The sequence below is a fragment of the Acidovorax sp. Root275 genome, assembly GCF_001428965.1.
In the GTDB taxonomy this organism is placed as follows: Bacteria; Pseudomonadota; Gammaproteobacteria; order Burkholderiales; family Burkholderiaceae_C; genus Acidovorax; species Acidovorax radicis.
Window position 1 is genome coordinate 1,165,550 of the sequence record NZ_LMJH01000001.1, and the last position, 55,797, is coordinate 1,221,346.

Annotated in this window: 49 protein-coding genes and 2 pseudogenes (2 of these 51 only partly in view); 23 read left to right on the forward strand and 28 right to left on the reverse strand. The window is 66.0% G+C overall.

Features of this window, described 5'->3' with window-relative positions; genetic code table 11:
* The 3 genes from ASE52_RS05280 to ASE52_RS05290 all read left to right on the forward strand — a co-directional run.
* On the forward strand, positions 1-575 hold the 3' portion of the coding sequence (locus ASE52_RS05280; protein ID WP_057224319.1) for a class I SAM-dependent methyltransferase. 385 nt of this gene lie to the left of the window's left edge; the window shows 575 of its 960 coding nt (coding positions 386-960); its start codon lies beyond the left edge, outside the window; its stop codon occupies positions 573-575.
* A gap of 169 nt (positions 576-744) precedes the next feature.
* Positions 745-1,257 carry an exosortase H gene (gene xrtH, locus ASE52_RS05285; RefSeq protein WP_010458363.1) on the forward strand — a complete coding sequence of 171 codons (513 nt, stop codon included), beginning with the start codon at positions 745-747 and terminating at the stop codon, positions 1,255-1,257.
* Complete coding sequence (locus ASE52_RS05290) at positions 1,247-1,858, forward strand: exosortase H-associated membrane protein (protein WP_010458362.1); 612 nt, start codon at positions 1,247-1,249, stop codon at positions 1,856-1,858. The genes xrtH and ASE52_RS05290 overlap by 11 nt, the downstream gene beginning before the upstream one ends.
* 51 nt (positions 1,859-1,909) lie before the next feature.
* On the opposite strand, the gene ASE52_RS05295 is transcribed toward ASE52_RS05290, so the two are convergent.
* A complete protein-coding gene (locus ASE52_RS05295) occupies positions 1,910-2,353 on the reverse strand; it encodes an EVE domain-containing protein (RefSeq protein ID WP_057224321.1) in 444 nt (147 codons plus the stop codon).
* A gap of 355 nt (positions 2,354-2,708) precedes the next feature.
* On the opposite strand from ASE52_RS05295, the gene ASE52_RS05300 reads away from it, so the two are divergent.
* Positions 2,709-3,818, forward strand: a complete 1,110-nt coding sequence (locus tag ASE52_RS05300) for a DUF3592 domain-containing protein (RefSeq protein WP_057224323.1) — start codon at positions 2,709-2,711, stop codon at positions 3,816-3,818.
* A 286-nt stretch (positions 3,819-4,104) separates the two neighbouring features.
* Here ASE52_RS05300 and alkB read toward each other — a convergent pair whose 3' ends face one another.
* The 5 genes from alkB to ASE52_RS05325 form a co-directional block, all read right to left on the reverse strand.
* On the reverse strand, positions 4,105-4,758 hold the full coding sequence (gene alkB, locus ASE52_RS05305) for a DNA oxidative demethylase AlkB (protein WP_057224325.1): 654 nt from the start codon (positions 4,756-4,758) through the stop codon (positions 4,105-4,107).
* 142 nt (positions 4,759-4,900) lie between these two features.
* Positions 4,901-5,656 carry a 2OG-Fe(II) oxygenase gene (locus ASE52_RS05310; protein WP_057224326.1) on the reverse strand — a complete coding sequence of 252 codons (756 nt, stop codon included), beginning with the start codon at positions 5,654-5,656 and terminating at the stop codon, positions 4,901-4,903.
* The gene (gene ada / locus ASE52_RS05315; RefSeq protein WP_057225231.1) at positions 5,653-6,786 is read right to left on the reverse strand and encodes a bifunctional DNA-binding transcriptional regulator/O6-methylguanine-DNA methyltransferase Ada; all 1,134 of its coding nucleotides are present in this window, start codon (positions 6,784-6,786) and stop codon (positions 5,653-5,655) included. Before ada ends, ASE52_RS05310 begins: the two co-directional genes overlap by 4 nt.
* A gap of 238 nt (positions 6,787-7,024) precedes the next feature.
* Positions 7,025-9,868, reverse strand: coding sequence for a DEAD/DEAH box helicase (locus ASE52_RS05320; protein WP_057224328.1), 2,844 nt, complete (start codon positions 9,866-9,868; stop codon positions 7,025-7,027).
* A gap of 50 nt (positions 9,869-9,918) precedes the next feature.
* Positions 9,919-10,827 carry a DMT family transporter gene (locus tag ASE52_RS05325; RefSeq protein ID WP_057224330.1) on the reverse strand — a complete coding sequence of 303 codons (909 nt, stop codon included), beginning with the start codon at positions 10,825-10,827 and terminating at the stop codon, positions 9,919-9,921.
* Between the two features lie 134 nt (positions 10,828-10,961).
* On the opposite strand from ASE52_RS05325, the gene ASE52_RS05330 reads away from it, so the two are divergent.
* A complete protein-coding gene (locus ASE52_RS05330; RefSeq protein WP_010458347.1) occupies positions 10,962-11,405 on the forward strand; it encodes an Lrp/AsnC family transcriptional regulator in 444 nt (147 codons plus the stop codon).
* Between the two features lie 26 nt (positions 11,406-11,431).
* Here ASE52_RS05330 and ASE52_RS05335 read toward each other — a convergent pair whose 3' ends face one another.
* Entirely contained in the window at positions 11,432-12,280 is an 849-nt protein-coding gene (locus ASE52_RS05335) for a helix-turn-helix transcriptional regulator (RefSeq protein ID WP_057225233.1), read from the reverse strand.
* A gap of 231 nt (positions 12,281-12,511) precedes the next feature.
* Between ASE52_RS05335 and ASE52_RS05340 the strand changes: the two genes are divergently transcribed.
* From ASE52_RS05340 to ASE52_RS05350, 3 genes are all read left to right on the forward strand, one after another.
* Entirely contained in the window at positions 12,512-12,988 is a 477-nt protein-coding gene (locus ASE52_RS05340; RefSeq protein WP_057224332.1) for a DUF3237 domain-containing protein, read from the forward strand.
* 68 nt (positions 12,989-13,056) lie between these two features.
* Positions 13,057-14,076: a tripartite tricarboxylate transporter substrate binding protein gene (locus ASE52_RS05345; RefSeq protein ID WP_057224335.1), complete on the forward strand. Its 1,020-nt coding sequence runs from the start codon at positions 13,057-13,059 to the stop codon at positions 14,074-14,076.
* 154 nt (positions 14,077-14,230) lie between these two features.
* Positions 14,231-15,943: a tannase/feruloyl esterase family alpha/beta hydrolase gene (locus ASE52_RS05350; RefSeq protein ID WP_198928060.1), complete on the forward strand. Its 1,713-nt coding sequence runs from the start codon at positions 14,231-14,233 to the stop codon at positions 15,941-15,943.
* 66 nt (positions 15,944-16,009) lie between these two features.
* On the opposite strand, the gene ASE52_RS05355 is transcribed toward ASE52_RS05350, so the two are convergent.
* The 3 genes from ASE52_RS05355 to ASE52_RS05365 all read right to left on the reverse strand — a co-directional run bounded on the left by ASE52_RS05355 (position 16,010) and on the right by ASE52_RS05365 (position 17,601).
* Complete coding sequence (locus ASE52_RS05355; protein WP_010458338.1) at positions 16,010-16,513, reverse strand: hypothetical protein; 504 nt, start codon at positions 16,511-16,513, stop codon at positions 16,010-16,012.
* A gap of 70 nt (positions 16,514-16,583) precedes the next feature.
* On the reverse strand, positions 16,584-16,838 hold the full coding sequence (locus ASE52_RS05360) for a GlsB/YeaQ/YmgE family stress response membrane protein (RefSeq protein WP_057224336.1): 255 nt from the start codon (positions 16,836-16,838) through the stop codon (positions 16,584-16,586).
* A gap of 115 nt (positions 16,839-16,953) precedes the next feature.
* Positions 16,954-17,601: an adenylate/guanylate cyclase domain-containing protein gene (locus tag ASE52_RS05365; protein WP_057225237.1), complete on the reverse strand. Its 648-nt coding sequence runs from the start codon at positions 17,599-17,601 to the stop codon at positions 16,954-16,956.
* Positions 17,602-17,707: 106 nt separating this feature from the next.
* Between ASE52_RS05365 and ASE52_RS05370 the strand changes: the two genes are divergently transcribed.
* A complete protein-coding gene (locus ASE52_RS05370; RefSeq protein ID WP_057224338.1) occupies positions 17,708-18,094 on the forward strand; it encodes a hypothetical protein in 387 nt (128 codons plus the stop codon).
* Between the two features lie 130 nt (positions 18,095-18,224).
* Here the strand turns inward: ASE52_RS05370 and ASE52_RS05375 are convergent, their stop codons facing one another.
* On the reverse strand, positions 18,225-18,800 hold the full coding sequence (locus tag ASE52_RS05375) for a C40 family peptidase (RefSeq protein WP_029412902.1): 576 nt from the start codon (positions 18,798-18,800) through the stop codon (positions 18,225-18,227).
* Between the two features lie 203 nt (positions 18,801-19,003).
* Here ASE52_RS05375 and ASE52_RS05380 point away from each other — a divergent pair, with 203 nt between their 5' ends.
* From ASE52_RS05380 to ASE52_RS05395, 4 genes are all read left to right on the forward strand, one after another.
* Positions 19,004-20,158, forward strand: a complete 1,155-nt coding sequence (locus ASE52_RS05380; RefSeq protein WP_082606760.1) for a PQQ-dependent sugar dehydrogenase — start codon at positions 19,004-19,006, stop codon at positions 20,156-20,158.
* A 205-nt stretch (positions 20,159-20,363) separates the two neighbouring features.
* Positions 20,364-21,893, forward strand: a complete 1,530-nt coding sequence (locus ASE52_RS05385) for a thymidine phosphorylase family protein (RefSeq protein WP_057224348.1) — start codon at positions 20,364-20,366, stop codon at positions 21,891-21,893.
* Between the two features lie 2 nt (positions 21,894-21,895).
* Complete coding sequence (locus ASE52_RS05390; RefSeq protein ID WP_057224349.1) at positions 21,896-22,810, forward strand: ribose-phosphate diphosphokinase; 915 nt, start codon at positions 21,896-21,898, stop codon at positions 22,808-22,810.
* A gap of 88 nt (positions 22,811-22,898) precedes the next feature.
* Positions 22,899-23,507, forward strand: a complete 609-nt coding sequence (locus tag ASE52_RS05395) for an isochorismatase family protein (RefSeq protein WP_057224351.1) — start codon at positions 22,899-22,901, stop codon at positions 23,505-23,507.
* Between the two features lie 183 nt (positions 23,508-23,690).
* Here the strand turns inward: ASE52_RS05395 and ASE52_RS05400 are convergent, their stop codons facing one another.
* The 4 genes from ASE52_RS05400 to ASE52_RS25480 all read right to left on the reverse strand — a co-directional run bounded on the left by ASE52_RS05400 (position 23,691) and on the right by ASE52_RS25480 (position 27,985).
* Complete coding sequence (locus tag ASE52_RS05400; RefSeq protein WP_057224354.1) at positions 23,691-24,086, reverse strand: MAPEG family protein; 396 nt, start codon at positions 24,084-24,086, stop codon at positions 23,691-23,693.
* An 85-nt stretch (positions 24,087-24,171) separates the two neighbouring features.
* Complete coding sequence (locus ASE52_RS05405) at positions 24,172-26,742, reverse strand: fibronectin type III domain-containing protein (RefSeq protein ID WP_082606761.1); 2,571 nt, start codon at positions 26,740-26,742, stop codon at positions 24,172-24,174.
* Positions 26,742-26,939: a hypothetical protein gene (locus ASE52_RS25475; protein ID WP_140426135.1), complete on the reverse strand. Its 198-nt coding sequence runs from the start codon at positions 26,937-26,939 to the stop codon at positions 26,742-26,744. The genes ASE52_RS05405 and ASE52_RS25475 overlap by 1 nt, the downstream gene beginning before the upstream one ends.
* A 98-nt stretch (positions 26,940-27,037) precedes the next feature.
* Positions 27,038-27,985, reverse strand: coding sequence for a helix-turn-helix domain-containing protein (locus ASE52_RS25480; RefSeq protein ID WP_140426136.1), 948 nt, complete (start codon positions 27,983-27,985; stop codon positions 27,038-27,040).
* Between the two features lie 202 nt (positions 27,986-28,187).
* Here ASE52_RS25480 and ASE52_RS26190 point away from each other — a divergent pair.
* Positions 28,188-28,286 (forward strand): annotated as a pseudogene (locus tag ASE52_RS26190) (isochorismatase); the annotation flags it as partial.
* Between the two features lie 97 nt (positions 28,287-28,383).
* On the opposite strand, the gene ASE52_RS05420 reads toward ASE52_RS26190, so the two are convergent.
* Positions 28,384-29,208, reverse strand: coding sequence for a helix-turn-helix domain-containing protein (locus tag ASE52_RS05420; RefSeq protein ID WP_057224362.1), 825 nt, complete (start codon positions 29,206-29,208; stop codon positions 28,384-28,386).
* Between the two features lie 116 nt (positions 29,209-29,324).
* Here ASE52_RS05420 and ASE52_RS05425 point away from each other — a divergent pair, with 116 nt between their 5' ends.
* Positions 29,325-29,774: a nuclear transport factor 2 family protein gene (locus ASE52_RS05425; RefSeq protein WP_241776925.1), complete on the forward strand. Its 450-nt coding sequence runs from the start codon at positions 29,325-29,327 to the stop codon at positions 29,772-29,774.
* Here ASE52_RS05425 and ASE52_RS05430 read toward each other — a convergent pair.
* From ASE52_RS05430 to ASE52_RS05440, 3 genes are read right to left on the reverse strand one after another with little or no spacing between them, the layout of a single operon-like run.
* Positions 29,771-30,697, reverse strand: a complete 927-nt coding sequence (locus ASE52_RS05430) for a Fe-Mn family superoxide dismutase (protein WP_057224367.1) — start codon at positions 30,695-30,697, stop codon at positions 29,771-29,773. The two genes, ASE52_RS05425 and ASE52_RS05430, sit on opposite strands and share 4 nt — an antisense overlap.
* A 34-nt stretch (positions 30,698-30,731) precedes the next feature.
* Entirely contained in the window at positions 30,732-32,105 is a 1,374-nt protein-coding gene (gene chrA / locus ASE52_RS05435) for a chromate transporter (protein WP_057224369.1), read from the reverse strand.
* On the reverse strand, positions 32,102-33,070 hold the full coding sequence (locus ASE52_RS05440) for a chromate resistance protein ChrB domain-containing protein (protein WP_057224372.1): 969 nt from the start codon (positions 33,068-33,070) through the stop codon (positions 32,102-32,104). The genes chrA and ASE52_RS05440 overlap by 4 nt, the downstream gene beginning before the upstream one ends.
* Positions 33,071-33,325: 255 nt before the next feature.
* On the opposite strand from ASE52_RS05440, the gene ASE52_RS05445 reads away from it, so the two are divergent.
* Positions 33,326-35,278, forward strand: coding sequence for a propionate--CoA ligase (locus ASE52_RS05445; RefSeq protein WP_277814398.1), 1,953 nt, complete (start codon positions 33,326-33,328; stop codon positions 35,276-35,278).
* Positions 35,279-35,336: 58 nt separating this feature from the next.
* Here the strand turns inward: ASE52_RS05445 and ASE52_RS05450 are convergent, their stop codons facing one another.
* From ASE52_RS05450 to ASE52_RS05470, 5 genes are all read right to left on the reverse strand, one after another.
* Positions 35,337-35,783, reverse strand: coding sequence for a GNAT family N-acetyltransferase (locus ASE52_RS05450; protein WP_010458307.1), 447 nt, complete (start codon positions 35,781-35,783; stop codon positions 35,337-35,339).
* 98 nt (positions 35,784-35,881) lie between these two features.
* The gene (locus tag ASE52_RS05455) at positions 35,882-39,700 is read right to left on the reverse strand and encodes an EAL domain-containing protein (RefSeq protein ID WP_057224376.1); all 3,819 of its coding nucleotides are present in this window, start codon (positions 39,698-39,700) and stop codon (positions 35,882-35,884) included.
* 154 nt (positions 39,701-39,854) lie between these two features.
* Complete coding sequence (locus tag ASE52_RS05460) at positions 39,855-40,781, reverse strand: DMT family transporter (protein WP_057224378.1); 927 nt, start codon at positions 40,779-40,781, stop codon at positions 39,855-39,857.
* Positions 40,778-41,326, reverse strand: coding sequence for a methylated-DNA--[protein]-cysteine S-methyltransferase (locus tag ASE52_RS05465; protein ID WP_057224380.1), 549 nt, complete (start codon positions 41,324-41,326; stop codon positions 40,778-40,780). Before ASE52_RS05465 ends, ASE52_RS05460 begins: the two co-directional genes overlap by 4 nt.
* A 67-nt stretch (positions 41,327-41,393) precedes the next feature.
* Entirely contained in the window at positions 41,394-42,986 is a 1,593-nt protein-coding gene (locus ASE52_RS05470; RefSeq protein ID WP_140426137.1) for a DNA-3-methyladenine glycosylase 2 family protein, read from the reverse strand.
* Between the two features lie 157 nt (positions 42,987-43,143).
* Between ASE52_RS05470 and ASE52_RS05475 the strand changes: the two genes are divergently transcribed.
* The 3 genes from ASE52_RS05475 to ASE52_RS05485 all read left to right on the forward strand — a co-directional run bounded on the left by ASE52_RS05475 (position 43,144) and on the right by ASE52_RS05485 (position 46,736).
* Positions 43,144-44,532, forward strand: coding sequence for a phosphomannomutase/phosphoglucomutase (locus tag ASE52_RS05475; RefSeq protein ID WP_057225241.1), 1,389 nt, complete (start codon positions 43,144-43,146; stop codon positions 44,530-44,532).
* Between the two features lie 61 nt (positions 44,533-44,593).
* Positions 44,594-45,370, forward strand: a complete 777-nt coding sequence (locus tag ASE52_RS05480; RefSeq protein WP_082606762.1) for a carbon-nitrogen hydrolase family protein — start codon at positions 44,594-44,596, stop codon at positions 45,368-45,370.
* 10 nt (positions 45,371-45,380) lie between these two features.
* Positions 45,381-46,736 carry a 3-deoxy-D-manno-octulosonic acid transferase gene (locus tag ASE52_RS05485; RefSeq protein ID WP_057224386.1) on the forward strand — a complete coding sequence of 452 codons (1,356 nt, stop codon included), beginning with the start codon at positions 45,381-45,383 and terminating at the stop codon, positions 46,734-46,736.
* Here the strand turns inward: ASE52_RS05485 and ASE52_RS05490 are convergent.
* Positions 46,724-48,166, reverse strand: coding sequence for a TolC family protein (locus tag ASE52_RS05490; protein ID WP_057224388.1), 1,443 nt, complete (start codon positions 48,164-48,166; stop codon positions 46,724-46,726). The genes ASE52_RS05485 and ASE52_RS05490 overlap by 13 nt on opposite strands.
* Positions 48,167-48,250: 84 nt before the next feature.
* On the opposite strand from ASE52_RS05490, the gene ASE52_RS05495 reads away from it, so the two are divergent.
* The 4 genes and pseudogenes from ASE52_RS05495 to ASE52_RS26195 form a co-directional block, all read left to right on the forward strand.
* On the forward strand, positions 48,251-48,868 hold the full coding sequence (locus tag ASE52_RS05495; RefSeq protein ID WP_010458298.1) for a TetR/AcrR family transcriptional regulator: 618 nt from the start codon (positions 48,251-48,253) through the stop codon (positions 48,866-48,868).
* Between the two features lie 84 nt (positions 48,869-48,952).
* The gene (locus ASE52_RS05500) at positions 48,953-50,065 is read left to right on the forward strand and encodes an efflux RND transporter periplasmic adaptor subunit (RefSeq protein WP_029412890.1); all 1,113 of its coding nucleotides are present in this window, start codon (positions 48,953-48,955) and stop codon (positions 50,063-50,065) included.
* On the forward strand, positions 50,062-53,154 hold the full coding sequence (locus ASE52_RS05505; RefSeq protein WP_057224390.1) for an efflux RND transporter permease subunit: 3,093 nt from the start codon (positions 50,062-50,064) through the stop codon (positions 53,152-53,154). Before ASE52_RS05500 ends, ASE52_RS05505 begins: the two co-directional genes overlap by 4 nt.
* Before the next feature lie 99 nt (positions 53,155-53,253).
* Positions 53,254-53,373, forward strand: a pseudogene (locus ASE52_RS26195) (short-chain dehydrogenase/reductase); the annotation flags it as partial.
* Positions 53,374-53,555: 182 nt separating this feature from the next.
* On the opposite strand, the gene ASE52_RS05510 reads toward ASE52_RS26195, so the two are convergent.
* From ASE52_RS05510 to ASE52_RS05520, 3 genes are all read right to left on the reverse strand, one after another.
* Positions 53,556-54,890, reverse strand: a complete 1,335-nt coding sequence (locus tag ASE52_RS05510) for a TolC family outer membrane protein (protein ID WP_057224392.1) — start codon at positions 54,888-54,890, stop codon at positions 53,556-53,558.
* A gap of 82 nt (positions 54,891-54,972) precedes the next feature.
* Complete coding sequence (locus ASE52_RS05515; RefSeq protein ID WP_057224394.1) at positions 54,973-55,314, reverse strand: rhodanese-like domain-containing protein; 342 nt, start codon at positions 55,312-55,314, stop codon at positions 54,973-54,975.
* A 27-nt stretch (positions 55,315-55,341) separates the two neighbouring features.
* On the reverse strand, positions 55,342-55,797 hold the 3' portion of the coding sequence (locus tag ASE52_RS05520; protein ID WP_010458285.1) for a protein-L-isoaspartate O-methyltransferase. Its footprint extends 258 nt past the window's final position; the window shows 456 of its 714 coding nt (coding positions 259-714); its start codon lies off the right edge, out of view — the gene reads right to left on this strand; the stop codon is at positions 55,342-55,344.

The window sequence follows — 55,797 nt, forward strand, 5'->3', positions numbered from 1 at the left end:
GCCTGTTCCTTGACATGGCCGAAGGCCGCCGCTGGGTGGACGCCTTTGCCGCTGCACGCAGCACGGACCGCTATGGCCTCAAGGTGCTGAACCTGTTTGCCTACACCTGCGCGTTCTCGGTGGTGGCGCTGCAGGCAGGGGCCAGGCAGGTCGTCAATGTGGACATGAGCCATGGCGCCATTGCCGTGGGCCAGCAGAACCACCAGCTCAACGGCCTCACCACCGGCGCCAGCTTTCTGGCGCATGACATTTTCAGCAGCTGGGGCAAGATCACCCGCAGCGGGCCGTATGGCCTGGTCATCGTGGACCCGCCCAGCTACCAGAAGGGCAGCTTCGTGGCCACCAAGGACTACGCACGGCTGATGCGCCGCCTGCCCGACCTGCTGGCACCCGGTGGCCACGCGCTGCTGTGCCTGAACGCGCCCGAGCTGGGCGTGGGCTTCCTGCAAGAGCAGATGCAGGAGCTGGCGCCTGAGCTGCAATTTGTGGAACGGGTGGCCAACCCGGCCGCGTTTGCGGACGTGGACCCGGAACGCGCCCTCAAGGTGCTGGTGTACGCCGCCCCGAATCTTTGAACAGGTTCTCAGGGCCGCTTGCCAGTGCCATTTAGGCTTTGTGGATTGCCGGTGGCTTCTGATATTCTTTGCGGCGCCTGTGTGAACAGGTCCGCATTCCCACGGCCTTGCCGCCTGCCGCATTCCTGGCGCTTTGGTGCGCGCTTCACCAGGTTCTTCTCATCGACGTATGGTCCGATTTTTTCTGATTTTCATCGCCGTATTGGCGGTCCTCTTTCGCATCGACATGCTCGATGACGTGCAACGGGTCGCCATCGAGCCCTGGACCAGCCTGCTCGCAACCGCCAGCGCGGCGCTCATGACCCCGCTCGACTCGGATGTGGCGCACCACGGCCGCATCCTGATGAGCAAGGCCACGGGCTTTGCGGTGTCCATCGAGGCGGGCTGCAACGGGGTGGAGGCAGCGATCATCCTCATCGCCGGCATGATCGCGTTTCCCTCGAACTGGAAACACAAGCTCGCTGGCATCGCCATGGGCATTGCGGCGGTGCAGGTCGTCAATCTGCTGCGCATCATCAGCCTGTATTACCTGGGCAAGTGGAACATGACCGTGTTCGAGTTTGCCCACCTGTACCTCTGGCAGGCACTCATCATGCTGGATGTGCTGGTGGTCTGGATGCTCTGGATTCGCTGGATCGCCCGGCAACAACCTCCCCAACCCGCCATTCCAAATGCAGCTTAGTTCGGTCGGACGTTTCCTGCTGGTTGCCATCGTCAGCCTGCTGTGCCTGATGCCGCTGTGGTACTACCTGTCGCCACAGCTCTCCAAGCCCGTGTTTTTCATGGCGGGTGAGGCGGCTTCCACCCTGTTTCACTGGGCATTGAGCTACACCCAGAAAGAGACCACGGCGTTGTTGAACACCACGCTCAAGGTGGTCTCCGTGCAAAACGGCCAGTTCAAGTCGGGCAAGCTGGCTCCTTTGGTGGACTACCGCTTGCTGGGCTACGGCATCGTGATCTTCTGGGCTCTGGTGCTGGCATCGTTTCCCCGTCACTGGGGGCGCAAGCTGCTCATAGGCTCCTTGGCCATGCTGCCGATCCAGGCACTCAACGTGGCCCTGCAGTGGTGCAACGATGTCTTCAACCGGGCGGGGCCCGAGGTGTTTGTGCAGACGGGGTTGCCCGGCTGGGTGGCCGACGTGGTGGCGTTCTTGTACCACTTCAACCTGTTCATCTTTACCGCGCTGGCCCCGGTGATGCTCTGGCTGCTGCTGGACCGGGAGTTTCTGGCCAAGCTCCACGCCCAGGCACGCGCTGCGGTGGCCGTTCAACGGCCGCAGTGAAGCGGGGTGGCCCCAGGGCTGGCCCGAAGCACGGCAAGTCAGCTGGTAGCCTCAGCCCAGCATCTTCATGATCACAGCCCACTCGGCGGGCTCCACCGGGGTGATCGACAGGCGGTTTCCGCGCTGCAGCACCCGCATCTGCGCCAGATCCGGGTGTTCCCGCAGCTCCGCCAGGCCCACCACCCGCGTCTTGCGCTGCGCCTGCACATCCAGAAGCAGCCAGCGGGGTGTGTCGGCGGGGGATTTGGGGTCGTAGTAAGGCGACGCAGGGTCAAACTGCGTGGGGTCGGCCCGCGTGCCGCTGGCCACACGCGCAATGCCGGCAATGCCTGGTTCGGGGCAGCTGGAGTGGTAGAACAGCACGCCATCACCCACCTGCATGCCGTCGCGCATGAAGTTGCGGGCTTGGTAGTTGCGCACACCGGTCCAGGGCACGGTGGCGCCCGGGGCAGACAAGGCGTCGTCGATGGAGCACTCCTCGGGTTCCGACTTCATGAGCCAAAAGCGTGGGGGGCGGGCCGACAGGGGTGAGGGCGCCGAGGGCGGTGTTGCAGCGGGATGGGGTTGTGCCATGGCGACATTTTGGCAAACACCGCAATGCCCGGCATCCACCTGGTGCGTGCAACATGGTGGAGTTATGCTACATTTTTGGTAGCTAATGGCGCTTATTCAGCAAGCGCTGGAGGCCAAATTTATCTTCAAAACATGGATCGTGCCAGGGATTGCACAGGCGAAATGTGCGCAGCAGAATCTGGCTGCAACCTCGTCTGCCTGCCAGTCCGCCAAGATAAGGTGGCCCGAGTTGGCCGTTCAGCCGGGTTCAGCGCAATGGCACCCACGCATTAAAACAATGGCAAGAAACACCTCCAAAAGCACCCGCAACGAAACCCCTGTTGCCTCTGGCTCGGACCGCAAGCGGGCGGGCTCGTGGTGGTTCGGCCTGTTTGCACTGCCCTTTGCCGCCGTGGGCGTGGGCATGCTGCTGCTGGGCGTGTTGCCCACCTTGTACGACTGGTCGCGCATGCAGTTCTGGCAACCGGCGCAGGCCACTCTGGTCTCTGCGCAGCTCAACACCAGCCGCAGCAGCAAGTCCACCACGTACCACGTCACGGCGCGCTACCGGTACCAAGTGGCGGGCCGCGAGTACGAGGGCGACCGCGTGGCCATCGGCAGTGGTGGGGACAACTTGGGGGATTTTCAGGAGGCGCTGGGTGAGCGGCTGGAGCATGCGCTGCAGAACGGGCAGCCGGTGCCCATCTGGGTGAGTGCCTCCAACCCCGCAGAGGCCGTGATCGACCGCAGCCTGCGACCCGGCCTGCTGGCATTCCAGATGGTGTTTGTGGTGGTGTTTGGTGGCTTTGGCGTGGGCATGCTGGTGCACCTGCTGCGTGCACCGTCGCGGGCAGGGCGCAAAACGTCGGCGCAGCGCGCCGTGGCTGGGGGCACACCCGGCAAGGTGGAACGCATTCCGGGTGGCGTGCAGATGTATTTTCCGGCGGGGCGGTGGTGGGGGCTCAAGCTGGCCCTGGGGTTGGTCGGGTGTGTGTTTCTGGCCGTGGGCCTGCTGGTGCCCTGGGAACAGGAGGCCCACGCGGATGTGGCGCCCTGGCTGTTCCGCCTGCTTTTTGGGGGCATGGGTGGGGCAGTGCTGATCAGCAGCTTTTATGCGCTGGCCAACAGCCTGCGGGTGCGGCTGGACCACGACGGCCTGCGCACCGAGCGGCGCCTGCTGGGCCTGATGCTGCAGTGGCACCAGGTGCCCGCACACGACATTGCCCGGCTGAACGTGGTGGAGAGCTATGCGGTGGAGACCAATGGCCGGCGCCAGGTGTATTTCCGCATCGAGGCTGCACTGCGCAGCGGCAAAAAGATCACCATTGCCCAGGACCTGCAAGGGCGCGCGGAGGCCGACCGCATGCTGGCGTCCATCGGCGGCTGGACGGGTTACCCCATCCGCTGAAATTCACCGCCCTTAGAACCTGTTCAAAATCTTTTCAGGGTCGCACAAGTGCCTTGCCGGGATGGGATGCAAGGCGCGGGGTGCAGCCAATAGCCCGTGCTATTGGCAAGCGTCGCAACACAGCAGACCGCCCGACAAGGCACTTGCCCGAAGGGTTGGAGTGAAATCGGGCGATTGGATGCCTCGGCTGCTTGTATGGGCACGAGCCCATGCGGCGCATCCGAAGCATCCACGTCCATCACGATGGCACTCCAATGTGATCCCCGAAAAGATTTTGAACAGGTTCTTAGCCCGCCTTGCGAAACGTGAGGTTGGTGCGGTGCGCGCCTGTCAGCGGGTGCACGCCCTCGGGCAGCGGCAGCACGCCGTGAAACCGCAGCCGTGCCGGGCCGCCCCACACCACCACATCGCCGTGCACCAGCGCAATGCGCCGTGCCTTATCGGCCCGCTGGGCACCGCCCCACAGGAACACGGCCGGAATGCCCAGCGACACGGACACGATGGGGTGCGCATAGTTGCCCTCGTCCCGGTCCTGGTGCAGCGACAACCGGGTGCCGGGCGCATAGCGGTTGACCAGGCAGGCATCGGGCGCAAAGCCAGGGAAACCCGCTGCTTCAGCCGCTTCAAGCGCCAACTGGCGAAACAGCGGTGGCATGGCCGGCCAGGGCTGGCCGCTGTCGGGGTCGGTGGGGTCGTAGCGGTAGCCGCGGCGGTCGCTGACCCAGCCCAATTTCCCGCAGTTGGTCATCGCCACCGACATGCGCAGGCCGCCCGGCGTGATGAGGTGCCTGAAGGGCGCCTGGGCCGTGACCTGCTGCACCGCCGCAAGCAGGTCGGCAGCCTGCGCCAGCGCAAAACCGCGCAGCACCACGGCGCCGGGCTCCAGCACCTCGGACGGCTGAATGGGTTGGGGTGGATCGTCGAAAAGACTGAGGCTCATAGAGGTGGCAATCCATGGTGGCAGTGTTGCCTGCAGCCGTCGCCACTGGCACGCGCCATGCCAGTGCCACCGTGGAACCGGCTTTGCCGGGCCACCGGTGGCGTCCCCGGAGGGGAAAATGCGAAGCGGCACAGGGGGAGCATCATTCAGCATCGTGAAAGATCACGCCCAGCGTGTGCCGCTGCCCGCTGCGCAACCGGCTCACGCCATGGCGCATCTGCACGCGGTACGGCCCGCGCGTGCCCTGTACGGGGCGGTGGTGCACGGCAAACACCACGGCGTCACCCCGCTGCAGCGGCACGACCTCGGCCCGCGACTGCATGCGCGGGCGCTGCTCGGTCAGCACGAATTCGCCGCCGGTGAAGTCGCGCCCTGGCTCCGACAGCAGAATCGCCACCTGCAGCGGGAACACATGCTCGCCATACAGGTCCTGGTGCAGGCAGTTGTAGTCGCCAGCGGCGTACTGCAGCAGCAGCGGGGTGGGGCGCACCTGGCCTGCGGCGTGGCAGCGGGCGATGAACTCGGGATGCCGCGCCGGGTAGCGCACATCGATGCCCATGGCGGTGTTCCACTGGTTGGCGATGGGCGCCAGGTGGGGGTACAGCGCCTCGCGCAACCCGGCGACCAGGCTGGGCAGGGGGTAGCTGAAATACCGGTATTCGCCCTGGCCAAATCCGTGGCGCTGCATCACCACGCGGCTGCGGAAGGTGGTGGCGTCGGCGCTGCCATACAGCCCGGCCACGGCTGCACATTCGGCGGCGCCCAGCAGTTGGGGCAGCACGGCGTTGCCCTGTTGGTGCAGGGCCTCGGCGGCCACATGCCAGTCTATGGCGGCCGCGCGTTGTACCCATTCGCTGTTTTGCAAGGCAGGTGAGGTGGGCCGTGGGATAGCGCTCATGCCACCTTCTCCACCCGCTGCTGTGCGGGCTCCGTGGCGGATTCGCGCGTGAGCAATGCACGTTTGCGCTCCACGCCCCAGCGGTAGCCTGACAACGCACCATCACTTTTCACCACCCGGTGGCAGGGAATGGCCACCGCCAGCGCATTGGCCGCACAGGCCTGCGCCACGGCCCGCACGGCAGTGGGCGCGCCGATGCGCTGGGCCACCTCGGCATAGCTGGCGGTCCGCCCTGGAGGAATGGCCTGCAGCGCCTGCCACACCCGCTGCTGAAACGCCGTGCCGCGCACATCCAGCGGCAGGTGCAGCCCCAGGCCCGGGGCCTCGACAAACGCCACCACCTGCGCCACCAGCGTTTCAAACGCGGCATCGCCACCGATCAGGTTGGCGTGCGCAAACCGGTCCTGCAGGTCGCGCGCCAGGGTGTCGGCATCGTCCCCCAGCAAGATCGCGCAGATGCCCCGGTCGCTTTGCGCCACCAAGATGGCACCCAGCGAGCACTGGCCAATGGCAAACCGGATGTCCTGCGCCGCACCGCCTGCACGGTAGTGGCTGGGCGTCATGCCCAGTACCTGGGCCGACTGTTCATAAAAGCGGCTGCTGGACTGGTAGCCCGCGCCGTAGATCGCATCCGTCACCGAGGCTGTGGGCTGCTCGCCGAGCGCGCTGCGCAGGCGCTGCGCGCGCTGGGCGGCTGCATAGGCCTTGGGCGTGAGTCCCGTGGCCTGCTTGAAGATGCGGTGCAGGTGCGATGCGCTCAGGCCCACTTGCGCGGCCAGTGCATCGAGGGTGGGCGCACCGCCCGCCGCAGCGCCTTCGATGAGGCGGCAGGCTTCGGTGACCAGCGCGGCATGGTGCGACAGCGCCGTGGGCTGCTGGGGCCTGCAGCGCTGGCAGGGGCGAAAGCCGGCGGCTTCAGCCTCTGCGCAGCTGGCATGGAACCGCACGTTCTCAGGCCGGGGGGCGCGCGCCGCGCAACTGGGGCGGCAGTACACGCCCGTGGTCTGCACCGAATACCAGAAGCGGCCGTCCGCCGCCGCGCTGCGCGCCACCACCGCCGCCCAGCGCGGGTCGGCCTGGGTGGCAGCGGCCTGTGCCGCCTTGGCGGAGGGGGTAGCACGGCTGGGCATGGCGGTGAAAGGTTGGGCCAGGGCGTCGGCGCTGCGGTGAATGGTGTTCAGGTTCATGGTGGATGGCTCACAAGGTGGATTGCGATGCCATGCACTCTAGGGACGGGGTGGGCGGGGCGCACTCCGAAGCTTGCTTTTGAATTCTGCGCTTTTCGGAGGCCAAGGGCCTCAGATCTGATTTGCTTCTATTTTGATAGCTATTAGCGCTTTATCAATAAGCGCTAGCGGCCAAAAACAATCAAACTTCAGGCGGCTGCAGTGGCCGGGGCCGCCGTTTGCCCGTGCCGCCCCAGCGCAGCGCGTCTTCACCCGGAATGCCCAGCGGATTGTTGGCCGGTTCGGTGAGTGGCGCCAGCAGGGCGCGCAGGTCGGCCTCGCTGAATTTGACCGCACCCTCGGCGTCATGGCCCAGCACGCCCTGGGCCAGCGCGGCCTTGCGGGCTTGCAGCTCCAGCATGCGTTCTTCGATGCTGCCTTCCACCACCAGCTTGTAGACAAACACGGGCTGGTCCTGCCCGATGCGGTGGGCGCGGGCCGTGGCTTGTTCTTCCACGGCGGGGTTCCACCAGGGGTCGAGGTGGATCACAGTGTCGGCTGCGGTCAAGTTCAGGCCCAGACCACCGGCCTTGAGGCTGACGAGCAGGATGGGCGCGCTGGTTGCGTCCTGCGCCTGGAACTGCCGCACCACCGCGCCGCGCTGGCCCGGCGGTGTCTGGCCCGTGAGGGTGAGGTAGGGCAGGGCCAGGGTATCGAGCAACTCGGCCGCCAGCGCGAGCATTTCAGTGAACTGCGAGAACACCAGCACGCGGCGCCCTTCCTCGACCAAGGCGGGCAGCATGTCGGCCAGCAGTTCGAGCTTGGCGCGTTCCATCGTTTGCGCGGTCTTCGTGGTGCCTTTCACCAAGCGCGGGTCGCAGCAGACCTGGCGCAGCTTGAGCAGGGCGTCGAGGATGGTGATCTGCGCGCCGTCAAAGCTCCGGCGCTCCAGCGCGCGGCGCACCTGCTTGTCGGCGGTGGTGCGCACGGCCTCGTACAGCTCGCGCTGCTTGCCTTGTAGCTGCACGCGCTGGATGACTTCGGTGCGCGGCGGCAGTTCGGTGGCCACGTCCTGCTTGCGGCGGCGCAGGATGAAGGGGCGCACGCGCTGCGACAGGAGCTGGGCGCGCAGGGTTTCACCGTTTTCCTCGATGGGCTTGCGCCAGCGGGCGTTGAAGCTGCGCACATCGCCCAGAAAGCCGGGCATCAAAAAGTCGAACTGGGCCCACAGCTCGCCCAGGTGGTTTTCCAGTGGCGTGCCCGTCAGGCACAGCAGGTGCGGGGCCTGCAGCTTGCGCAAGGCGCGGGCGCTGCGGCTGCCGGCGTTTTTCACCATCTGCGCTTCGTCCAGGATCAGCAGGTGGAACGGCTGTGCGGCCAGCGCCTCCACATCGCGCCAGAGCAGCGGGTAGGTAGTCAGCACCAGGTCGTGGTCGGCCATCTGCAGATAGCGCTGGCCCCGGCTGGCGCCATGCAGTGCCAGCACGCGCAGGCCGGGGGCCATGCGCGCGGCCTCGGCCTGCCAGTTGAAGAGCAGCGAGGTGGGCAGCACCACCAGGGCCGGTCGGGTGAGGCGCCCGGCCTCCTTTTCGGCCAGCACATGGGCCAGGGCCTGCGCGGTTTTGCCCAGGCCCATGTCGTCGGCCAGGATGCCGCCCAGCCCCTGGGCGCGCAGATACTGCAACCAGGCCAGGCCTTCCAGTTGATAGGGGCGCAGTTGCACCTGCAAACCCTGCGGTGCGGCCACGGGCTGGGGCGTGCCGATGGTGCGCAGGCGCCGGGCCAGCTGCGCCAAGCCCAGATCACCCTGCAACTGCCAATCGTTGTTCCAGCCATTGACCGTGCCCACGCGGTGGGCCAGCACCAGTCCGGCGCGCAGGGCTTCGACACGGCGGGCCTCCCAGGCGCCCAGGTGCAGTGGGTCGCCGTCCTTGCGCTGCTTGCGGGTCGGGTCGGTCAGCAGATCGACCATGGCCCCCACGATGGCCTTGAGCGGGCCGGCGGGCGCGTCGATGCGTTTGCCGCCCGGGGCGCGCAGCGAAATGATGGCGATGTCGTCAATGGCGGCCATCTGCCGGGCATTGAGCCAGCGTGCGTCGCGGCGCAGCAGGTCGGCCAGCATGGGGGCCAGGTCCAGCGTTTCGCCGTCGATCTCGATACCCAGGCTGAGCAACCAGGCGCCTTCGCGCTCGGGCAGCTGCAGTTTTTGCACGGGGCGCTCGCGTGGGCCGAGTGGGCCATCCACTTCCTTGCCCAGCAGTTCGCCGGTGTCGGGGGCAATGTGCAGCTTCCAGCGCAACACGGGCACGCTTTCGTGCGCAAAGCCGGGCTGCACCACCACGCTCCAGCCTCTGGCGCGGAGTTTGGGGATCTGCTCGGCCCAGAAGTCGCCAAAGAAGGCCTCCTGCGCCAGCGTCCACAGCGGGCCCAGGCTGGCTGCGGCATCGCGGTTGCGCCATTGCAGCGAGCGGGCGTCCACGGGCAGCAGGCCCAGGTCCCACACCAAGTCCATGGCGTCCGACTCGGCCGCCACGTCGCGCTGCATGCGCACCACGGGACCGCCGGTGTCGTACAGGTCCTGCAGTGGGGCGGGGCGCGAGTTGAGGATGGAGGTAGGGGCGGGTGTTTGCCAGGCGATGGCCCCCGGCGGCGTTTCTTGGGTGCGGTAGGTCCAGTCGATCTGGGCCAGCGTCACGCTGTCGCCACGCGGCCCCATCTTGCCCTGGGGCTTGAGGCCCAGCAGGCCGTCGCCACGGCCCAGCGTCATCAGTGTGATGCGCGGGCGGAAGTGCCCGGTGGCGATGCCGGGCGGTGGCGCGGTCCGCTGGGTGCGTGGCGTGGCAGTCTCTGTGTCGGTCTCGTCGCCCCGCATCAACCCCATCACGCGTGCAGCCTCGGCGTCCGTCAGCGGGGGCAGGGCCTTCAGCGCTGCTGCATTGGCCTGGCGGCGCAGGGCGGTCACCCAGGCGGCGATCACCGCCTGGCGGTCGGATCGCGGCGGCGCGGGCGGCTCGGCGGGGGAAGGGAGGTCACCGGGGTGTGTCACTGGCCGGTGATTGTGCCGTGCCCGTGGGCTGGGCCTGGCAGGATGCGGCGCTATTTGGCGCCTTGTGGCGCCGGTTGCGCGGCGGTCGTCGCCCGGGGCCGGCTGCCTTGCAGGTGCATGGCGGCCGCAGCGAGCAGGATGGCGGCGGCTCCCAGCCACTGGGCAGGCTGCAGCCGGTGACCAAACGCGACAAAGTCCACGCCAATCGCCACCACTGGATAGATGAAGGACAGCGCGCCCTGCAGGTAGGTGGGCAGCTTCTGCACGGCGCCGTACAGCAGGATGTACATGAGGCCCGTGTGCACCACGCCCACCGTGATCAGCAGCAGCCAGGTGCGGGCACCTTGCGGGGGGGCACCCAGGTTGGCAAACGGCGCCAGCAGGAGCACACCCACGCAGACCTGTACCAGGGCAATGAGGTGGGGCGGCGTGCCGGTGAGGCGTTTGGCGATCACCGAGGCTATGGCCCAGAAGAAGGCAGCACCGAGCGCCATGGCGATGCCCAGCGCATAGTGTGTGCCGCCCTGGCTCGCGCCGGGCCGGGCCTGCACGATGAGCAGCATGCCGCCGAATGCCAGGGCCAGCCAGCCGAGCTTGGCTGGGGTGATGCGCTCGCCAAAGAGCAGGGCGCCAAACACCACCAGCATGAAGGGCTGGGTGTTGTAGACCGCCGTGGCGATCGAAATGGAAGCATGCGCATACGCCCCAAACAGCAGGAGCCAGTTGGTGACGATGGCCACGCCCCCCAGGGCCGCCCACGCTGCCGTGCGCCAGGTCAACACGCCGTGCAGCAGGCCCATGGCGGCGCACACGGCCGCCAGCGTGGCCGCGCCGAACACGCAGCGCCAGAACACCACGTTCAGCGCCGGCAGGCCGGATTCCACGACAAACCAGCCGATGGTGCCCGATATGGCCATGGCGGTGCCCATCTCCAGCGTGCCTTGCGTTTTCTTGTCCATGGGGTCACTCCATCCGTGAGTTGATGGAATGACTATAGGAAAACGGGCCTGTGCGTGGAATGGATGAAGAAAGGCATTTATTCAGTAAACCCTCATAATCTGAGGCAACCATTGACTTTGAGGAGCTGCTTGCCATGGATTCCATCGACCAGGCCATCCTGACCGTGCTGCACCAGGACTCCCGCACTTCACTCAAGGTGCTGGGCGAACGTGTGGGCCTGTCGTCGCCCAGCGTGTCCGAGCGACTGCGGCGGCTCGAGGAGCGCGGGGTGGTCCGCGCATTCACGGTGGACATCGAACCGCGCGCTCTGGGCTATCAGCTGCAGGCCATCGTGCGTATCAAGCCGCTGCCGGGCCAGTTGGCGGCGGTGGAGAAGTTGATCCAGGAGACGCCCGAGTTCTGCGAGTGCGACAAGGTCACCGGCGACGACTGCTTTGTCGCCCGGGTGTATGTGCGTTCCATCGAGCAGCTCGACGGCGTGCTGGACCGCATTGCCGACAAGGCGCAGACGAGCACGGCCATCGTGAAGGCGCAGACCATCCGGCGGCGACCACCGCCATGGTCGCCGGGCGTCTGAGATTGTGAGAGCGGGGGAGGCCCTTTCTATCCGCCCAGCACCCGCGCAAACAGCTCGTTGCGAAAGTGGATGCCCAGGCGCGCAAAGGCGCGGTTGCGGTAGGTCTTGACGGTGGGCACGCTCAGGCCAAGGTCGCTGGCGATGCCCTCGTGCGTCATGCCCTGCAGCAACCGGGCGCACACGTCCAGTTCGCGGTCGGTCAGTTCGGACTGCAGGCGCATCAGGCGCATGCGGAGCACCGGCAGCCCATCGGCGGCCAGCGGGGCGAGTGCGGCGCCGGCTGGCAGGAGTGCGGGGGCGCCCGATGTATTCACGGTCAACGTTGCCGGGCCCGGGCAACTGTCCTCTGTTCGCCAGGCAGCCGTGGCAGTGGGGGGAAACGGGTGCGACAGAACAATGTGTTTGCGCGTGAGGGCCAGCAGCACGGGCGCCACGGACTCGAACGCGCCGATCTGCCGGTCGCTGAACGCCCGCTGGTGCTGGTGGCGGTAGAAGTTGACGGCGAACACCGAGCCATCGCTTTCGTATTCGACCACCGACACACGCTCGGCCACGCCGTGGGCCTCATACACCCGGGCACGGTGTTCGCCCTCCACCTCGGTGGCCGTGACGTGGCACAGCCGCGTCTCGGGCTGGGCAAACGGCGCTTCATCAAAAGCCCGGCCCCAGGTGCTATCGCTGCGGTAGGGGCCCGACAGATAGGCCCACCAACAGTCCTGCGTGGTGTCGGGCACGCCCCGGCTGGCCGACATGAACAGCGTGGGCTTGCAGCGGTGGCCTGTGCGGTACACCGACCACGAGGCCGCAGGCAACACGGGCTCCAGGTCCTGCAGCAGCCCGGTTGCAAAGCCATTGCCGCCCAGGCGGTGGACCATGCTCGCCAGGGTTTCGCTGGCGGGGTTTTGCAGCACCTGTCGGCCGGGTGTTTTCTGCAGGGAAGGGGGGAGCCACTGCCGCATGGGAAAAGTCGGAAATTGGAGTGTTCGTTGCCGAAAGCGTGGAGTGTGCGCTGAAAACGCCCCCGATTCTGTTGCCGAAAGCCCGGGTTATCCCGTCATCCTCTGGGATGACAGGCTTGGGTGGCAACGGGACTTACGCTAGGTCCCATGTCTGACCTCATCCCCCTGCCCGAACCGCAATTCCGATTTTTTGCCGACCTGCGCGTGGAGGTCGGCACCCCCCAGGAGGTGGGCCACACCGTGCACGGGTTGCGGCGATTGATCCCCATCCTGGGCGGCACCGCCACCGGCGATGGCTGGAGTGCCCGGGTGCTGCCCGGTGGCGCGGACTTCCAGCTCATCGTGAACGACCGGCTGTCGGAGCTGGACGCCCGCTACGTGCTCGAAACCGATGGCGGCGATCTCATCTATGTGCAGAACCGGGCGGTGCGCTCCGGCCCGGCCGAACTGATCGCCCGCCTGGTGCGCGGCGAGCCGGTGGACCCGGCGCAAGTCTATTTCCGCTGCAGCCCGAGCTTCGAGACCGCCTCCACGGCGCTTGGCTGGATTGCCGAGCGCATGTTTGTGGGCACCGGCGCGCGCTACCCGGATGCGGTGGCCATGCGCTTTTTTGAGCTGCGCTAGCGCCCGGCACCCCGGGCAATTTCTGAATTTTTGAATCTTCCCAACGTACAAGAACCCTGGAGACATCCATGAAGACCACCGCCAAGCCCACCTCTTTCATCGCCACGCCACGCCGCGCTCTTCTGGCCGCCGCCCTGCTCGCCGGGCTCGCGCCCTGGGCCGGCGCCCAGGCGCAGGGGGCAGCCACGTACCCCAGCAAGCCCGTGCGCATCATCGTCGGCTTTCCTGCGGGCACAGGCCCGGACATCGTGGCGCGCCTGCTGGCACAAAAGCTCTCCGAGGGCTGGGGCAACGCCGGCGTGATCGTGGACAACAAGCCCGGCGCCGGCGGCCTGATCGCCGCCAGCGAAGCCGCGCGCGCCGCGCCAGACGGGTACACGCTGATGCTGGGCGAAACGGGCCAGCTCAGCATTGCACCCAGCAGCTACAACAAGCTGCCCTACGACCCGGCCAAGGACTTCACGGCCGTGAGCCAGGTGGTTACCTCCGACTTTGTGCTGCTGGTCAACCCGCAAAAGGTGCCGGCGCGCAACGTGAAGGAGTTCGTGGACTGGACTAAGCAGCAAAAGGGCCTGTTCCTGGCCACCTTCGGAGCGGGCACGCCCGGGCATTTCGGCGCCTTCATGTTTGGCGATGCGGTCAAGCTCAAGCCCGAGCCGGTGCACTACAAGAACACGGCGGATGCGCTGGGCGGCCTGTTCAGCGGCGACGTGCAGGGGGTGTTCGCCAGCGTGGGCCTGGCCGCCCCCAATGTGAAGGCCGGCAAGCTGGCCGCGCTGGGCACCACGGGTGCCACACGCACCAACACGCTGCCGGACGTGCCCACCATCAAGGAGCAGGGCTACGCCAACCTGGAGTTCTCGTCGTGGTTCGGCATCGTGGCGCCAGCCAAGACACCGCCGGAGATCGTCGCCAAGCTCAATGCCGACATCGTGCGGGCCGTGCAATCGCCAGAGGGCAAGGCCAAGATGGAAGAGGCGGGTTTCCGCGTGACGGGCACTAGCCAGCAGGACTTTGCCCGCACCATCGCCGCGGACACCGTGACCTGGGGCAAAGCGGTGGCGGCGACGGGTTTCAAGGCGGATTGATGGGCTGACCGCCGATGGAGCGGCTGACGCCGCCCCAAGCACGACCTGCCGTTCCCACAGCACCCGCACCGGCGGCAGGTGCCCGGGCGCAGCCATGCCCGGCGAATGCTCGCAACGCCCCTCGCAATCACAACAGCTTCAGGAGACATCGACCATGCCCTTTGACCATGCCCGGCGGGCTCTGCCGCCTGCATCTGCAACAGCCCCCATCGCCCGACTGCGCCGCAACATTGGCCCTGCCGCACTCGCCATGCCCCTGCTGATGGCCGCCTGCGGTGGTGGCCACGGTGATGCGCAGGCCCAACCGGTCTCGTCGGCAGCCGCCTGCGCCGCGCTGCCCTCCAAAGCGGGGCTGGCGGCCACCACGCTCGTGACGAGCTACGTAGAGCCGGGCACCAAGCGCCCGGGCGATGCCGCCACAGGGGCCTTCCTGCCCGGGCACTGCGTGGTCACCGGCAGCATCAATCCCCGCCTGGGGGTGGACGGCAAGAACTACGCCATCGGCTTTCAACTGAGCCTGCCCGACCAGTGGAACGGGCGGTTCCTGTTCATCGGGGGTGGGGGCAATGACGGCATCCTGCGCGACACCTCGCTCAGCTCCAGCATCTCGGGCGGCACGCCGTCGCCACTGGGCCAGGGCTTTGCGGTGGTTTCCACCGATGCGGGGCACACCGGCACCTCGGCCAGCTTCGGGGCCGACCCGCAGGCCCGCATCGACCATGCCTACAACTCCTATGACAAGACGGCCGTGGCCTCCAAGTCGCTCATCAGTGCGCTGTATGGCCGCAAGCCGGACCGTTCGTACTTTTCGGGCTGCTCAGGCGGAGGGCGCCAGGCAATGATGTTCTCGCAGCGGTTCCCCGACTATTTCGACGGAATCACGGCCGGTGCGCCTGCCATGCGCGTATCAAGCGGCGCCACCGTGGCGGCCATGTGGAACACCATCCAGTTCACGGCCATTGCGCCAGAGGATGCGGGCGGCAAGCGCATCCTGTCGAAGGCGTTGAGCAACAGCGACCTCAAGCTGGTGGCCAACGCCGTCAACGCCACCTGCGATGCGGCCGATGGGGTGGTGGACGGCCTAGCCCAGAACATCCGCGCCTGCAAGGCGTTCGACCCGGCAGCGTTGCAATGCAGTGGCGACAAGACGGACAGTTGTCTGTCGTCCGCACAGGTGGGGGCGCTCAAGAAGGTGTTTGCGGGCCCCCGCAACTCGGCAGGCACGGCGTTGTACACCGGCCAACCCTGGGATGCCGGACTGGGCGCGCCCGGTTGGCGTTCCTGGACCTTGGGCAACTCGTCCACGGCGACGCCCGATGCGCGTTACGTCACGCTGATGGTCGATGCGCTGATCAATGAGTTCTTCACACCGCCCGACCTCACGTTCAACCCGCTGACGTTCAATTTCGACACGGACCCATCGCGCATGGCAGCGTATTCAGCCATCTACGACACCTACGCCGACGACAAGCTGGCGGCCTACCAACAGCGGGGTGGCAAGCTCCTCTTCATCCATGGCATGTCCGACCCGATCTTCTCGGCGTTCGACACCATCGACTACTACGAACGCCTGGCTGCCAACAATGGGGGCGTGGCCGCCACGCAGGGTTTTGCGCGGGCCTTCATGGTTCCAGGGATGAACCATTGCTCAGGCGGACCGGCGACCGACAATTTCGACTCGGTGCAGGCCATGGTGGATTGGGTGGAGAAGGGCATTGCGCCCGATTCGATCACCGCAAAGGCACTCCCCACGAGCGCCGATTTTCCCCACCGCACCCGTCCGCTGTGTGCATATCCCAAGTTTGCGCGCTACAAGGGATCAGGCAGTGTGGAGGAGGCGAGCAGCTTCGTCTGCGCAGCGGAGTAGCCGGGCGCGACCCAGGAGCCACACCGCGGCAAAAAATGGCTGCCGGTGTGGCCCCCTCTCCATTTCTTAACGGGAGCGCTTCGGTGCGGGCAGTTGCAGGTGCGCCTCCTGCACGACGCGAACGCAGTCCTTCAGGTGCTGTTCGCCCAGGTAGCGCAGCGTGGCATAGCCAATGGTGGCCGCCACGGCCTGGCCCGCGATGGGGACATATTTGGCCGCCTGTTTGGTGGTCAGGCGAAGGCCCACGGTCTGCGTGGCCCGGATGACCAGCTCGCGCGTGATCAGCTTGCCAATGAGCACCGAGCCCACCAACCCCACAGCCTTTTGCACCTGTTCGCGCTTGTTGGGGTCGAGCTGGTCAATTTGTGCGGCCGACAGGCCGAACTCGGAATTGATCTGCGGCAGCAGGCGGGAGAGCAGGGCGGCATCCACCGCCCAGTCAAGGCCAGGTACGGGCAAGGCGCTGGCGGCAGCGGCCACCAGGGCACGCCGGTGCAGCAGTTTGCGGCTGCGTTGCACGGCTGCGGCCAAGGCCGGATTGCCGGCCGCCATCTGCAAGGAAGTGGGCATGGATCAGGTGTATCGGATGAGATTGGGGTGAAACAGGGCCGGCAACCCACGGTGGCCGTGGGCCATCATTTCATAAGCTTTTGCCTTTTACCAAGCTGTATACCGCCAGCAGCAGCATGGCGCCCACCACCGAGGCAATCCATCCCGCTGCCTCGCCCTGCTGGTACCAGCCCATGGCCATACCCAGGTAGGTGGCAAGAAATGAACCCGCCACCCCCAACAGCGCGGTCATGATCCACCCCAGCTTGTCATCCCCCGGCTTGAATGCGCGGGCCAGAAGACCCACCACCAAACCGACCACCAGCGTTCCTATCAATGACACCATGATTTTTTTCCCCTGTGTTGTTGCTACGACGGCGATGCGCTGACTCTAAAGACGGGGCAGCGGTGGACTTGTCGGACAAAGCGCCCTGTAAGCGTCCCCTCCGTCAGCCCCTTGGTCATGCGCTGCGCCAGGGGCGGTCGAACAGGCACTGCCCAAAACGGTAGGACTGCAGCACCAGGCCCGAGATTTCGTGGGCTTCCTCAGAGCAGGCGTAGCGGTTGGCTGGAAGGCTGGCATGGGCAGCATGGGTGAGCAGGATGTCGCCTGCGCCGGCGATGTCCTCGCCCAGCTTGCAGGCGCAATTCATTTCTGGACCAAACAGGTCTTCGCTGGCAATGACGAGCGTGGGGCCGTAGCCAATGCCTGCGCTGACCAATAGCGCGCGCTCGGGCGGTAGTACGGCATTCATGGCCTCCAGGGCGCGCAGCGTGTCCAGGGCTGCTTCCAGCGCCTGCTCGGCCGTGGCGAACACTGCAAAGAGGTTGTCCGCCTCCTGCTTGATGACCTCGCCGCCGTTGCCACTGATGGCGGGGCGCGCGGCTTGCTCCATCTGGTGCACCATGGCCAAAAAATGGATGACGCCATGGCGCGCCGTGATGCGCGAGAAGCCACACATATCCAGCACCAGAATCGCGACATTGCGCACAAAGGCCTGCTCGATGGCGGCATCAATGGCCGCTGTGTTGCCGGGCTCCTGGTTGCGCTGCGACAGCAGGCGGCGCAGCCTGGCCTTGTCGTGCGGTGTGTGTGGGACGGCGGTCATGGCAGCAGGTTGTGGGCGGTGTCCGACATCGTAGCGCGGCGGGTGCTTGCCATGCCAGCGCGTGGTGGGGTCGTACATTGGAGCGTCTGCACTGAAAGGAAGACCGATGACAAAAAACCTCAAGACCCGCTCTTTCTCCCTGGTGTTTGTGGCCGCTCTGGCGCTGGGCGGTGCCGCCGTGGTGCCCACCACAGCCGCTGCGCAAAATGGAGACGAGGCGTCGCTGGCGCGCGGGGCAGCGCCGGACACCACGCCCCAGCAGCGCTACCAGACGGCCATTCGTGAGGCCGGAGGTGGCCTCAAGGTCAGCCTGGAGGAATGCCGCGCCATGGGCTCGGCCGAGCGCAGGAGCTGCGAATCCCAGGCCCGGGCACGCTATCAGGCGGACATGGCCACCGCCAAGGCCATGCTGCGCGACCCGTCCGTCCGGCCGGTGAATGTGGTGGGTGGCCCCATCCGCAGCACTGAAACGGTGTACGAAATCAAGAAATAGGCCGGGCAGCAACCTGCGCATCGAGCAGCTTGCTACAAGACATCAGGGGCCATCTCTGCGAAGCAGTTCGCACGGCCTCCGGCTAGGCCAGATATCGCGGGCTGGACGGTGGGGCGGCCGTCGGCCGGTACTACTTGGATGGCGCCGTATCGTCGCTGGCAGATCCTGCCACGCGGCGTGCGCCGTTGAAGCGGCGGGCCCAGTAGGACACGCCCATGTCTTCCACGCGAATCTCGGCACCACTGCGGGGGGCGTGGATGAACTTGTTGTCCCCCACGTAAATACCCACATGGCTGAAGTTGCGGCGCATGGTGTTGAAAAATACCAGATCGCCGGGCTGGAGTTCTTTTTTGTCGATGACCTGGGTGGCGGCGGCCTGCTGGTCAGCCCGGCGGGGCAGCAAGAGGCCCACGGTCTGCTCATACATGGCGCGCACGAAGCCGCTGCAGTCAAAGCCGGTTTCAGCGCTGTTGCCACCGCGCTTGTAGGGCACGCCCAGGAACCCCATGGCGTTGACCACCAAGCCGGATGCCCGGTCAGCCACCGTGTGGGCCTTGTCAGCGACCTTGTGGCTCACGTCTTCCAGCCGCGTCAGCAGGCCTTTGTCCGTGATGAAACGGTCCATATCGTCAGGGTTTGCCGCTTGCGGCGCAGCCTGGGCGGAGGTGGCGCAGGCCAGGAGGAGTATGCAAAGCCATCGGGACATGGGGGCGAAGGGTAACACGCAATGCTTACTTATCGAAAATAATCACTTTTGCAAGCTGTTGATTTCGTTGAAGTAAATCAAATGCCCCGGCTCCACCCGATCATTGGAAGGCCCTGGATGCGGCGCACATGCCCCCTGAAATGGGGTCCATCAGGTGGCATCTGTTACGTTCGATTTTTATTGCTTTTCAGGAGCACAGGTTGATGGATTTCAAGAGAAAAATGCCGCTGTCGCTTGCTCATAAAGCGCAAATAGCTATCTTTTTGATAGTGCTGGGTGTCCACGGCAACAGTGGTGCCCAAAACACTTCACCGGCCGTGTCGCTGGTGCCGGTGGCCAAGGGGCTGGACCACCCTTGGGCGGTGGCCTTTTTGCCGCAGGGGCAGTTTCTTGTCACCGAGCGGCCGGGGAGGATGCGGGTCGTCAGTGCCAGCGGGCAGGTCGGCCCCGCGCTGTCAGGCGTGCCCGCAGTGGCTGCCGGCGGCCAGGGGGGCCTGCTGGACCTGGTGACGGACACGGGCTTTGCCCGCAACCGCCGCATCTTCTTTTGTTTTTCCGAACCCGCGGCGGGTGGCGCGCGCGGCAACAGCACGGCGCTGGCCCGGGCCACGCTGTCGGAAGACACGCGCAGCCTCCAGGACGTCAAGGTGATCTTCAGCCAGCAGCCCAAGGTGGAAAGCGCCCAACATTTCGGCTGCCGCATTGTGCAGGCGGCGGATGGCAACCTGTTCCTGGCGCTGGGCGAGCGCTACCAGCGCAAGGACGACGCGCAAAAACTCGACAACCACCACGGCAAGATCGTCCGCATCACCCCCGACGGCGCCGTGCCGCCCGACAACCCGTTCGCCAAACAGCCCGGCGCCTTGCCCGAGATCTGGAGCTACGGCCACCGCAACCCCCAGGGCGCCACGCTGGGGCCGGACGGCAAGTTGTGGATGCACGAACACGGCCCACAAGGCGGCGACGAGATCAATCTGCCCCAGCCGGGCCGCAACTACGGGTGGCCGGTGATTACTTATGGCGAGAACTACGGCGGCGGCAAGATGGGCGAGGGCACCGCCAAGGCGGGGATGGAGCAGCCGCTGCACTACTGGGTGCCGTCCATTGCGCCATCGGGCATGGCTTTTCTGACCAGCACGCGCTATGGCCCAGCGTGGCAGGGCAGCCTGTTTGTGGGTTCGCTCAAATTTGGAACCCTGCACCGGCTGGAAGTGGCGGGCGGCAAGGTGCAGCGTGAGGAAAAACTGCTGCAAGGCCATGGTGAGCGCCTGCGCGACGTGCGCCAGGGCCCCGATGGTTTGCTCTATCTGGTGACCGACAGCCCGCAGGGGCAGCTGCTGCGCTTGCAGCCGGGGTGACGGACAACGGACGACGGGAAACTTGACCCAGGTCATGCCGCCTGAAATTTCCGCCCGGTCAACGCGGTGGCGCGGGGTCTTCCTGAGGCGTGGGCGCGCGCTTTGGGGTTAGGCTGGCGTGATGCATGCCGAGCCGTCTTCCTCTTCACCTGCATCCCCGCCACCCGTGTTCGTCGCCACTGCCGATGCGCCGCCCCGGTCTCAATTGGCCCTGCGCCGTGTGGCGATCGACACCTGGCGCGAAAACGTCGCCTACCTGCACCGCGACTGCGCCGTATACCGGGCCGAGGGCTTCCAGGCCCTGTCCAAGATCGAGGTGCGCGCCAACGGCCGCCGCATCCTGGCCACGGTGAACGTGGTGGACGACCCCGCCATCGTGGGCTGCCACGAGCTGGGCCTGTCGGAAGACGCGTTTGCCCAGCTCGGCGTGGGCAACGGCCACACCGTGTCGGTGGCCCAGGCCGAGCCGCCCGAGTCCATGGGCGCGCTGTTCCGCAAGATCGCCAGCGAGCGCCTCACGCGCGAGGACTTCGGTGCCATCGTGCGCGACATTGCCGACCACCGGTATTCCAAGATCGAGCTCACCGCCTTTGTGGTGGCTTGCCACCGCAACGAGCTGGACCGGGAGGAGGTCTTCTTCCTGACCGATGCCATGGTGGCCAGCGGCCGGCGGCTGGACTGGCACGAACCGCTGGTGGTGGACAAGCACTGCATCGGCGGCATTCCCGGCAACCGCACCACCATGCTGGTCGTGCCCATCGTCGCGGCGCACGGCATGTTGTGCCCCAAGACGTCTTCACGCGCCATCACATCCCCCGCCGGCACGGCCGACACCATGGAGGTACTGGCCAAGGTGGAGCTGCCACTGGAGCAACTGGCCGATATCGTGCGCGATTACCGGGGCTGCCTGGCCTGGGGCGGCACGGCCCAACTGTCGCCTGCCGACGATGTGCTGATCTCGGTGGAGCGGCCGCTGTCCATCGACTCGGCCGGGCAGATGGTGGCGTCCATCCTGTCCAAAAAGGTGGCGGCGGGGGCCACGCACCTCGTACTCGACATTCCCATCGGCCCCACGGCCAAGGTGCGGTCCATGCCCGAGGCGCAGCGTCTGCGGCGGCTGTTTGAATATGTGGCGCGGCGCATGGGTCTGTCGCTGGACGTGGTCATCACCGATGGCCGCCAGCCCGTGGGCAACGGCGTGGGCCCGGTGCTGGAGGCGCGCGACGTGATGCGCGTGCTGCAGAACGATCCGCGCGCACCCGACGACCTGCGGCAAAAGGCGCTGCGCCTGGCCGGGCGCCTGATCGAGTGCGACCCCGATGTGCGCGGCGGCGACGGCTACGCGATTGCGCGTGACATCCTCGACTCGGGCCGGGCGCTGGCGCGCATGAACGCCATCATCGCCGCCCAAGGTAGCACGGGGTTTGACCACAACCATCCGGCACTGGGTGTGCTGACGCTGGACGTGGTGGCCCCCGCCAGCGGCGTGGTGGCAGGCATCGACAACTACCAGATCGCCCGCGTGGCCCGGCTGGCCGGGGCGCCCAAGGTGCCCGGCGCCGGGGTGGACCTGATGCACAAGCTGGGCGAAACCGTGGCGGCGGGGGACTTGCTGTACCGCGTACACGCCAGCTACCCAGCCGACCTGGAGTTCGCGCGCCACGCGTGCGAGGGGGACAGCGGCTACCGCCTGGGGACCGCCGACGAGGTGCCCAAGGTTTTTGTGGAGTTCTGACAGTGACTGTTGCCCCCCACCAAGCGTGTCTGCTGTACTTTGCCGACGAGGAGGCCCCTGCGCTGCGCCTGGCGCAGGCAGCTGGCATGACTGCCCAGGCCATCGAGCGCCACCGTTTCCCCGATGGTGAACTCAAGCTGCGTTTGCCCGTCAACGCGGCGGGCCGCCTGCCCCGGCGGGTGGTGCTGCTGCGCAGCCTGCACCAGCCCAATGAAAAGCTGGTGGAACTGCTGCTGGCCGCGCGCACGGCCCGCAGCCTGGGTGTGCAGCACCTCACGCTGGTGGCGCCGTACCTGGCCTATATGCGGCAGGACATCGCCTTCCACCCCGGCGAGGCCGTGAGCCAGCAGGTGGTGGGCGGGTTTCTGGCCGGACTGTTCGACGCGGTGGTCACCGTGGACCCGCACCTGCACCGCATCGACCGGCTGGAGCAGGCCATCCCCGTGTCACGGGCGGTGGTGCTCAGCGGTGCCGAGCCGCTGGCCGATCTGATTGCTGAACGCCGCTCGAACGCGCTGCTGGTGGGGCCGGACGGTGAATCCGCCCAGTGGATCGCCCAGGCCGCCGCGCGCCACGGCTTTGACCATGCCGTGTGCACCAAGGTGCGCCATGGCGACCGCCATGTGGCCATCGAACTGCCCGCGCTCAACGCCCAGGACCGGGCGGTGGTGCTGCTGGACGACATGGCCAGCACGGGCCGCACGCTGGCGCTGGCCGCCCGGCTGCTGCTGCAGGCTGGCGCCGCCTCGGTGGATGTGGCGGTGACGCATGCACTGTTTGCGGGCGATGCGCTGCAGGTGCTGCATGAAGCCGGGGTGGGGGAGGTGTGGAGCACGGACTGCATTCCGCACCCGAGCAATGCCGTGGCCATGGCCGGGCCGCTGGCCAAGGCGCTGCAGTCGATCCTTCGCACCTGAAAACCCCGGGCACGGGCTGCGACAATGCACCATTGCCTCCAACGCTGCGCCCGCACAGCGATTCAACGAACACAGAAACGGTCCCACCATGCTGCTTGACGCCACCGAATCCCAACTCGTCCTGGTCGATTACCAGGAGCGCCTGATGCCTGCCATCCATGAAGGCCCCGCCGTGCTGGCCAACGCCCGCCGCCTGGCCGAGATCGCCCGCATGCTGGACGTGCCCGTGTGGGGCACCGAGCAGAACCCTTCGCGCCTTGGGGCCAACGACGCCGCGCTGCGTGCCCTGTGCCAGAAAACCCTGGCCAAGATGCACTTCAGCGCCGCCGAGGAAGGTCTGGGCGAATGGCTGCGCCCGCCGGCAAAGCCCCAGCAGGGCGGCAACGCGCGCAGCCTGCCCAAACACCTGCAAAAACCTGCCGCAGCCCAGGGCGACGAGCGCGGCACCATCGTGATAGCCGGTTGCGAAGCCCATATCTGCCTGCTGCAAACCGCGCTCGACCTGCTGGAAGACGAGTTCGAAGTGTGGGTGGTGACCGACGCCTGCGGCTCGCGCACTGAGCGCAACCGCGATGCCGCATTCGACCGCCTGGCCGGCGCGGGCGCCGAGCTGGTGACGACCGAGATGGTGGCGTTTGAATGGCTGGGCAGCTGTGAGCATCCGGCCTTCAAGGATGTGCTGGGGTTGGTCAAGTAAACCGGAGTTCTGGTGTTTTTGACCACGGGCGCTTTTCTATCAAGCGCCATTAGCTACAAAAATAGTAGCGACTGAGTGAGGGTGACTGGAGCCATCCGCCCTCTGCGCCACTGCTCTTTTGGGCTCAACGCAAAACCTAGAACTCAAGGGCGCCGGGATTGGCACCGCACGTTGGCAGCGAGCTCAGAGCATCGCGCTCAGCATCAAGCCCAGCCCGGCGATGCTCACCAGCCACACGCCCGTGCGCAGATAAGGAAGACCAGCGTAGTACACGGGCACATAGACAACGCGGGCCCAGAAGAACAGCGCGGCCCCGGCCTCGATGCGCGGGCTGACGAGGCCGGCCACATGTGCACCGAGTGCAATGGCTGCAAACAAGACGAAGTTCTCCAGCGTGTTGCGCGCGGTGCGCTCGGCACGGCCAGCCAGGCCCGTAGGCTCAGGCAGACCTTCACGGTTGCCGGTGGCCACTTGCAAACCACCGGCCGACCAGATGCGTGCACGGATCAGGCTTGCCGCCACCAGCAGAAGCCAGGTGATGACGGCCATCCAGGCCAGATAGGTGAGGGTTGGTGTCATGGGATTGCTTTCGGTCTTTCGGTATGTGGGCGGGCTGTTCAGTCTGGTTGTTAACAGAAGAACGGATGCCCAAAACCATGGCCCGTCAAGGCGCGCACGCCAACGCACCCATTGCGCGTCCGTCAGATGCGGCGCCGCAAGCGGCCGAAGTGGCCTTGGGGCGATAGTCTTTAAGGCTCACACTGGTGAGTTGCGCGGTGGTTTTTTTGGAGTGCGCGTCTTTGCCGTAGGTGGTGCGCCACGTAGACCAGTCCAGATTGGTGGCATACCAGCCATAGCCAAATACATGGGCATATGACGAGTCAACAAGGTTGTAGTCAAAGCGGCCTTCCGCGCTCAGCGTCTTGTTTTGTGACGACAGATCCAGGGTGTTGTCAGGGAACTTGCAGTTGATGGATGCGTAGGCAAAGAAATTGTCGGGAACGAGAATATTGTCCCGAACGATGAAATTCTTGCTATTCGGATCGCCCACCACGCATCCGAATTCAATGCTTCCCAACAGGGTGTTGTGGCGTATGTCGATGTCGCGTATGTAGCCGGGCTGCTGTCCAATCGACACGCCGCCGATCAGCACATTCCAGGACACCTCTATGCGGTCCTGCGTGTATTGGCTGGCCAAATGGATCGCGCCCGACGCGCAGTCGTGGAAGTAGTTGCCCCGGAAGGTGTTGCGCTGGCCGTTGTCCTTGTCCTTGAAGCAGGGACCGTCAATTGCCCAGACCTCGTTGTTTTCAACCAGTGCACTGCGTACGTTGTACATGACGGACGCGCCGCCGTGGTAGTTGGCCGTGGTGTCGCCGTGAAGGCCCGATCCGCGGTCAAACAGGTCGTGGAAGATGTTGTCCTGGATGATGATGCGGTCGTAGTACTGGTTGTCCGCAAAGAAAATGAATGACGGGTTCTCGGACTGGCTGGGGTCGTACAGGTGGTGCATGTGGTTGCGCCGAAAGACAAGGTCGCTCTGGCTGCCGTCGACATGGAAGCCGTGGTGGCTGAAGTTGAAAATCTCCAGTCCTTCCACCCAGGTGCGCGAGGAACGCGGGTTGATATTGGTGAAGTTCAAGTCGATGGCTGGCATGGCATCGCCGGGGTAGCCCACGATGCGCGTGATCTTGCCGGCCACAAAGTCAAAGCCGCCGGTATAGCTGCCACCACGCACATACAAGGTGTCGCCAGTCGCTCCTTTTGTAAGGGCATGGGCGATGGTCTTCCAGGGAGAGGCCAGTGTTCCGGTGCCGGTGCTGTCATTGCCGGTGGGCGATACAAAGTAAAAGCCGCTGCTGGTGACTTGCACACTGAACGTTTGGTCGACAGCCGCGCCCAGCGAATCGGTGGCCCGCAGCTTGATGGAAACAGGAGTTGCCGCACTGGCGGGTGCTGTCCACGACAGCTCTCCCGTGCTTGCTGCGATGGTCACACCTGACGGTGCGGTGACGACCGAATAGGTGTACGGTGCCTGCCCCCCTATGACCCCGACGCGGTAGCGGTAGGGCACGCCAGGGTAGGCTGTAGCCGGTGCCCAGCTGATGATCTCCACCGGACCAATCACCGACACGGGATAGCCGCCGGTTGGGCCGGTTGGGGGTGTGGCCGAGCCTGTGCTGACGTTGAGCGCAGCACTTGCCGCAGACGCATTGGCTGCCGCATCGACCGCTCTAACTGCAATCGCATAACTGGTGGAGGCAGTCAGACCGGTCAACGTGAAGCTGGTGACATTGGTTGAGCCGACCAGCGCGCCGTCGCGGTATACCTTGTAAGCCACTACACCAACATTGTCCGTACTGGCCGTCCAGCTGACCGTCAGGCTGGTGCTGGCGACATTGCTTGCCGCCAAACCAGCCGGCACGCTCGGGGCCGTGGTGTCAGGCACCGGGGTTACAGGCGTTACGGGTTTTGCTGGTGCTGCTGCCGTACTGACCACGACTGTGATGCTGGCGACCGAGGCATTGCCTGCAGCATCAAAGGCCTTGACGGTCAAAGAATATGTCGTGTTGGCCGTCAAGCCGGTCAATACAAGGAATGTTTGGGCTGTGCTGCCGAGCAAGGTGGTGCCATTGCGGTACACCTCGTAGCGAACGACGCCTGTGTTGTCGCTGCTCGCCCCCCAACTGAGAGTCAGGCTTGTCGCGGTGACTTGGCTAGCCGCGGGCGCAGTAGGTGCGCTGGGCGGGTCGGTATCGACAGGGCTGGCGGGGGCCAGTGTGCTCACATTCAGATTCCCACCAAACGCGGAAAAATTGCCTGCGGCATCCACCGCGCGCACCGCGTAGGTGTAGGTGGTGCCGGCTGTCAACCCGTTATCCTGAAAGGTGGTCTGATCCCCTGGGGTGGCCTGAAGGCGCCTACCGTTGCGCCAAATCTCGTAGCCGATGACTCCGACGTTGTCGGTGCTGGCCAGCCAGCCTATGGATATGCTTTCGCTGGTGCTGCTTGCAGTGAATGCTCCCGGAGCGCTCGGTGCAGTGGTGTCCGCCGTATCTGGTGCTGCCGGGCTGCCGGGCACTGCGGAAGGGTCGGGAGACACCACAACGGTAGGCGGGGGTGGAGTGCCCGTATCAGAAGGACCGCTGCCGCCGCCGCAGCCTGTCATCAGAAGGACACTGATTCCCAAAGCCATGGTCCATGCCGGTTTAACGAAAGCGAAAGCGCGCTGCATCAGTACCCTTTTGAGGTGAATTTTTTGGAAATGGGTGGGGGATTGCGAGCGTGCACGCGCAATGGATATGCGGCCCCGACGGATCTGGCGCCGACCATGGTCTGGTTGGTGAATAGCAGCAATGCAATTTTCAATTTCTCAAAACCAACGCGGCCGAATATGGGCGCATGACCGAACACCTTTTGTTCGTTGGTCAAACAAAAGCCACGGATGCTACGGAGCTGCGGGAATGCGGTCTTGAATCGAAACGACATTTGCGGCGCACGTACACGCCAGCGGGCAGGGCCCTGGGCTATCAACGCAGCTTCAGCGCCTGCCTCAAGCGGTAGGGCCAGTAGGATTCCTGGGTCTCGATGGCCCGTTGCAATTCGGTGGGGCTCAAACCTGAAAAACGCTTCACTTCTCGGGAAAAATGCGCTTGGTCAGAGAATCCCATTGTGTGGGCCACATCCACCAAAGACTGGCCACCAAACGCGTTGGACGCGTGCCCTCGGGTCAACGTTGACTCCATGCGCACCAGTCCGTGGAGTGCTCGCAGGGGAAGTCCCAGTTTTCCTTTTGTCAGCCGCTCCCGCTGGCGCGTGCTGTGCGTGGGCATTGATGCAGACGCACGCAATGCTGCAGCGTCAACCCAGTCATTGAACAACGTCAATCCATCCGACAGCATTGTCTCGGGCTGCTGAACACGCAACGGTGTCCAGCGCGGCATTAAAAATGCTTCGACAATTTGAATGCGTGCCAAGTCATTGCTGGCCTTCAAAACTGCGACGGCCATCTTCTGCCACTCTTTGTCAAGTACAGATTGCAAGCTCTTCGCCTGGTCCAGCAAACTGGCTACATTCAGCTTGGTCAGCGCATGAAATGCGTCGGGGAATAGGGTCAGTGAAAATACTGCGGCAGGGCCGCGGTCCTGCCAAACACTGGGTCGTGCGCGAGGGCCGCGCAAGACCACCCGCCTTGACGATGGGGGGAGTTCATCGCCCTCAATGTGCATTGACGATCTACCGCCCTGAATCAACCAAACAATACTGACCAGGGGAGACACCGGCAAATGACTGAAGCTCTGTTTGGGACTCAGTTGGGCGCCCAAGGTGTCGCGCCCCACATAAGCACACACGCAATCTGCCAGCAAGGTTGAAGGCAGGAATAGCGATGTACGCGTGTCGGGGTGTATTGCTCCATCGTCCGTATCTGCAACTGCATCTGGATGGTTCTTCGCCATGTGTTGTTTGCGCTCCTCCATGGGGCGGTCGATGACGCTGGGTCGTCCCAGTGTCCCTCGCTTTTGACATGGATGTTAGCGGCTGGCGCCGATGCACGCGCGCAGGCGCGGCACCCAATTCAAACAGGCGGCGCCGCAATCTTTTGGCAGCACCGGCTGTCCCGGCGTGACCCAGCCGTCCAGGCCACCTTGCAGAAAATTAGAGCCTTGGTGCCTGCTGCGCGCGGGCGCCGAGCTGGTGACGACCGAGATGGTCGCGTTTGAATGGCTGGGCAGCTGTGAACACCCGGCATTCAAGGACGTGCTTGGGCTGATCAAGTAGCCGAATTTTTGGTCTTTTTGGCATCTAGCGCTTGTCTATAAAGCGCTGGCAGCTATAAAAATAGCAGCAAAAGGTACGGGCGAGCGGAATTCCTCGCTTACGTGAGAGCCCGCTCCAGCGCTGTGCGGGTGGTGCTGTCCGCTGGCAGCAGGTGGTCGATGCGCAATGAGTCCAGCGTCACGTCCAGCGGTGATCCGAGGGTGGTAGTGGCGGAGATGAAGCTCAATACGCCTGCCTGGGAGCGTAATTGCAGCAGGAGCACGGGCGAGTCCGGTGGTGATGGCTCGGCACTGGGCTGGCCGCTGCGGTGCCGGGTTTCTTCGGGCAGCGCCTGAAGGCGGTGGGCCAGTGCAGGGTTGAATGGCGCCTCGGCGCCCGCACGCCGACGCACCGCCTGGGCAATGCGCGGGGCGTCGACCAGCCAGGGCTTCAGCCCCTGCGGCCCGAGCAGAAGATCCAGCAAGTTCAAGGGCTCCGAGCCTTCGGCGGCTGGGGGCGAAAAACCGATGAGGCGCATCAGCGCAGGCACGGCGGCGTTGATTTCCAGCAGGTTCCATTGCGCGTCCAGCAGCATTGCGGGCGCGGGCTCGTGGGCCACCAGCAGGCGGTGCAGGGCCTCGCGCACCGGGGCCAGGCCTTGGGCGGACCAGTCGCTGCGGGGGTAGCGGGGCGCAAACCCTGCCGCCATCAGTGCCTGGTTGCGTTCCGCCAAAGGCACGCCCAGCGCATCCAGCAACGCCAGCAGCATGGGCTGGCTGGGCTGGGCCTTGCCGGTCTCCAGGCAACTCAGGTGGCGCTGGGACACACCCGTGTCCATGGCCAGCGCCAACTGGCTCTGGCGCCGCCGCACGCGCAGTGCCCGCAGCAGACTGCCGATGCGCGCAGGGGTGGTGTCGGAGGCTGCAGGGGAGACGGGTGACATGGACACCGATGGTGGCACAAGGTGCCATGGGTTTTATGACCTCGGAGGTGATTGCGCGCATGACCCGGCACCGCGAGGATTCACGGCTCTTTCCACCCCAGCCCAAGGACACTGCCATGACAACCTCTCTGCCATCCCTGAATCCGGGGATTTCTCCTTCTTCAGCCCCAGCCACCGTGCGCACCCTGGCTGCATGGCGCCATATGTTTGCCTCGGGCGACTTCAGTGCAGTGGGGAGCCTGCTGCACCCCGAGGTGCTGCTGCATTCGCCGCTGGACGACCAACCACTGCACGGCGCAGGCGCCGTGGGCGGGGTCTTGGGTCTGGCCTTCAGCCTGTACGACCGGTTTGCCTATGGTGATTGCCTGTGGAGCGAGGACGGGCGGCAGCTGGCCCTGGCCTTTGAAGGCCAAATGGGGCCCCACACCGCCCGGGGTGTGGACCGTCTGCAATTGGATGGGCAGGGCCGCATCACCACCCTGGAAGTGTTTGTGCGGCCGCTGCCCGCACTCGCCCACCTGTCGGCCGAGGTGCAGCGGCGCATGGCGCCGCAGACCGCGCACTAAACGGCCGGCGCCACCGCCGTTTTGGGCTGCACGGGCTGGCCCGAAGCGACCCAGCCGTCCATGCCACCTTGCAGAAAACGCGCGTTGAAGCCCGCTGCGCGCAAGCGCAACGCGGTCGAGCGGCCGACTTCATGGCCATAGACGCAATACACCACCACGCCTTCGCTGGCAGACAGCTCGGGGGCCCACGTTTCGATGGCGGCAGGGTCGCGCCAGCGGGCGTTGGGGATGGCCGTGGTGGCCGCCTCGTACACACCGGCGCGGCGCACATCAATCAGTTGTGCCGCTGCTTGCGCGTCTTGAATGGACGCTTGCAGCCCTTCACTCGCGGCGTGTACCGCATGCTGGTAGCGCTCATAGACGGCGGCCCAGTGGATGTTTGCCATGAAGGCATCCACATAGGCACCCGCTGCTGCGCCGTGGTCGAGGTGGTAGGCATGCTCGTACATGTCCAGCGCGAGGATGGGCACACCTCCCGCTGCCACCTGGGTGTGATCGCTGGCCCACTGGTTGGAGAGCGTGCCCTCGCGCGGCTGGAACACCAGCAACACCCAGCCAGAGCCGCCGCCCAGGGCCTTGCCCATGGCGACGAATTCCTCGCGCCAGCGCTCCGGGCTGCCAAAGCTGGCCGCCAGGGCCAGTGCCATGCCGGGCGCCGGTGCCGCGCCCTGGCCGCCCAGGCTGGCGAAGTACAGCTCGTGCAGCAGCATGGAGTTGCTGGCGATCAGCTCTTCGCGCTTGAGCCCGTTGAGTGCAAAGCCGGGGGCCGAAGCAAAGTCCACACCCGCCAGCTGTGACCGGATGGCGTTGAGCCGCGCCACCGCGCCGCCATAGTTGTTCTGGTGGTGGCTGCGCAGCAGCTTTTCAGACAGGCCGGGCAGTGTGGCCGGGTCAAAGGGAAGGGCTTGAGGGTGTGCTTGCATGGTGAGACTCCTGCGAAGGTGGGTGAATGGCGGCTCAGGCAAGCCACGGTTTGAGAAAAGTCACCGCCAGTCCGACGGCTGCGCACGTGCCCAGCAAAGGCAGCACGCCGACCTTGAAGCGGAACAACGCAACGCCCGCCCCGAGTGCAATCACCGCGGAGATCGCATCAAACGCCCCGCCAAAACCCTTGGGCCACAGCAGGTGGTAGGCAAAAAACAGCGCCAGGTTCAGGATTACGCCCACCACGGCGGCGGTGATGGCCGACAGTGGCGCGGTGAAACCGAGCTTGCCGTGGGTGGCCTCCACCACCGGGCCACCCGCGAGGATGAAGATGAACGAGGGCAGGAAGGTCACAAAGGTCACCACGGCGGCTGCGGCAGCGGCGCCCGCAAACAGCGCATCTGGCCCCCACACCTGCTGCAGCCAGCCGCCCACAAAACCCACAAACGCCACCACCATGATCAGCGGGCCGGGGGTGGTCTCGCCCAGCGCCAGGCCGTCGATCATCTGCGGGCCGCTGAGCCACTGGTATTGCTCCACCGCGCCCTGGTACACATAGGGCAGCACGGCATAGGCGCCGCCAAAAGTGAGCAGCGCGGCCTTGGTGAAGAACCAGCCCATCTGCGTGAGCGTGCCTTGCCAGCCCTGCGTGGCCACCAGCGCGGCCATGGCTGCGAGCCACAGCGCCAGCCCGGCTGCGAGCACCTTGGCCAGGTGGCTGCGTGAGAAGCGCGCGTGGGCGGGCGTGGGAGTGTCGTCGTCGATCAACGCCGGGCCGTAGCCCTTGTGGCCGTTGGCATGGCCGCCCCCCGGGGCAAACACGGCCGGCCAGTGCTGTGCGCCAAAGTAGCCAATGAGGCCTGCCACAAGCACGATGGCAGGGAAGGGCGTGTCGAACGCAAAGATGGCCACAAAAGACGCAGCGGCAATGCCCCACATCCAGCCGTTCTTGAGCGCGCGCGTGCCGATGCGGTGCGCTGCGTGCAGCACCAGCGCGGTCACGGCGGGTTTGATGCCGTAGAAGATGCCCGCCACCACCGGCACATCGCCAAACCGCAGGTACACCCACGACAGTGCGATCAGGATGAACAGCGAGGGCAGCACAAACAGCGCCCCGGCCACGATGCCACCCCAGGTGCGGTGCATGAGCCAGCCGATGTAGGTGGCCAGCTGCTGCGCCTCGGGGCCGGGCAGCAGCATGCAGTAGTTGAGGGCGTGCAGAAAGCGCTTTTCGCTGATCCAGCGGCGGCGCTCCACCAGCTCGGTATGCATGATCGCGATCTGGCCGGCCGGGCCGCCAAAGCTGATGAAACCGAGCTTGAGCCAGAACAGGAAAGCCTCGCCAAAGCCGACGGGGGCGGGGCGGTCCAGAGAGGAGGTGGCGGGCGCAGAGGTGGGGGTGGTCATGGTGCGGTGCTGGGCAGCGGGGCCTGCGAGGAAGGGAGGGCGGACGGCACGGCGTACAAGGCGTCGAACACCTGCGCGGCGGCCTGGGTGAGGGCGTCGTCATCGGCATGCACTTCGCGCAGGCCGGCCAGCACGGCCTCCAGCCCCGCAGCCTCGGGCACGGGCATGCCGCCCGTGTCCAGGTAGTGCACGGCGCGGGCCAAGCGCTGCAGTCGGGGGTCGGCTTCGAGCCCAAAGCTGGCAATGAGCACCTCAAAGGTCACCAGGGCGCCCACGTGGGTGAACCGGGCGCCGTCAAAGTCAAAGCCCAGGACATCAGCAGGCGGCGACGCCGGATCGGCCAGCCATACGAACCGCGCGCCCGGGTCGATGAAGCGGCGGATCAGCCAGGCGCAGGCCAGGCGGTCCACCCAGGGCCGCGCCCGCGTGGCCCAGCGCTGGTTCTGGAACTGGGCGGTGTGAAGGCGCGCGATGCCATGGGCGGGCAGGGCGGCGGGCTCCCCGCGTGAAAAGCAGGCGTCCAGGGCCTGCCGCAGGGTGGCCAGGTCGGCATCGGCCTGCGCGGCGGCGCCGCTGGGGTAGTAGTCGGTGCGGTGCAAGGCCTGCAGGGCGTCGGCAATGCCACGCAAGCGGCGGCGCGCTTCGGTTTCCGTGAGCTGTGCCAGCTCCGCCTGCAAGGCCGTGGCCGTGTCGCGCCACTGAGTGAAGGCTTCTGTGCGGTCGAACAACGCTTCGATCTCCTGGCGCTGTGCGCTGTCCGGCGCAGTAAGAGTCAGCAGCATGGCCGTCCCGCCGTGTTCTCGCACCTCGGTGGCAATGGGGGCCAGCAGGCCCGCGTGTTCTTCAGGCAACAGGTAGGCGCCGTCGCGCAGGGCGGCGCAGCCCAGTGCCTTGAGATTGCGCCAGATGCGCAGCCGCACGGCGTTGGGCTGCGTGGGCAGCGTCATGATGAGGGTGGACCACATGATTTGAAGTATATGCGTTGTTTATTGAAATAGTTATTTCTATTTTTAATATCGTTGTCACCAAAGAATCCTTGCATGCCGAGTGCTTCAGGGCATACAAGAGAACGATGGGAGGGGATGGGTCGCGTGCAAGAAGCGGCAGCGATGCCGGATGCATGCGCTTTACTGCAGCGGGCACCAGGCCGCTAAGCGCAGTGGATTCATGGCAAGTGCGAAGGCCAGCGTCAGTTTGCCGCAAGCCCGTTATGAATAATTATGAATTCAAAACCTGCTGCCGTGGCAGGGCGAGAGAGAGATGCCGAGGAGACACCCACAATGACCGCATACGCCGACTTCTACCGCCAGTCCATCGACCAGCCAGACACTTTCTGGCGCGAGCAGGCCGGGTTGATTGAATGGAAGACCCCGCCCCAGCAGGTGTGCGACTACAGCAACCCACCGTTTGCCAAATGGTTTGTCGGCGGCACCACCAACCTGTGCCACAACGCGGTCGACCGGCACCTGGCAACGCGCGCCGGCCAAAGTGCGCTGGTGGCGATCTCCACCGAAACCGACACCGAGCGCAGCTACAGCTTTGCCGAGCTGCATGCCGAGGTGCAGCGCATGGCAGCCGTGTTGTTGTCGCTAGGCGTGAAGAAGGGCGACCGTGTGCTCATCTACATGCCCATGATTGCCGAGGCCGCCTTTGCCATGCTGGCCTGCGTGCGCATCGGTGCGCTGCATTCGGTGGTGTTTGGCGGTTTTGCCTCGGGCTCGCTGGCCTCGCGCATTGAAGATGCCGAGCCGGTGGCCGTGGTCAGCGCCGATGCCGGGTCACGTGGCGGCAAGGTGGTGCCCTACAAGCCGCTGTTGGACGAGGCTATTGCGCTCTCCAAACACAAGCCCGCCGCCGTGCTCATGATCAACCGGGGCCTGGCGCCCATGCACCTGCAACCGCGCCGCGACCACGACTGGGCGGCGCTGCGCGAGCAGCACCTGAACACCGTGGTGCCCTGCGAATGGGTTGAATCCACCCACCCCAGCTACACGCTGTACACCAGCGGCACCACCGGCAAGCCCAAGGGCGTGCAGCGCGACACGGGCGGCTACACCGTGGCGCTGGCCGCCAGCATGAAGCACATCTTTGATGCGAAAGCGGGCGACGTGTATTTCGCTACCAGCGACATCGGCTGGGTGGTGGGGCACAGCTACATCGTCTACGGCCCGCTGATTGCGGGCATGACCACCATCATGTACGAGGGCCTGCCTACGCGGCCCGACGCGGGCGTGTGGTGGAGCATTGTCGAGAAGTACCAGGTCACCCACATGTTCTCGGCGCCCACGGCGGTGCGGGTGCTCAAGAAGCAGGACCCGGCCTACCTTGCCAAGTACAACGTGAAAAGCCTCAAGGCCCTGTGGCTGGCGGGCGAGCCGCTGGACGAACCCACGGCGCAGTGGATCAGCGACGCGCTCTCGGTGCCCATCATCGACAACTACTGGCAGACCGAAACCGGCTGGCCCATCCTGACCCTGGCCAATGGTGTGCACCAGCAAACCACGCGCTTCGGCAGCCCCGGCAAGGCCATGTACGGCTACCACGTCAAGCTCATCGACGAGAGCAACGGCGAGGAACTGACAGCGCCCAACCAGAAAGGCGTGGTAGCCATCGAAGGCCCGCTGCCCCCCGGCTGCATGCAGACCGTGTGGCGCGACGATGCGCGGTTTGTGAACACGTACTGGAAGAGCATTCCCGGCCGCCTGATCTACAGCACCTTTGACTGGGGCATCCGCGATGCCGACGGCTACCACTTCATCCTGGGCCGCACCGACGACGTGATCAACGTGGCTGGCCACCGCTTGGGTACGCGGGAGATCGAGGAGAGCATTGCCTCCCACCCCAACATCGCCGAAGTGGCCGTGGTGGGCGTGGCCGACAGCCTCAAGGGCCAAGTGGCGATGGCGTTTGCGGTGGCGCGCGATGCCTCGGGCCTGACCCATGAGGCTGCACGCCTCAAGCTCGAAGGCGAGGTGATGAAGCAGGTGGACAGCCAGCTCGGCGCCGTGGCCCGTCCGTCGCGCGTGTATTTTGTCTCTGTGCTGCCCAAGACCCGCAGCGGAAAGCTGCTGCGCCGCGCGCTGCAGGCCGTGGCCGAGCGGCGCGATCCCGGCGATCTGACGACGATGGAAGACCCGGCGGCCCTGCAGCAGGTGAAGGATCTGGTGGGGTAACCGGACAGGACCTGCCAGTGCCCTGCGGATTGCGGGGTGAAGCGGTAACAGCGACGGGCTAAGTTGCCGGTTTGGCGACAAAAGCCTGTTTGCCGTGCCGGTCAAACCCGGCTTTTTCGTAAAACCGCAGCGTGCTTTCGTCTTTTCGGCCGGTCATCAGCATCACCTTGTAGCAACACCGCTGCCAGGCCTGCCCGAGCGCATGTGTCAGGATCGCGTGCCCCCAACCTTGGCCACGGTGTGACGCATGCGTGACCACGTTTTCGATGACACCGTAGGGTCGGCAGGCGCGTGTGAGATTTGGAATGACGGTGAGAGTGCAGGTGGAAACCAGCGCACCGTCCACGTAGGCCCCAAAGTATTGAATACGCGGATTCGCAAGCGCCTCCGCCCACACGGCTTCGACTTCATGCACCGGAGGTAGCGGGTCATCGTGTTCGTGCAGATGCTGGTACAGGGTGAGCAGCTGCGTCAGTTCGTGGGCATGCAGTTCGCGAATGCTCATGGGGGTCCCTCGGCGGTGCATGAAAATCTGGAGCGGTATTAAAAAGATAGCTGCTAACGCTTTATGGATAAGCGGTAGAGCCTGTTTTAAATCAAAATTTACACCGGCCGCTGCCGCTGCCACCCCACCGGCGGCTGCCACCTTGGCGTCCAGCCAATGAACTCTTCCAGCGGCATGGGCCGGGCAATGCAATAGCCCTGGGCCTGCATGCAGCCAAGCTGCAGCAGCATCTGCCCTTGCTCCACGGTCTCCACCCCCTCGGCGATCACGCGGTAGCCGAAGGAGCGGGCCAGGCCGATCACGCCCTGCACGATGGCCAGGTCGCCGGGGTCGCCCATCATGCCGTGCACAAAACTCTGGTCGATCTTGAGCGTGTCCATGGGCAGGCGGCGCAGGTAGGTCAGCGACGAGTAGCCGGTGCCAAAGTCGTCCAGCGACACCACCACCCCCAGCGCACGCAGCGCCGTCAGGGTTTGCGCCACGGCGGTCAGGTCATAGAGCGCAGCGCTTTCGGTGATCTCGATCTCCACCAAGTGGCCGGGCACGCTGGGGTGGCGCGCGATGCACTGGGCCATCCAGTCGGCAAAGTCAGGGTTCTGCAGGTGCTGGGCGGCGATGTTGACGCTCAGCGGCAGGGGCAAACCATGCGCCTGCAACTGCTCCAGGACAGTGAGGGCGGCCTCGATCACCCATTCGCCAAAGTCGATCTCCAGCTCGGTGCCTTCCAGCAGCGGCAGGAACTCGCCCGGTGACACCAGGCCGCGCTCGGGGTGCTGCCAGCGGGTCAGCGCTTCGACGCCCACCACGGCGCCGCTGCGCATGTCCACCTTGGGTTGCAGGTACAGGGTGAACTGCGCAGCCGCCAGTGCATCGCGCAGGTGGCGGCCTTGCTCGCGCAGCAGCTGCAAAGCGCGTTCCTGTGCAGCGTCGAACTGGTGGAAACGGTTGCGCCCGGCCTGCTTGGCGGCATACATGGCCTGGTCGGCGTGGCGCAGCAGGGCGTCGGCGTCGGCTTCGTCCTGCGGGAACACCGTAAAACCGATGCTGGCGGTGACCACCACACGCTCGGTATCCAGCGTGTAAGGGGCCGAGATGCTTTCCATCACCCGGTGCAGCATGCGCTCGCAGCCGTCCACGGATTCCAGCTCGGGCATGAGGATCACGAACTCGTCTCCGCCCAGGCGCGCCACCGTGTCCATGGGACGTAGCGCACGCGTCAAGCGGCCCGCCACCACCACCAGCAGGCGATCGCCCGCCCCGTGGCCCAGGCGGTCGTTCACGGGCTTGAAGCCATCCAGGTCCAGGTAGGCCACGCCCAGCTGCCGGCCGCTCTGGCGGGCCTGGTCCATGCATTCCTGCAGCTTGCGGGCCAGCAGCACGCGGTTGGGCAGGCCGGTGAGCGCATCGAACAGGGCCAGCCGCTGCAGCAGCACCTCTTGCTCGCGCTGGGGCGTCACGTCAATGGCCACTCCCAGCATGCGGGCGGGGCGGCCCGCCTCGTCAAAGCCCACGATCTTGCCCAGATTGCGCAGCCACCGCGCGGGGTCGCCCGCCTGGTTCACGCGCAAGGTGGCGTCAAACGGGGTGCCCGGGTGGGCGGTGTGGCGGGCCAGTTCGCTGGTGATGCGGTCGATGTCGTCGGGCGCAATGCCTGCCGTCCATTGCATGGGTGCCAGCGGGGTGCGCGGCGTGTCCAGGCCCCGCATGGCCCGCCAGCGGCTGTCGCCGGTGACGGTGCCGGTCTGCAGGTTCCAGTCCCACAGGCCCAGCGATGCGGCCGAGATGGTGAGCGAGAGCAGTTCCTCGCGCTCGCGCACCTGCTCTTCGTTGCGTTTGCGGTCGGTGATGTCGTGCACCGAGAACAGCCAGCACGGCTCACCATCGAATTCGGTGGCGCGCATGGATTGCAGCACCGTGCGGGGTGGGCCGCCGCGCACGTTCAAGGTGATTTCGTAGCTGCTCAGGTGCCCCGTGCCACCCTCGGCCTCCAGCAGGCGCGCGCGGTCGACCTCGGTGAAGATGCCCAGCTCGATGGCGGTGCTGCCGATCGCCTCCTCGCGCGGGATGCCCAGCATCTCCACCCAGGCTGGGTTGATGTCCACATAGCGCCCGTCACTGCGGTGCGACAGGCCCATGGGGTAGGGCATGAGGTGGAAGATGCGCGAGAAGCGCTCTTCGGACTGGCGCAGGCGCTGTTCGGCGCGTTTGGCCTCGTCGATGTCCTGCATCACGCCGCGCACCCGGGTGACCCTGCCGTTTTCGACCACGGGCTCGCCGCGCGCACGCACCCAGACCAGGCGGCCGTCGGTGTGCTGCACCTCCATCTCCATGCTCCACTCGGAGCGTTCCAGAATGCTCTGGCGAAAGCGCTCGCGCAGCGGCTCGCGGTAGGCGGGGGCCACGTGGCGGTCGATGTAGTCGCTGGGCAGCGGCGATCCGGGGGGCAGGCCGTGGATGTCAAAACACACGTCCGACCAGTAGACTAGGCCCTTGCCGCGCTCATCCTCCCAGGCCCCCAGCCGGGCCAGCCGGCCAGCCTGCTGCAGCAGGCCGTTGAGGGCACGCAGCTCGTCGCTGGCGCGGTGGGCTTCGGTCATGTCGTGGAAAACGAAAACAAAACAGTTCTCGCCATCCACAAGCACGGAGCGTGCCGACATCAACCCCGGGATGCGGCCACCTGCGCGCTGCGCCACCAGGGGCAGCCGGTCCACCTTGCCATCGCGGCGGAAGGTTTCCACCAGCCGCTTGCGCTCCTGCTCGGAGGCCCAGATGTTCAGCTCGGTGGAGGTACGGCCGATCACCTCTTCGCGCGGGCGGCCCAGCACCTCGCAGAACGCGGGGTTCACGTCGATGTAGCGGCCGTCCGAGATGCGGGAGATGCCTGCAGGATCAGGCAGCGTCTGGTAGAAGGTCGTGTACTTGGCCTCGGACGAGCGCAACGCGTCCTCGGCCGCCCGGTGGGCGGTGATGTCCACGTCCATGCCGATGAGGGCCGCCGGGCGGCCCTTCGCGTCGCGCCGCGCCACCGTGCCACGCGACATGAGCCATCGCCACTGGCCCTCGGTGTCCATCACCCGGAACTCGGCTTCGTAGTTGTCTTCCAGCCCGTCCATGGCCCGCGCCAGCTTGGGGGCATTGCGTTCGGCATCCTGCGGGTGGCGCCGGGCGTACCAGCGCTGCCACAGGTCCGGTGCGGCCAGATCGGCGGCGGTGATGCCGAAGGTCTCGTAGAAGCTGCCGTGGCAGCGAAATTCGCGCCTGACGACATCCCATTCCCAGTGCCCGCCCCCCATGGAGTCCAGCACCAGCCGCAATCGCTGCTCCTGCTGCGCGAGTGTCTGCTGAATGTCGCTGCGCGAAAGCTCGGAGCGCGCCTTGCTGGCCAGCAGCAACCGGCCAACGCCCAGCATGAACACCCCGGCGCCATGGTGCCATGGCAGGTTGCGAGTCAGGTCGGGCGCGCTGCCGGCGGCCCAGAGGCTGCCGGCCACCGCCAGGGGCAGGGTCAGCGTCAGCCCGATGAGCGCGGCCCATTTGGGCACATGCAGGCGGTGCCCCACCTTGCGCCACAGCACCCCGGTGGCCACGGCCGCCGCCAGCACGGCGCTGGCGGGCACCACATCGGACACATCGGCCGACAGCGCCGCCACCAGGGCGATCAGCGCCGTGACGATGGCCGCAGGGACGCGGAAAAAAAGTGCCAGGAACGCAGCAGCAGTGGGGTAAGCCACCACCCGCAGTTCAGGGGCGTTCCAGCGCAGTGCCTCAAAAGAAATCCAGGACACGAGGCCGCCTGCCAACCCCAGCAGCAGCAAGGTGCGGCGCGATGGGTGCAAGGACTCGTGCGGCGGCAGCCAGGCCAGCAACAGCAGCAGCGACATGAGCGCTGTGGCAGCCAGAAGGGTGTTGTTACCCATGGCAATGTGCCTGTGCACCCACCTGCGGTGGGGTGGCTTGAGGCCCGGGGGGACAGGGCGCGCGGCCGGGAATGTGTGTGGCAATACAGCGCCGCGTGCCGTTGACGGACTTGGTCAGATGGCAAAAGCCCGATGAAAACCCCATGGGCCAAGTTTAGGGCCGTTCTGAAGCGGGCCGGGCCAGCCTGAGTGTCCTGATAAGTCCCGTTGACAACAGGGTGCCGCACACGATCACCAGGGCGCAGCCAACCATCCACGGCGTGATGCGCTCCCCCAGGAACAGTGCGCCATACAGCACGGCAAACACCGGCGCGATGAAGGTCACGGCCAGCGCCCGGCTGGGCCCGGCGCTCTCGATGAGCCGAAAATACAGGATGTAGCCAATGCCCGTGCACAGCACGGCGATGGCGACAATGGCGCCCCAGGCGTGCAGGCCGGGCATTTGCGCCGGCCAGAACCACAACGTGGGCACGGCCAGGCCCAGCGCCGCGCCCAGCTGGCTGCCGGTGGCCGTGGCCAGCGGCGGAATGCCCGTGAGGTAGCGCCGCGCAAAGCTGGCCGACAGGCCGTAGAAGCACGATGCCAGCAGGCAGGCCGCAATGGCCCAGCCGGCGCTGTCGCTCTTGAAGCCGGTGCCCGCCGGCGCGCGCCAGGCCAGCAATGCCACGCCCACAAAACCCAGCGCCAGGCCCACCCAGCGCAGGCGATTGATGCGGTCACCCAGCCACACCCAGGCCACCAGCGCGCCAAACAGTGGCACTGTGGCATTCAGGATGGAGGCCAGCCCGGTCTGGATGTGCATCACGGCCCAGGCAAACAGCGCAAACGGAATGGCAGAGTTGATGACCCCGGCAAACAGGATCGGCCGCCAGTGCTGGCGCAGCGCGGGCCAGTGGCCCTGGCGCAGCATGATGGGCCACAGGAACACGGTGGCCAGTGCCACGCGCAAACCAACCATGGGCAGGGGGCTGAACTCGGCAGCGCCCATTCGCATGAAAAGAAACGATGCGCCCCACAAAGCCGCCAGCAGGATGAATTCTCCGATCCAGGTCGATACAGGCTGGGTTCCCGGGCTGTTCATGCATTTCCTTTGGAGTGGCTTGCGCCGGTGGCGGTTGCGTACGCATTCTCCAGGGTCAGCAAGGCCCTTTTGCGGTCGAGGCCACCGGCGTAGCCGGTAAGGCTGCCGTCCGTGCCCACCACCCGGTGGCAGGGCACGATCACGCTGACCGGGTTGCGCCCCACGGCGGCGCCCACTGCGCGCACGGCCAGGGGACGGCCCAGCTGGCGGCTCAAGGTGCCGTAGCTGGTGGTGGCGCCACGGCCGATGGCCAGCAAGGCGCGCCACACCTCCTGCTGGAACGGCGTGCCACCTGAGAGGTCCAGCGGCAGGTCAAACCCGGCGCGTTCGGCGCGAAGGTATTGCTGAAGCTGGCGTGCTGCTTCCTGCAGCAGCGGGTGGCCGACCGCATCAGCCCAGGCGGCGGGACCATGAAGCTGCAGGCTGGGCTCGTGGCGCTGTCCTTCAAACCAGACACCGGCCAGGCCGGTGGGCGACGCCGCCAGGCGCACGGGCCCCAGCGCGGTGGAGGTGCGCATCTGCACGGTATGGGGATGGAATTGCATGGCTGAATTGGATAGTTTTTTGGATAAATTCGGCAGCCAGCGCTTGGTGGATAAGCGCTAAAAGCTATTATTTTGATAGTGGAGAGGCTGGTGGCACTGCACCCACCAGAGTGCCTGCCGCCCAGGCGCGCAGCACCGCGTAGCTGCGCCAGGGCCGCCATGCCTGCGAGGCCTCGGCAGCGGCGCGGGCCGGGTTCTTGTGCCCTTGCACACCCAAAGCCTTGTGCAGCGCCACGTCCCCGGCCGGGAACGCATCGGGCCAGCGCAGCACGCGCATGGCGATGTACTGCGCGGTCCAGTCACCAATGCCGGGCAGGGCACACAGCGCGGCCGTGGTGGCTGCCACGTCGGCGCCCGCATGCAGCGCCAGGCCCCCGCTGTCCACCGCGCGGGCCAGCGCCACGATGGCGGCCTGGCGCTGGCGCACGATGCCCAGCTGGCCCAGGGTGTCGCCGTCGGCCGCAGCCAGCGTGGCAGCAGTGGGGAACAAGCGGCTCAGTCCGGGCCAGGGCGTGGCGATGGGCTCACCGAGCCGTTCCACCAGCCGCTGGCCCAGGGTGCGCGCAGCGGCCACGGTGATCTGCTGGCCCAGCACGGCACGCACGGCCAGCTCGAAGCCATCGAACGCGCCGGGCACACGCAGCCCGTCCCCGTCCGGGAAATACGGGTGCAGCACGGCGTTGATAGCAGCGGGGTCGGCGTCCAGGTCAAGCATGGCACGGACGCGGCGGATCACGAGCGGCAGCACCGGGTACAGGCTGTCGCTGGTCTGCAGCAGCACCTGGTGGCGGGCCATGTCAAAGCGTGCGCTGAACCAGCCCGTGGTCTCGCCGGGCAGGCCGGTGTGGGCCGGACCGGAATGCCGCAGGCGCACCGTGCGCCGCAGCGTGGCCTCCTCCGGGAGCACCCATTCCACCCCGTGGAACTGCCGCCGTTCAAAAAAGGCCAGCAGCGCGAGCACGTCAAAGGGGGGGCGCCAGGCCAGTCGCAAGGTGCTGGTGGGCTGCTCCCCGGCGGTGGCGCCGCTGCGCCGCAGCTGTGTGGGGTTCAGACCGTAGTGCCCCGAAAACGCCGCATTGAATCGCCGCACGCTCGCAAAACCGCTGGCCAAGGCCACCTGGGTGACGGGCATGCGGGTGTCGGTGAGCAGCTGCTTGGCGGTCAGGAGCCGGCGCGTCTGCAGGTATTGCAGGGGCGAAACGCCCAGGGCCGCCTCAAAAATGCGGCGCAGGTGCCGGTCGCTCACGCCCAGGCGCTCGGCCAGCCGGGCCACGGTGGCGCTGCCTTCGCCGGGCGCGGACGGGGCGGGCCACAGGTCGGGCGCATCCAGCAGGCGCACGGCCTGCTGGACCAGGATGCCACTGGCGTCCTGCACCGACCACACCAGCGCCTGCGGCGCCAGCTCGGGCCGGCAGCGCAGGCAGGGGCGAAAGCCCGCGTTCTCGGCCTGTGCGGCCAGCACAAAAAAGCGGCAGTTCTCGCGCCGGGGCGTGCGCACGGCGCACACGGGGCGGCAATAGATGCCGGTGGAGGTCACCGCCGTGAAAAAATGCCCGTCAAACCGTGCATCCCGCGCCAGCACCGCCAGGTAGCGGCCTTCGTCCAAGGCGGTGTCAGGGGCCTGGGCAACGGATGGGGTGGGGGGGGAGGGCCGATTCATGGGCTGGATCATAGGAGCCGGGGGTGTTTTCACTGGCCGTTTTCGGACATGTGCCTCAGCCCAACGCGAGGGTTTGCCCCCAGTACCCCCGGAGGGCGCGCCTACAATGCAGCGGACTTCCGAAAACAGCCCAACTCCCTACGCGAAAGGCCCCTGCGTGCAGCCCACACCCGCCATTTTCAAAGCCTACGATATCCGCGGCATTGTGCCGTCCACGCTCAACGAAGAAGTTGCTCTCGGCCTGGGCCGGGCCTTTGGCACGGCAGCCCGCGCCGAGGGGCAGACCACCGTGGCGGTGGGGCGCGACGGGCGCCTGTCGGGCCCGGCCATCTCGGGTGCGCTGATCCAGGGGCTGGTGGAGGCGGGCATTGAGGTGATCGATGTGGGCCTGGTGACCACGCCGCTGCTGTACTTTGCAGCCAGCACGCTGTGTGCCAGCGGCATCCAGGTCACCGGAAGCCACAACCCCAGGGACTACAACGGCTTCAAGATGGTGCTGAACGGCCGCGCCATCTATGGCGAAGAAATCCAGCAGCTTCGCCGCACCATGGAGCACGAAACCTGGCAGCTGCTGCCCGGCGGCTCGGTGCGCCATGTGGACGTGCTGCCTGCCTACCGCGAGCGCATCGTGGGCGATGTGAAGCTGGCCCGCCCGATCAAGATCGTGGTGGACTGCGGCAACGGCATTGCCGGTGCGTCGGCGCCGGACATCTTCCGCGCACTGGGCTGCGAGGTGATCGAGCTGTTCTCGGAGGTGGATGGCAACTTCCCCAACCACCATCCCGACCCCAGCAAGCCCGAGAACCTGCGCGACCTGATCGACGCCCTGAAGACCAGCGACGCCGAACTGGGCCTGGCCTTCGACGGCGACGGGGACCGCCTGGGCATCGTGACCAAGGGCGGCACCAACATCTTCCCGGACCGCCAGATGATGCTGTTTGCGCAAGACGTGCTCTCGCGTGTGCCCGGCGGCGAGATCATCTTCGACGTGAAGTGCACCCAGCGCCTGGCGCCCGCCATTGCGGCGGCAGGCGGCGTGCCGGTGATGTTCAAGACCGGCCACTCGCTCATCAAGGCCCGCATGAAAGAGACCAACTCCCCGCTGGGCGGCGAGATGAGCGGCCACATCTTCTTCAAGGAGCGCTGGTATGGCTTTGACGACGGCACCTATGCAGGCTGCCGCCTGCTGGAAATCCTGAGCAAGAGCCGCGACCCGAGCGCCGTGCTCAACGCGCTGCCCACCAGTTTTTCCACCCCCGAGCTGAACGTGGCCTGCGCCGAGGGCGAGCCGCACCGCCTCACCGCCGAGCTGCAGGCCCTGGCGACCGATACCTTCGCCGCGCCCGCCACCATCAGCACCATCGACGGCCTGCGCGTGGACTGGCCGGACGGCTTTGGCCTGATCCGCGCCAGCAACACCACGCCGGTGCTGGTGCTGCGTTTTGAGGGCCACACCACCGAGGCCCTGGCCCGCATCGAAGCCGCCATGCTCGCCCTGCTGCACCGGGTCAAACCCGACGCCCACGTGGGCGCTGCCAGCCACTGACGCGGCGCATCCCCGAACCCGCCGCCCCGCAACCCTCTGTCTCCCCATCAAAACACCCCGCATGAAGCCGACCTTGTCCACCCCTTTGCGTGTCGCCGCTGCCCAGTCGCCCTCGGCGCCGGGCGATGTGGCGCGCAACGTGCAGACCCACCTGGCCTTTGTACGGGCGGCGGTGCACGAACGTGTGTTGGTGCTGGTGTTTCCCGAGCTGTCGCTTACGGGGTATGAGCCGAAGCTGCTGGCGGCCAATGTGCTGTCGGCCGACCACCCCGCGCTGGCCCCTTTGCGGCAGGCGGCCCAGCACCACGGCATCACCCTGGTGGTCGGCGCCCCGGCCGCACCGGTGGTGGAGGGCGCATTGCCTGCCATTGGCGCCTGGGTGCTGGGGGCCGACGGCAGTGCGGCGCTATACCGCAAGCGCCACCTGCACGCCAGCGAGGAGCAGTTCGCCAGTGCCGGCACCGACGACGTCCAGGTGCTGCTGCTGGCCGGTGAACCCACGGGTCTGGCCGTGTGTGCCGACATCACGCACCCCGAGCACGCCCTGGCCGCCAGCAATGCGGGCGCTGGGCTGTACGCGGCGGGTGTGCTGATTTCCGAAAAAGCCTACGGGGCCGAATCGGCCCTGCTGCAGGGCTACGCCCGCGACCACGACATGGCGGTGCTGGCAGCCAACTACAGCGGGCCGTCCGGCGGCTATGTGAGCGCGGGCCGCAGCGCCTTCTGGGCGCCCGGTGGCCACTGCGTGGCAGCCGCGCCCGATGACAGCGCCTGCCTGGTGTGGGCTGCGCGGGGCGACAGTGGCTGGACGGGCGGCGTGGTGGAGCTGATCGGCTGATCCTTTCCGAATGAACGCTGCCCGCGCCCTGTATTCGCTGGTGACCTGGTGCGCGCAGCCCTTGCTGCGCCGCAAGCTGCGCCGCCGCGCCATGGCCGAGCCCGGTTATGCCCATGCGGTGGGCGAGCGGTTTGGCCGGTATCCGGTGCCCATGGACAGCATGGTCTCGCACCACAGCATCGACCCGCTGGGGCAATTTGTCTGGGTCCATGCCGTGTCGCTGGGCGAAACCCGTGCCGCCGCGATCTTGCTGACCCAGCTGCGGGAGCAGCTTCCGGGCATGCGCCTGCTGCTCACCCATGGCACGGCCACCGGACGGGCCGAGGGCGAAAAGCTGCTGATGCCCGGCGATGTGCAGGTGTGGCAGCCCTGGGATACGCCCGGCGCCGTGGCGCGGTTTCTACGCACCTTTCGCCCGGCCATCGGCATCCTCATGGAAACCGAGGTCTGGCCCAACCTGGTGGCAGGCTGCCAGCAGCGTGGCGTGCCGCTGGTACTGGCCAATGCGCGTTTCAACGCCAAGTCGCTGCACAAGGCCCTGCGGCTGGCAGCGCTGGCCCGGCCCGCCTATGGGGGTCTTGCCGCTGTCTGGGCGCAGACCGAGGACGACGCCACCCGCCTGCGGGCCATCGGTGCCCCGGTGCGCGGCGTGTTTGGCAACCTCAAATTCGACGTGGTGCCCGATGCCACCCAAATTGCCCAGGGCCGGGCCTGGCGCTCCCACACCGGGCGCCCCGTGGTCCTGCTGGCGAGCAGCCGCGAGGGCGAGGAGGCGATGTGGATCGAGAATTTCAAGCAAGAACAGGCTCTAGCGCTTGATGGAAAAGCGCCAAATGCTATCAATAGTGAAGCAAGCGGCGTGCAGTGGCTCATTGTGCCGCGCCACCCCCAGCGGTTTGACGAGGTGCAGCAGTTGCTCCTGCGCGCCGGGCTCACCGTGTCGCGCCGCACCCACTGGTCGGCAGAGCCCGAGGCGGCCGACGTGTGGCTGGGCGATTCACTGGGAGAAATGGCGCTGTACTACGGCCTGGCCGATGTGGCCTTGCTGGGCGGCAGTTTTGCGCCCCTGGGCGGTCAGAACCTGATCGAGGCCGCCGCCTGTGGCTGCCCCGTGGTGCTGGGCCCCCATACCTTCAATTTTGCCGAGGCGGCCGAGCTGGCCTGTGCGGCGGGGGCCGCCCAGCGCGTGCCCGACATGGCCGCGGGCATGGCCCTGGCGGGCAGGCTGGCGACGGATGCCACGCAGCAGGCCGCCGCCAGCGGCCGCGCCACCCGTTTTGCCACGGCGCACCGGGGGGCCGCACGGGCCACGGTGCAGGCCATTTTGGGCATCGTGCAACCGGACATGCCACTTCAGGATTGGTGAGGCTGCCAGCCCCCACCGAGGGCCCTGAACACCGCCACCGCAGCACGGGCGGACTCTGTGCGTGCCTGTACCCGCGCATCCGACACGCGCAGCAGGCTTTCGTCGGCTTGCAGGACTTCGATCCGGCTCACCACACCTTTCTGATACGCAGCAAATGAAGCGGCTCGCGCCTGGCCCAGCGAGTCAACCCCTTGGCTCAGCGCCGCCGCGTGCTCTTCGCGTTTCACGAGCGCCGAAAACGCATCCTCCACTTCTTGTGTTGCGCGCAGGGCGGCCAAGCGGTATGCGGCCAGCAGCTCGGCTTCCCGGCCTTTGGCCAACTCGATTTGTGCGTTGATGCGCCCGAAATCAAACAATCGCCAGCGCAGGCCCAGCACGCCGGCGGACTGCGTGGCACCGCTGCTGAAAAGGTTGCCCCCGGAAAGGGAGGTCGCACTGCCAATCAAGCCACTCAACGAAAGCTTGGGGTAGTACTCGGCCATCGCGATACCGATGCGCGCGTTCGATCCCGCAAGGCGGCGCTCGGCCGCAATCAGGTCAGGCCGGCGCGTGAGCAATTCGCCCGGCGATCCGGTGCTGACAATTCGCGGAGCGGCGGGAAGGGCCCCAGCGGCCGCCAGGTCGGCTCGGTGGGTTCCGGGGTGTGAACCCAGCATGACATCCAGGGCGTTCATGGCCGTGTCCAGCCCCGCCTCCAGCACTGGCAAGGCCGCCCGGACTTGGGCAAGCGCACCTTCGGCCTGCCTGCGCTGAAGTTCGGCCGCCAGCCCTTTGCTGTGCAAGAGCGAGACCGTCGAAAACAGCTCTTCCTGGGTCTGAATCTGCCGCCGTGCGAGGTCAAGGCGCATTTGAAGTCCTCGGACGGTGATGTAGACATCGGCTGTCTGCGCGGCCACAGCCAACCGTACCGCCACTGCGGCCGCTTCTGACGCCTGGTACTCGGCCAGTGCGGCTTCGCGCCCACGGCGCAGGCCTCCGGACAAGTCCAGCTCCCAGCTGGCGCCACCGTTCATTTCGTAAGCGCTGCCATGGCGGTTGAAATCCGGCGTGGAATCCAAGACTTGTCCAAGAGGTGTCTCCACGGATTGGTATGCCTTGGCGGCCTGGCCGCTGGCGTAGCCGGACGGTAGCAGCGCAGCGTTCGCAGCCCCCAGCCCTGCACGCGCCTGTGTGACGCGGGCGAACGCCTGCGCGACATCAAGGTTCTGATCGAGCGCCAGTGACACAAACCGGCTCAGCTGCGCATCACCGAAGCCATCCCACCAGACGGCAAGATCCACCGTGCCAGCCGCAGCCCGTTGCTCGACGGTCGTCTGGCCAGGGTACCGTTCCGGCGCGTGCCAGTGAGGGCGCGCGTAGTTCGGGCCCACCGCGCAACCGGCCAAAAGGCAGGCAGCAGTGAGTGCGGCGAGGGTGTGTTTGGTTGGCATGGCAGTTTCCAAGTGTGAATTTGTGACCATAATACCAAATGGTCACTGGTTGTTCATTGAGGAAACTACGGCTAAGCTGCATCCATGAAAAAATCAGACACCCCGGCTGTCCTGACCCGCGGCCCGGCCGACCATGAAGTGAGAGACCAAGTCGTCGCAGCAGCCACCCAGCACTTCAGCCGGTACGGCTATGAGAAGACTACCGTCTCGGACCTTGCCAGAGCCATCGGCTTCTCCAAGGCCTACATCTACAAATTCTTCGAATCGAAGCAGGCCATTGGCGAGATGATTTGCGCCAATTGCCTGCGCGAGATCGAAGGGGAGGTGAGGGCGGCGGTGGCACAAACCGATCTGCCCCCCGAAAAACTGAGGCGGATGTTCAAGACCATCATTGAGGCAAGCCTGCGCCTGTTTTTTCAGGACCGCAAACTGTTTGAGATTGCCACGTCGGCCGCCAGCGAGCGGTGGCCTTCGGTCGTGGCCTATGAGGAGCGCACGCAGAAGCTGATTCAGGACATCCTTCAGGAGGGGCGGCAGAGCGGAGACTTTGAGCGCAAGACGCCCGTGGACGAAACGGCGCTAGCGGTCTACCTCGTGATCCGGCCCTATCTCAACCCTCTGCTGTTGCAGCACAGTTTTGACTACAACCAGGAGGCGCCGGCACATTTGTCGAGCTTGGTTCTGCGAAGTTTGTCCCCTTGATCCAAAAATCCGCTTGTGACTATTGACTAAATTAGTCACAAGAAACAAAATGAAAGTCCTGATCACTTCGTCACTGGGACTTTCATGCTTTGGCGCCGCCTTTCTATCTCTGCCGTCCTCTGCGCATTGCCGTTTGCGCTGATCGCTTGCGGCCATGAGTCGCCGCCCGATCCGCGCACTCAATCACCGCAAGTACGCGTCGCCACGGTCCAAGAGGCCGGCGCCTCGTCGCGAACCTTCACCGGAACCGTAGCGGCCCGGGTTCAGAGCGACCTGGGCTTTCGCGTGCCAGGCAAGGTGCTGGAGCGGCTGGTCGACACAGGGCAGGCCGTCAAACGGGGCCAGGTGCTGATGCGCATCGACCCCGCTGATCTGAGGCTCGCCGTCCATGCGCAGCAGGAGGCGGTGGCTGCAGCCCGGGCACGTGCTCTGCAGACGGAAGGCGACGAGGCCCGCTACCGCGATCTGCGGGGCACGGGCGCGATATCGGCCACGGCCTACGATCAGGCCAAGGCGGCGGCGGACGCTGCGAAAGCCCAACTCAGTGCCGCCGAGGCGCAGGCCGACCTGGCTCTCAACGCGCGCCGCTATGCAGAGCTGGTGGCAGACAGCGATGGCGTGGTCGTGGAAACGCTGGCCGAACCCGGCCAGGTCGTGAACGCCGCTCAAGTGGTGGTGCGAATGGCGCGGGGAGGTCCGCGCGAAGCCGTCGTACAACTCCCGGAAACCGTGCGCCCCGCAGTCGGTTCCGCCGGGCAGGCCACATTGTTTGGCAAAGAGGGCGTGGTGGTGCCCACCACACTGCGGCAGCTTTCGGATGCCGCCGACCGGTTGACCCGCACCTTTGAGGCGCGCTATGTGCTCAAAGGCGAACTCGCCAACGCCCCCCTGGGCGCCACGGTCAGTGTCCGGATTCTGGATGCAGCGTCTGCTGCGCCTGACGATCTACTGGTGCCTATTGGCGCGCTGATCGACATGGGCAAGGGCCCGGGAGTCTGGGTCATCCGCGGCGCGCCCGCCAAAGTCTACTGGCAGCCCGTTGCGGTCGGCCACCTGACGGACAGTGGCGCGCGCATCACCGGCAAACTCCAGCAAGGGGAGCAAATCGTTGCGCTGGGTGCGCATTTGTTGCACGAAGGTGATCAAGTGACGGTGGCCGACCGGGCCGATGCCGCTGCAGCAGGAGTCCGCCCGTGAGCGCAAGCCGCTTCAACCTGTCGGCGCTCGCGGTGCGCGAACGCTCCATCACCCTGTTCCTGATCGCCCTCATCACACTGGCGGGACTGGTGGCGTTTCTCCAACTGGGCCGGGCGGAAGACCCAGCCTTCACCGTGAAGGTGATGACCATCGTGACCGCGTGGCCCGGCGCCTCCGCGCAGGAAATGCAGGACCAGGTCGCCGAAAAGATCGAAAAGCGGCTGCAAGAGTTGCGTTGGTACGACCGCTCCGAAACTTACACCCGGCCTGGCCTGGCGTTCACGACGCTGACGTTGCTCGACAGCACACCGCCTTCACTGGTGCAGGAGCAGTTCTACCAAGCCCGCAAGAAGGTGGGGGATGAAGCGGGCAACCTACCGTTGGGTGTGATCGGGCCCATGGTCAACGACGAATACGCGGATGTGACGTTTGCGCTGTACGCGCTCAAGGCGAAGGGCGAAGCACAGCGCCTGCTGGTGCGGGACGCCGAGACGCTGCGCCAGCGGCTTTTGCATGTGCCTGGGGTGAAGAAGGTCAACATTACGGGCGAACAATCCGAGCGCATCTATGTCGAGTTTTCGCACGAACGCCTGGGCACTCTGGGCATCAGCCCGCAGGACGTGTTCGCGGCACTCCACAGCCAGAACGCCCTGACACCTGCAGGGTCCGTTGACACCAAGGGCCCGCAAGTGTTCATCCGCCTGGATGGCCCGTTCGACGAACTCCAGAAGATCCGCGACACGCCGGTGTCAGCGCAAGGCCGTACCCTCAAGCTGTCGGACATAGCCACGGTCCAGCGCGGCTATGAAGACCCGGCGACCTTCATGATCCGCAATGGTGGCGAGCCTGCGTTGCTGCTCGGCGTTGTCATGCGCGAGGGCTGGAATGGGCTGGACCTGGGCAAGGCGCTGGATGGTGAGGTGAGCGCCATCAACGCTGACCTGCCGTTGGGTATGGGCCTGACCAAGGTCACGGACCAGGCCGTCAACATCAGCGCCTCGGTCGATGAGTTCATGGTCAAGTTCTTTGCCGCACTGCTCGTGGTCATGCTGGTGAGCTTTGTCAGCATGGGCTGGCGCGCAGGCCTGGTGGTCGCGGCTGCCGTGCCACTGACCTTGGCGATCGTCTTCGTGGTGATGGCTGCGACGGGCAAGAACTTCGACCGCATCACGCTGGGGTCGTTGATTCTGGCACTCGGACTCTTGGTGGATGACGCCATCATCGCGATCGAAATGATGGTCGTGAAGATGGAAGAGGGCTACAGCCGTGTGGCCGCGTCCGCTTACGCCTGGAGCCACACCGCTGCCCCCATGCTCTCCGGCACACTGGTCACGGCGGTTGGTTTCATGCCCAATGGCTTCGCAGCATCGACTGCGGGCGAATACACCAGCAACATGTTCTGGATCGTCGGCATTGCGCTCATCGCGTCTTGGGTCGTTGCGGTGGTTTTCACGCCCTACCTGGGTGTCAAGCTGCTACCCGACTTCAAAAAGGTCGAGGGAGGCCATGCCGCGATCTATGACACGCAGCGCTACAACCGCTTGCGCCAGGTGTTGGGGCGCGTGATCGCCCGCAAATGGCTCGTCGCCAGCGCCGTGGTCGGTCTTTTCGTGGTGGCCATCCTGGGCATGGGTATCGTCAAAAAACAGTTCTTCCCGATCTCGGACCGGCCAGAAGTTCTGGTCGAGGTACAGATGCCCTACGGCACATCGATCACGCAGACCAGCGACGCAACCGCAAAGGTGGAGGCATGGCTGGCGAAGCAGGCAGAAGCCAGCATCGTCACAGCCTATGTCGGACAGGGCGCGCCGCGTTTTTACTTGGCGATGAGCCCAGAGCTTCCCGACCCTTCGTTTGCCAAGATCGTGGTCAGCACGGGCAGCCAGGAAGAGCGTGATGCGTTGAAGCACCGGCTGCGCCAGGCAGTTGCCGACGGGCTGGCCCCTGAGGCGCGGGTGCGAGTTACTCAGCTCGTGTTCGGCCCGTATTCACCGTTTCCGGTCGCCTACCGGGTCATAGGCCCCGACACCGACAAGCTTCGCGAAATAGCGGCCGAAGTGCAACAGGTCATGACCACCAGTCCGATGATGCGCACAGTCAATACCGACTGGGGTACGCGCACGCCCACTCTGCACTTCACTTTGAACCAGGACCGGCTGCAAGCGCTAGGCCTGACCTCCAGCGCGGTGGCGCAGCAACTGCAGTTCTTCCTGAACGGTGTGCCTGTCACCGCCGTGCGCGAGGACATTCGCACGGTGCAGGTGGTAGCCCGCTCGGTGGGTGACGTCCGGCTCGACCCTGCAAGGATTGCGGATTTCACGCTGTCTGGCGCCAATGGCCAACGCATACCACTGTCTCAGGTTGGGAAAGTCGATGTGCGCATGGAGGAGCCCGTCCTGCGCCGGCGCGACCGGATGCCGACGATCACCGTGCATGGCGATATCGCCGATGGCGTGCAGCCTCCAGATGTTTCCACCTCCATCACCGCGCAGCTGCGGCCCGTCATGGACAAGTTGCCAGGCGGCTACCGCATCGAAGAAGCCGGCTCCATCGAGGAGTCGGGCAAGGCGACCCAAGCCATGTTGCCCCTCTTTCCCATCATGCTGGCGGCCACGTTGCTCATCATCATCTTCCAGGTGCGCTCGATCTCCGCGATGGTCATGGTCTTTTTGACGAGCCCGCTAGGTCTGATTGGCGTAGTACCCACCCTGCTGGTCTTCGGCCAGCCGTTCGGCATCAATGCGCTGGTGGGCCTGATTGCGCTGTCAGGCATCCTGATGCGCAATACGCTCATCCTGATAGGACAAATCGATCACAACCAGCAAGAGGGACTGGAACCGTTCCAAGCGGTGGTTGAGGCGACCGTGCAGCGTGCCCGCCCGGTGATCCTGACGGCACTCGCGGCGATCCTGGCCTTCATCCCTCTGACCCATTCGGTGTTCTGGGGGGCTCTTGCGTACACGCTGATTGGGGGCACATTGGCCGGGACGGTTCTGACGCTTGTATTCCTGCCCGCCATGTATTCCATCTGGTTCCGGATTCGGCCCGACGACAACAAACCCCTTGTGGCCAGGGAGACGCCGGTGTGAACGGGCGAAAGCGCCCGTCGGCAGACCCGGAAACTGTGCCCAACGGCCCTCGTGTGCCGCTGAGCCGTCTGCATAACCCCCCCCCAAGGAGCCAGCGCTGTGTCGAACTCCCCAGTTGTCGTTGTGGCCGGTGTCTCATCGGGCATTGGCCGCGCCGTGGCCACCAAATTCTCAGAGCAAGGCTGCTGGGTTTTTGGCACCGCCCGCAATCTTGCAAAGACCGCATGCCCACAGGCCCCGTCGATTCAAGCCTGCGAAAAACGCTTGGGCTTGGCTGAATCAGCGCCCGGGGTTCGGGGGCATGCGGACTTTGTGGCGAGGTTCCTCGCTACAGGCAGCGGATAGCCGGGGGCCGGCAAGCGGCCTTCTCTCGCCCCGCGCCGTGCCGCCCTATAGCCCCTTTATTTGACCAGCAGCGCGTTGATCGCCTCGACGTCCTGCTGCGTCAGCGTGCCTGCTGCCTGGCGCAGCTTGAGCGTGCCCAGCAGCACGTTGTAGCGGGCCTGGGCCAGGTCACGCTTGGTCTGGAACAGCTGGCTTTGGGCGTTCAGCACGTCGATGTTGATGCGCACACCCACCTGGTAACCGAGCTTGTTGGCATCGAGCGCGCTCTGGCTGGAGGCTTCGGCCGCTTCCAGGGCCTGCACCTGGCCCTGGCCGGACTGCACGCCAAAGAAGGCGGCGCGCGTGGCCTGGGCCACGTTGCGGCGGGTGGTTTCGAGGTCGGCTGCGGCTTTTTCTTCCAGCGCCAGCGTTTCCTTGACACGGTTTTGCACCGAGAACCCAGCGAACAGCGGCAGGTTGAAGGCCACGCCCACACTGGCGCTGTTGGTGCGGTTGTTCACGCCGGGCGAGGTGATGGTGCCGTTCGGGTTGCGCGTGATGTTGTAGCCCACCTGCAGGTCCAGGGTGGGCAGGTGGCCGGTTTCGGCCTTCTTGGTTTCCAGCCGGGCAATGTCCAGCGCGATCGCGGCCTGGCGCACACCGGGCTGCTGGTCGCGTGCTGTATCGACCCAGGTCGCCACGTTATCGGGCTGCGCCGTGGGCAATTGCACGGGCAGCGCCAGTGGCTGGGGCTTGGTGCCCGTGATGCCCACCAACTGGTCCAGGGCCAGGCGCTTCACGCGCAAGTCGTTTTCAGCGGCGATTTCCTGTGCAACCACCAGATCGTAGCGGGCCTGGGCCTCGCGCGAGTCGGTGACGGTGGTGGTGCCCACCTCGAAGTTGCGCTTGGCGGAGGCGAGCTGTTCCGACACGGCAGCTTTTTGTGCCTGCACGAAGGCCAGGGTGTCTTGCGCCGCCAGCACGTCAAAGTAAGCCTGGCTCACACGCACCAGCAGGTCCTGCGTGGCGGCGTCGAGCTGCGCCTGCGCCACATCGATGCCGCGCTGGCCTTGCTCCAGCGTGATGCGGTTGGCGGGACGGTACAGCGGCTGCGATGCCTGCACGCCCAGGGTCTGTGTGGTGCCGGTGTTTTCGATGGGCGGGCGGCTCAGCTCCACATTGGCGCGGCTGAGTCCGGCCGTGAGCCCGGCGCTGGGCAGCAGGCCTGCGCGGGCCTGGTCGGCGCGGCGGGACGCCGCATCGAGCTGGGCGCGGGCCGACTGCCAGGTCGTGTCATAAGTGCGGGCCGATTCCACGAGGTCCACCAGGCTCTGGGCGTGCACCGGGGCGCTCAGCGCCGCGCCGAGCGCCAGGGACAGAAGGGACAGGGAGCGGGGCCGGTGCGGTGTCATGGGGGTCCTTCGGGAGAGTCTGCGGTTCGAAATGGGAGCGAAACAGGTCAGAGGGTGGCGAGGCGGCACGTGCGACCCTCCATCAGTAGCGGGGTACGGCGGGGTCGTTTTCATGCGACCACGCATCGATGCCGCCCGTGATATTGGCCAGCTGCTCAAAACCGTTGTGCTGCAGGAACGCGGCCACGCGCAGGCTGCGTGCGCCGTGGTGGCACAGGCAGGCAATGGGGCGGGCAGGGTCCAGCTCGGCCAGGCGCGCTGCCAGCTCCCCCATGGGGATGGCCACCAGCTCAAAGCCGTCCGCGCGCACGCTGGCCGTCTGCAGCTCCCAGGGTTCGCGCACGTCCAGCACCAGGGGCTGGCTGCCTTCGGGTGCGGCGGCAAACCAGGCAGACAGCTGGGCGGGGCGGACGTGATCGATCATGCAGAACTCCGAAGGATGAAATCAGACTCAGAACGTGAAGCCGGACGGCTCGGGGAAGTTCACCAGGCGTGGTGCGATGGTGTCCCAGGGCGACGTGGTCTCGAAACGGTCACCGGTGCGGCGGGTCAGCGTGAAGCGCATCACGGGTTCGCCACCCACAATGCCGCCCAGGCGGCCACCGTCGCGCAGCAGTGAGAGCAGGGCGGTGGGCACTTGGGCCACCGATCCGCTGAGCACGATCACGTCAAAAGGGCCGTCGGGAATGGCGTCACGGGCGCCGTCGTTCAGGCGCACATCGGCGTTCTGGATGCCCGCATCGCGCAGGTTCTCGCGGGCCATTTCGGCCAGTTCGGGGTTGATTTCGAGGGATACCACACGTTCGGCGCGGTGGGCCAGCAGGGCGGCCATGTAACCCGAGCCGGAGCCAATCTCCAGCACTCGGTCGGTCGGTTTGATCTGCAGGTCCTGCAGGATGCGGGCTTC

What these genes read in the sequence shown, in the direction of transcription:
- ada (WP_057225231.1), bottom strand. Translation starts at nt 6,786, where the DNA reads ATGCCCAGCCGTGCTACCCCCTCCGCCAAGGCGGCACAGGCCGCTGCC.
- ASE52_RS05440 (WP_057224372.1), bottom strand. Translation starts at nt 33,070, where the DNA reads ATGTGGTCCACCCTCATCATGACGCTGCCCACGCAGCCCAACGCCGTG.
- ASE52_RS05350 (WP_198928060.1), top strand. Translation starts at nt 14,231, where the DNA reads ATGCCCTTTGACCATGCCCGGCGGGCTCTGCCGCCTGCATCTGCAACA.
- ASE52_RS05490 (WP_057224388.1), bottom strand. Translation starts at nt 48,166, where the DNA reads ATGCCAACCAAACACACCCTCGCCGCACTCACTGCTGCCTGCCTTTTG.
- ASE52_RS05355 (WP_010458338.1), bottom strand. Translation starts at nt 16,513, where the DNA reads ATGCCCACTTCCTTGCAGATGGCGGCCGGCAATCCGGCCTTGGCCGCA.
- ASE52_RS05445 (WP_277814398.1), top strand. Translation starts at nt 33,326, where the DNA reads ATGAATTCAAAACCTGCTGCCGTGGCAGGGCGAGAGAGAGATGCCGAG.
- ASE52_RS05460 (WP_057224378.1), bottom strand. Translation starts at nt 40,781, where the DNA reads ATGAACAGCCCGGGAACCCAGCCTGTATCGACCTGGATCGGAGAATTC.
- ASE52_RS05470 (WP_140426137.1), bottom strand. Translation starts at nt 42,986, where the DNA reads ATGAATCGGCCCTCCCCCCCCACCCCATCCGTTGCCCAGGCCCCTGAC.
- ASE52_RS05450 (WP_010458307.1), bottom strand. Translation starts at nt 35,783, where the DNA reads ATGAGCATTCGCGAACTGCATGCCCACGAACTGACGCAGCTGCTCACC.
- ASE52_RS05485 (WP_057224386.1), top strand. Translation starts at nt 45,381, where the DNA reads ATGAACGCTGCCCGCGCCCTGTATTCGCTGGTGACCTGGTGCGCGCAG.
- ASE52_RS05425 (WP_241776925.1), top strand. Translation starts at nt 29,325, where the DNA reads ATGACAACCTCTCTGCCATCCCTGAATCCGGGGATTTCTCCTTCTTCA.
- ASE52_RS05430 (WP_057224367.1), bottom strand. Translation starts at nt 30,697, where the DNA reads ATGCAAGCACACCCTCAAGCCCTTCCCTTTGACCCGGCCACACTGCCC.
- ASE52_RS05455 (WP_057224376.1), bottom strand. Translation starts at nt 39,700, where the DNA reads ATGGGTAACAACACCCTTCTGGCTGCCACAGCGCTCATGTCGCTGCTG.
- chrA (WP_057224369.1), bottom strand. Translation starts at nt 32,105, where the DNA reads ATGACCACCCCCACCTCTGCGCCCGCCACCTCCTCTCTGGACCGCCCC.
- ASE52_RS05370 (WP_057224338.1), top strand. Translation starts at nt 17,708, where the DNA reads ATGACAAAAAACCTCAAGACCCGCTCTTTCTCCCTGGTGTTTGTGGCC.
- ASE52_RS05295 (WP_057224321.1), bottom strand. Translation starts at nt 2,353, where the DNA reads ATGAAGTCGGAACCCGAGGAGTGCTCCATCGACGACGCCTTGTCTGCC.
- ASE52_RS05395 (WP_057224351.1), top strand. Translation starts at nt 22,899, where the DNA reads ATGCTGCTTGACGCCACCGAATCCCAACTCGTCCTGGTCGATTACCAG.
- ASE52_RS05330 (WP_010458347.1), top strand. Translation starts at nt 10,962, where the DNA reads ATGGATTCCATCGACCAGGCCATCCTGACCGTGCTGCACCAGGACTCC.
- ASE52_RS05300 (WP_057224323.1), top strand. Translation starts at nt 2,709, where the DNA reads ATGGCAAGAAACACCTCCAAAAGCACCCGCAACGAAACCCCTGTTGCC.
- ASE52_RS05480 (WP_082606762.1), top strand. Translation starts at nt 44,594, where the DNA reads ATGAAGCCGACCTTGTCCACCCCTTTGCGTGTCGCCGCTGCCCAGTCG.
- ASE52_RS05405 (WP_082606761.1), bottom strand. Translation starts at nt 26,742, where the DNA reads ATGCAGCGCGCTTTCGCTTTCGTTAAACCGGCATGGACCATGGCTTTG.
- alkB (WP_057224325.1), bottom strand. Translation starts at nt 4,758, where the DNA reads ATGAGCCTCAGTCTTTTCGACGATCCACCCCAACCCATTCAGCCGTCC.
- ASE52_RS05335 (WP_057225233.1), bottom strand. Translation starts at nt 12,280, where the DNA reads ATGGTCCACCGCCTGGGCGGCAATGGCTTTGCAACCGGGCTGCTGCAG.
- ASE52_RS05400 (WP_057224354.1), bottom strand. Translation starts at nt 24,086, where the DNA reads ATGACACCAACCCTCACCTATCTGGCCTGGATGGCCGTCATCACCTGG.
- ASE52_RS05365 (WP_057225237.1), bottom strand. Translation starts at nt 17,601, where the DNA reads ATGACCGCCGTCCCACACACACCGCACGACAAGGCCAGGCTGCGCCGC.
- ASE52_RS05310 (WP_057224326.1), bottom strand. Translation starts at nt 5,656, where the DNA reads ATGAGCGCTATCCCACGGCCCACCTCACCTGCCTTGCAAAACAGCGAA.
- ASE52_RS05420 (WP_057224362.1), bottom strand. Translation starts at nt 29,208, where the DNA reads ATGTCACCCGTCTCCCCTGCAGCCTCCGACACCACCCCTGCGCGCATC.
- ASE52_RS05375 (WP_029412902.1), bottom strand. Translation starts at nt 18,800, where the DNA reads ATGTCCCGATGGCTTTGCATACTCCTCCTGGCCTGCGCCACCTCCGCC.
- ASE52_RS05515 (WP_057224394.1), bottom strand. Translation starts at nt 55,314, where the DNA reads ATGATCGATCACGTCCGCCCCGCCCAGCTGTCTGCCTGGTTTGCCGCC.
- ASE52_RS05510 (WP_057224392.1), bottom strand. Translation starts at nt 54,890, where the DNA reads ATGACACCGCACCGGCCCCGCTCCCTGTCCCTTCTGTCCCTGGCGCTC.
- ASE52_RS05500 (WP_029412890.1), top strand. Translation starts at nt 48,953, where the DNA reads ATGCTTTGGCGCCGCCTTTCTATCTCTGCCGTCCTCTGCGCATTGCCG.
- ASE52_RS25480 (WP_140426136.1), bottom strand. Translation starts at nt 27,985, where the DNA reads ATGGAGGAGCGCAAACAACACATGGCGAAGAACCATCCAGATGCAGTT.
- xrtH (WP_010458363.1), top strand. Translation starts at nt 745, where the DNA reads ATGGTCCGATTTTTTCTGATTTTCATCGCCGTATTGGCGGTCCTCTTT.
- ASE52_RS05325 (WP_057224330.1), bottom strand. Translation starts at nt 10,827, where the DNA reads ATGGACAAGAAAACGCAAGGCACGCTGGAGATGGGCACCGCCATGGCC.
- ASE52_RS05495 (WP_010458298.1), top strand. Translation starts at nt 48,251, where the DNA reads ATGAAAAAATCAGACACCCCGGCTGTCCTGACCCGCGGCCCGGCCGAC.
- ASE52_RS05380 (WP_082606760.1), top strand. Translation starts at nt 19,004, where the DNA reads ATGGATTTCAAGAGAAAAATGCCGCTGTCGCTTGCTCATAAAGCGCAA.
- ASE52_RS05340 (WP_057224332.1), top strand. Translation starts at nt 12,512, where the DNA reads ATGTCTGACCTCATCCCCCTGCCCGAACCGCAATTCCGATTTTTTGCC.
- ASE52_RS05360 (WP_057224336.1), bottom strand. Translation starts at nt 16,838, where the DNA reads ATGGTGTCATTGATAGGAACGCTGGTGGTCGGTTTGGTGGTGGGTCTT.
- ASE52_RS05465 (WP_057224380.1), bottom strand. Translation starts at nt 41,326, where the DNA reads ATGCAATTCCATCCCCATACCGTGCAGATGCGCACCTCCACCGCGCTG.
- ASE52_RS05290 (WP_010458362.1), top strand. Translation starts at nt 1,247, where the DNA reads ATGCAGCTTAGTTCGGTCGGACGTTTCCTGCTGGTTGCCATCGTCAGC.
- ASE52_RS05345 (WP_057224335.1), top strand. Translation starts at nt 13,057, where the DNA reads ATGAAGACCACCGCCAAGCCCACCTCTTTCATCGCCACGCCACGCCGC.